Origin of the sequence: Stenotrophomonas aracearum (genome assembly GCF_031834615.1) — a bacterium.
GTDB classification, from domain to species: domain Bacteria; phylum Pseudomonadota; class Gammaproteobacteria; order Xanthomonadales; family Xanthomonadaceae; genus Stenotrophomonas; species Stenotrophomonas aracearum.
Window position 1 is genome coordinate 3859502 of record NZ_CP115543.1, and the last position, 55897, is coordinate 3915398.

Genomic DNA, 55897 nt, shown 5'->3' on the forward strand with positions numbered 1-55897 from the left:
GACCAGAACATTGCGTTTCCGCAGATGGAGCAGCGCACCCAGGCGGTGGCTGAAGCGCTGCGCAGGGACCCGGCCGTGACCGGTGTGGCCGCTTTCATCGGCGCCGGCAGCATGAATCCCACGCTCAACCAGGGCCAGCTGTCGATCGTGCTCAAGGAGCGCGGCGACCGTGACGGCCTGGACGAGATCCTGCCGCGCCTGCAGCAGGCGGTGGCCGGCATTCCCGGCGTGGCGCTGTACCTCAAGCCGGTGCAGGACGTGACCCTGGACACCCGCGTGGCCGCCACCGAGTACCAGTACTCGCTGTCGGACGTGGACAGCGCGCAGGTCGCGCTGCAGGCCACGCGCCTGACCGAGGCGCTGCGCCAGCGTCCGGAACTGGCCGACGTGGACAACAACCTGTCCAACCAGGGCCGCGCCCTGGAGCTGACCATCGACCGCGACAAGGCCAGCGTGCTGGGCGTGCCGATGCAGACCATCGACGACACCCTGTACGACGCGTTCGGCCAGCGCCAGATCTCGACCATCTTCACCGAACTCAACCAGTACCGCGTGGTGCTGGAAGTAGCGCCCGAGTTCCGCACCAGCACCGCGCTGATGAACCAGCTCGCCGTCGCCTCCAACGGCGCCGGCGCGCTGACCGGCAGCAACGCCACCAACTTCGGCCAGGTCACCTCGTCCAACTCGTCCACCGCCACCGGCATCGGCGCGCAGAACACCGGCATCCCGGTCGGTGCCGGCGACATCATCCCGCTGGCGGCGCTGGCAGAAGGCAAGGTCACCAGCACGCCGCTGGTGGTCAGCCACCAGCAGCAGCTGCCGGCGGTGACGGTGTCGTTCAACATCGCGCCGGGCTACTCGCTGTCCGACGCGGTCAAGGCGATAGAAGAGACCAAGGCCAGCCTGGACATGCCGTCGCAGGTGCATGCGCAGTTCATCGGCAAGGCCGCCGAGTTCACCGGCAGCCAGACCGACGTGGTGTGGCTGCTGCTGGCGTCGCTGGTGGTGATCTACATCGTGCTCGGCGTGCTGTATGAAAGCTACATCCACCCGATCACCATCATCTCCACCCTGCCCCCGGCCGGCGTGGGTGCGCTGCTGGCACTGATGGTGTGCGGGCTGAGCCTGTCGGTGGACGGCATCGTCGGCATCGTGCTGCTGATCGGCATCGTCAAGAAGAACGGCATCATGATGGTGGACTTCGCCATCGAGGCACGCCGTGCCGGCGCCAACGCGCACGAAGCGATCCGCCGCGCCTGCCTGCTGCGCTTCCGCCCGATCATGATGACCACCGCCGCAGCCATGCTCGGCGCGCTGCCGCTGGCACTGGGCACCGGCATCGGCTCGGAACTGCGCCGCCCACTGGGCATCGCCATCGTCGGCGGCCTGCTGATTTCGCAGCTGGTCACGCTGTACACCACGCCGGTGATCTACCTGTACATGGAGCGCTACTCCGAGTGGCTGCGCGAGCGCCGTGAACAGCGTGCGCTGCGCAACGGCACCGCGCAGGACCACGCGTGAACATCTCTGGCCCGTTCATCCGCCGCCCGATCGGCACCGCGCTGCTGGCCATCGGTTTGTTCGTGGTCGGCCTGATGTGCTACCTGAAGCTGGGCGTGTCGGCGCTGCCGAACATCCAGATTCCGGTGATCTTCGTGCACGCCAGCCAGTCCGGCGCGGATGCCACCACCATGGCCTCCACGGTGACCGCACCGCTGGAGCGCCACCTGGGCCAGCTGCCGGGCGTGGACCAGATGCGCTCGTCCAGTTCCGAAGGCAGCTCGCTGGTGTTCATGGTGTTCCAGAGCGGAGTCGACATCGACTCGGCCGCGCTGGACGTGCAGACCGCGATCAATTCGGCACAGGCCGACCTGCCCTCCGGGCTGGGCTCGCCGATGTTCCAGAAGGCCAACCCGAACGACGACCCGGTGATCGCGATCGCGCTGACCTCGCAGACGCAGTCGGCCGACGAGCTGTACAACGTGGCCGACTCGCTGCTGGCCCAGCGCATCCGCCAGATCAGCGGCGTTTCTTCGGTGGATATCGCAGGTGCGTCTACGCCCGCCGTGCGCGTGGACGTCAACCTGCGCCTGCTCAACGCGCTGAATCTCACCCCGGACGACCTGCGCAACGCAGTGCGCGCGGCCAACGTGACCTCGCCCACCGGCTTCCTCAGCGACGGCAACACCACCACCGCGATCATCGCCAACGACTCGGTGGCGCGCGCGGCCGACTTCGCCAACCTGGTAATCAAGACCCAGGACGATGGGCGGGTGATCCGCCTGAAGGACGTGGCCAACGTCTACGACGGCCAGCAGGACGCCTACCAGGCGGCCTGGTTCGACCACAAGCCCGCGGTAGTGATGTACGTGTTCACCCGCGCCGGCGCGAACATCGTAGAGACAGTGGACCGGGTCAAGGCGCAGATTCCGATGCTGCGCGACTACCTGCAGCCGGGCACCACGCTCACCCCATACTTCGACCGCACCCCGACCATCCGCTCCTCGCTGCATGAAGTGCAGATCACCCTGCTGATCAGCCTGGCGATGGTGATCCTGACCATGGCGCTGTTCCTGCGCCGATTGGCGCCGACCCTGATCGCGGCGATCACCGTGCCGCTGTCGCTGGCCGGTGCGGCGCTGGTCATGTACGTGTTCGGTTTCACCCTGAACAACCTGAGCCTGCTGGCGCTGGTGATCGCGATCGGCTTCGTGGTCGACGATGCGATCGTGGTGATCGAGAACATCATGCGCCACCTCGACGAGGGCATGCCGCGCATGCAGGCGGCGTTGACCGGTGCGCGCGAGATCGGCTTCACCATCGTGTCGATCACCGCCTCGCTGGTGGCGGTGTTCATTCCGTTGCTGTTCGCCAGCGGCATGGTCGGCGCGTTCTTCCGCGAGTTCACCGTGACCCTGGTGGCGGCGATCGTGGTGTCGATGATCGTCTCGCTGACCCTGACCCCGGCGTTGTGCAGCCGCTTCCTGAGCGCGCATGCCGAGCCGGAGAAGCCGTCGCGGATCGGTCGTTTCCTCGACGCCACCCACGACCGCATGCTGCGGGTCTACACAGTGTGCCTGGACTTCTCGCTGCGCCACGCGCTGCTGCTTTCGCTGACCCCGATCCTGCTGATCGTGGCCACGGTGATGCTGGCCGGTGCGGTCAAGAAGGGCTCGTTCCCGCCGCAGGACACCGGCCTGATCTGGGGCCGCGCCAACTCCAGCGCCACGGTCTCGTTCGAGGACATGGTCAACCGCCAGCGCCGCATCACCGACATGCTGATGGCCGACCCGGCGGTGAAGACCGTGGGCGTGCGCCTGGGCAGTGGCCGGCAGGGCTCCAGCGCGCAGTTCAACATCGAACTGAAGACCCGCAAGGAAGGCCGCCGCGAAACCACCGCGCAGGCGCTGGCACGGTTGAGCGCCAAGGCCGACCGCTACCCGGACCTGGAACTGCGCCTGCGCGCGATCCAGGACCTGCCCAGCGACGGCGGCGGCGGCAACAGCCAGGGCGCGCAGTACCGTGTGTCGCTGCAGGGCAACGACCTGGCCCAGCTGCAGGAATGGTTGCCGAAGGTGCAGGCCGCGCTGAAGAAGAACCCGATGCTGCGCGATGTCGGCACCGACGTGGACACCGCCGGCCTGCGCCAGAACATCGAGATCGACCGGGCCAAGGCCGCGCGCCTGGGCGTGTCGGTCGGTGCCATCGACGGCGCGCTGTACGGCGCGTTCGGCCAGCGCCAGATTTCCACCATCTATTCGGACATCAACCAGTACAGCGTGGTGGTCAACGCGCTGCCCGAGCAGACCGCCACCCCGCGCGCGCTCGACGAGATCCACGTGCGCGCCGGCAACGGCGAGATGATTCCGATCACCGCCGTGGCACGGCAGGTGCCGGGGCTGGCGCCACCGCAGATCACCCACCAGAACCAGTACACCACCATGGACCTGAGCTACAACCTGGCCCCGGGCGTGAGTACCGGCGAAGGCGAGGCGATCATCAAGTCCACCGTGGACGGCCTGCGCCTGCCCGGCGACATCCGCATCAGCGATGGCGGCGGCTTCAACGTGCAGCTCAATCCCAACTCGATGCTGATCCTGGTGCTGGCCGCCATCATCACCGTCTACCTGGTGCTGGGCATGCTGTATGAAAGCCTGGTGCACCCGGTCACCATCCTGTCCACCCTGCCGGCGGCAGGCGTGGGCGCGCTGCTGGCGCTGTTCGTGACCAACACCGAGCTGTCGGTGATCTCGATGATCGCGCTGGTGCTGCTGATCGGCATCGTCAAGAAGAACGCGATCATGATGATCGACTTCGCGGTGGTGGCCCAGCGCGAGCACGGCAAGAGCCCGCTGGAAGCGGTGCGCGAAGCCAGCATCGTGCGCTTCCGCCCGATCATGATGACCACCATGGTCGCGATCCTGGCCGCAGTGCCGCTCGCGATCGGGCTGGGCGAGGGCAGCGAACTGCGCCGCCCGCTCGGCATCGCGATGATCGGCGGCCTGCTGTTCTCGCAGAGCCTGACCCTGCTCAGCACCCCGGCGCTGTATGTGATCTTCTCGTGCCTGCAGCAGCATTGGCGCGCATGGCGGGCGCGGCGCCGCGAGAAGGTGGCCCTGCGGCGTGCGGCGCGCGCATGACCGTTATTTGACGGAAGACACCCAAAAGAGAACAATTCGCATCAGCCACGGTCCTGCCACGCCTCGCGCACCGCGCTGAATCCGCCTTCCGCGGGCAGTGCCCCGACTCAGCCACGCCCTCTTCTTTCCGCCATCCACCGATCGCGGACGGTGTGCTGCTGTCCGCAGAGGACCCCCACTACATGCGTGCTTCCGTTCTTCCGCGCCGTGCCCTGCGCCCGGCCCTGCTTGCGCTTTCACTGTCGCTGGCCTGCACCGCCCACGCCCAGTCCCGCTCGGCCACCGAGCTGGACGCGGTCAAGGTCACCGCCGAGCGCACCCACACCGACACCGGCGCACTGGGCGACCGCCCGGTACGCGATACCCCGTTCGCGATCTCGGTGATCGGCCGCGAAGACATCGAGAAGCGCCAGGTGGTCTCGCTGGGCGAGGCCTTCCTGACCGACCCCTCCGTGGTCACCCAGGTCAGCGCCTACGCCAGCGGCTGGAGCTCGCCGATCCGCAACCGCGGCATCGACCTCAGCTACGACAGCTACCGCGTCAACGGCCTGCAGGTCTCGTCCTGGGGCACCGAATGGCCGCTGGAAGTGATGGAGCAGGTGGAATTGCTGAAGGGTCCCGGCGGTTTCATGTACGGCTTCGGCCAGCCCGGCGGCATCATCAACTACGTCACCAAAAAGCCCACCGACACCCCGACCTTCTCCGCCCAGCTCGGCTGGCGCGAACAGGGCATCGTCAGCGGCCAGGTCGATGCAGGCGGTCGTTTCGGCAACGAACAGATGTTCGGCTACCGCTTCAACGCCTACCAGGAGAAAGGTGAAACCTTCAACGGCGGCGAGGTCGACCGCAAGGTCGGCGCGCTGTCGCTGGACGCCCGCCTGAGCGACAGCCTCACCTGGACCTTCGACGGCGTGTTCCAGCAGCGCGACCTGGGCGAAGAGTCGCCGCAGTACTACTTCATCGGCTTGACCGAACTGCCGCGCCCGATCGCCGGCGACGTCAACAACGCCATCCCCGGCACCTTCTACGACACCCGCTCCAGCCTGCTCTCCACCGCCCTGCACTGGCAGATCAACAGCGACTGGAAGGCCAGCCTGAGTTACGGCTACACCTCGTCGTGGAACGACGTGAACAAGATCTTCGCCTACATCGATGACGTGAACGGCGATTACGACATCAACGCCTACGAGCTCGGCGGCAAGAGCGAATGGAAGCTCGCCCAGGCCATCGTGCAGGGCCGCTTCCAGACCGGCCCGCTCTCGCACCAGCTGGTGGCCGGCGTCTCGCACCAGACCGGCCTCGGCTGGGACCGTCCGTACGAATGGAACAACATCGGCCGCGGCAACCTGTACCAGCGCCCGACCGTGCGCCACGACGCGGTCGGCTCGCACGAACTGACCCGCGGCAGCGAAACCATCCAGCAGGCCGTGTTCCTCAGCGACACCGTCGACGTCGGCCACGGCTGGTCGCTGCTGGCTGGCGCGCGCTACAACGACTTCGAGAACAAGGGCAGCTACCACACCTACCCGGTCACCCCGACCTACGCGGTCATGTACAAGCCCGCCGACGAAGTCACCCTCTACACCAGCTACGTCGAATCGCTCGAAGCCGGCAGCCGCGTCGGCAGCGACTACATCAACGCCGGCGACGTGCTCGACCCCACCATCAGCAAACAGTTCGAGATCGGTGCCAAGATCGAATACCCGCGCTGGAACGCCAACGCCGCCGCCTTCCGGCTCGAACGCGGCGCCAACATCGACCGCCTGACCAGCGCCGGCAAACTGCTCGTGCAGGACGGCATCACCCTGTACGAAGGCGTGGAGGTCAGCGGCAACGTCCTCCTGAGCGACGCCTTCAGCCTCGGCGGCGGCGTCACCTGGCTCGACCCCACCTACGACAAGCTCTCACCCGACAGCATCACCCAGCAGGGCAACCGCACCGCAGGCGCCGCACGCTGGAACGGCGTGGTGCACGCCGATTACAGCGTGCAGCAGGTCGAAGGCCTGAGCCTGTACGCACTCGCCCGCTATTACGGCGATGTGTATTACGACGCCGAGAACACCCTGAAGCTGCCGGATTACACCCTGGTCAACGCCGGCGTGGGATACCGCATGCAGGCGAACGGACATCCGGTGACGTGGCGCGCGAGCGTGGAAAACCTGGCCAACAAGAAGTATTGGTCGAACGCCGGCATAGGCCTGCCGCGAACCTTTGCAGTGAGCGTAAGGTTTGATCTGTAATTGATTCTCCCATCCGCACGCGACCCTGTGTGGGGGCGGCCGCCGGGTAGCCCCCGGAGAGACGCTAGAAAACATGGATGTTTTCTAGCAGCCCCCATGGATGGGTTCACGGCGTGTCTCGGAGCGGGGCTGCCCGGTGGCCGCCCCAGCCCGTAGCAATTGAGACGCTGCCTTTCGCGCAATCCAACAGTCCCTCGCCGCCGCGATGCAGGATTCACCGCGATGACGCAATAATGAGGCGCCCCCGCACCACGAGTCCGCATGTCTGCCCGAGAATCCCGCCTGAGCCGCCTGTGGGCGCATGAGAAGGCCAGCTATGGCCTGCGGGTCTTCATCGCATTGTCCGCCGCCATGGGCGTGTGCTGGCACCTCGACCAGTTGCCCGCCCTGCCCGGCGTGTTCCTCGGCATCATCGCCAGCGCCATTGCCGAAACCGACGACAACTGGTGGGGCCGGACCAAGTCCGTCGCCCTCTCCCTGCTCTGCTTCATCGCCGCTGCCGCCGCCGTCGTCCACCTGTTCGCCTGGCCCTGGCTGTTCATCGCCGCCCTCGCCCTGGCCACCTTCAGCCTGACCCTGCTCGGCGCCCTCGGCGAACGCTACGCCTCCATCGCCCAGGCCACCGTCACCCTCGCCATCTACACCATGATCGGCCTCGAACAGCATGGCGCCGCCGACCGCGCCCAGGCCTTCAGCGCCGTCAGCCACCTGCTCGCCGGCGCCCTCTGGTACGGCCTGCTCTCCATCCTCTGGACCGCCTTGTTCTCCAATCGCCCCGTACGCGAACGCCTCGCCCGCCTCTACATCGAACTCGGCCGCTACCTCCAGCTCAAGGCCGACCTGTTCGAACCCGTGCGCGACGCCGACGTCCAGAAGCGCCAGCTTGCCCTCGCCGAACAGAACCGCCGCGTCGTCGACGCCCTCAACACCGCCAAGACCGCCATCCTCGCCCGCTTCGGCCGCTCCGGCCGGCCCGGCGTCCAGTCCGGCCTGTACCTGCGCCTCTACTACATGGCCCAGGACTTCCACGAACGCGCCAGTTCCTCCCACTACCCCTACGGCGCCCTCACCGACGCCTTCTTCCACAGCGACGTCCTGTACCGCTGCCAGCGCCTGCTCGCCCTCCAGGGCGAAGCCTGCGCCAGCCTCGGCACCGCCATCCGCCTGCGCCGCCCCTTCGACTACGGCGAACGCACCCGCCAGGCCACCGCCGACCTCACCGACTCCCTCGCCTGGCTGCGCGCCCAGCACAACCCCCAATGGCAGCGCCTGCTGTCCTCCCTCGACCTGCTCGGCCACAACCTGCAGAGCATCGAACGCCGCCTCTCCGAAGCCGCCCAGTCCGAATCCACCCTCGACAACGTCGACACCCGCCTGCGCGACACCAACCCGCATACCCTGCGCGAAATGGGCGTGCGCCTCCGCCAGCAGCTCACCCCCGGCTCCGTGCTGTTCCGCCACGGCCTGCGCATGGCCATCGCCCTGATCGTCGGCTTCATCGCCATCCGCCTGTTCAACACCCAGAACGGCTCCTGGGTCCTGCTCACCATCGTCTTCGTCTGCCGCCCCAACTTCGGCGCCACCCGGCAACGCCTTGCCCAGCGCGTCGCCGGCACCCTGATCGGCCTCGTCCTCACCTGGGCCCTGCTGCAGCTGTTCCAGGACCTGCGCCTCGAACTGCTGATCGCCCTGCTCTCGGCCCTGCTGTTCTTCTTCACCCGCAGCGACCGCTACCTGGTCGCCTCGGCCGCCATCACCGTCATGGCCCTGACCTGCTTCAACCTGATCGGCGACGGCTTCCTGCTGATCTGGCCGCGCCTGGTCGACACCCTGCTCGGCTGCGCCATCGCCGCCGCCGCCGCGTTCCTGATCCTGCCCGACTGGCAGGGCCGCCGCCTCGACCTGGTCATGGCCCGCGTGCTGCAGCGCTGCGCCGGCTACCTGCAGGCCGTGCTCGGCCAGTACGGCAGCGGCATGCAGGACGACCTCGCCTACCGCGTCGCCCGCCGCGACATGCACAACGCCGACGTGGCCCTCTCCACCGCCCTGTCCAACATGCTGCGCGAGCCCGGCCACGTGCGCGGCAACCTCGACGCCGGCTTCCGCTTCCTGGCCCTGTCCAATACCCTGCTCGGCCACCTGTCCGCGCTCGGCGCCCACCGCGCGCAGCTGGACAGCTACGCGCAGGACGCGTTGGCGCGCTCCAGTGGCGAGCGCGTGCAGCAGGCGATGCAGGAGATCGCCGGTGCGCTGGAGCGGCGCGAGGCGGTCGATGAAAGCGCGAACAACGCCGACCGCGCCTTGGCCGAACAGCTTGAACAGGTCACCGACGACATGCCGCCGAAGCTGCAGCTGATTCGTACCCAGATCGCGTTGATGCTGCGGTTGCTGCCGAAGCTGCGTGGGGCGGCGAATGAGGTCGGCGCACCGCGCCGCAACGCATTTGACGCCCCGCGATGACGAACGCGTCGCCACGCGCCCGCACAATGAATTCCCGGAACCGTAGCGCCGGGCTCTGCCCGGCTGCATGTTAGGCTGCGCCGGTCTGCAAGGAGACTCCATGTCCGGCCACAGTCAGTTCGCCCTGCTCCGCCAGCGCCGCTTCCTGCCGTTTTTCATCGTCCAGTCGTTGGGTGCCTTCAACGACAACGTGTACCGCCAGGCCATCATCGGCCTGCTGTTCTACCTTGGCGTCAGCCAGGAAGAACAGTCGCTGTACACCACGCTGGCCCCGGCCATCTTCATCCTGCCCTACTTCCTGTTTTCCGCCCTCGCCGGCCAGATCGCCGAGAAGCTGGAGAAATCGCGCCTGATCGTGATCACCACCACCATGGAGATCGCGATCATGTCGCTGGCCGCCGTCGGCTTCCTCACCCAGAACATGCCGATCCTGCTGGTGGCGCTGTTCTGCACCGGCCTGCAGTCCACCCTGTTCGGCCCGGTGAAGTATTCCGTGCTGCCCTCGGTACTCAAGCCGGAAGAACTCACCGGCGGCAACGGCCTGGTGGAAATGGGCACCTCCATGTCGATCCTCACCGGCATGATCAGCGGCGGCATCATCTTCACCCTGGCCGGCAGCTTCGGCCCGGTCGTGGCCGCCACCGCCGTGATCGGCCTGGCCATTGCCGGCAACATCACCGCGCGCATGATTCCCAAGGTCGACGCCGGCGCGCCGGACCTGAAGATCAACTGGAACCCGATTCCCGAATCGCTCGCCGTGCTGCGCCTGGCCAAGAAGCAGAAGGCCGTGGCCAACGCCATCCTGGGCGTGTCCTGGTTCTGGTTCGTCGGCACCATGCTCACCTCGCAGCTGCCCACCTACGCGGTGGTCAACCTCGGCGGCGAACCCACCCTGTACATCTTCGCGCTGGCGCTGTTCTCCATCGGCACCGGCGTCGGCTCGCTGCTCTGCGAAAAGTTGTCCGGGCGCACGGTGGAAATCGGCCTGGTGCCGCTCGGTGCATTCGGCATGACCGCCTTCATGCTCGACCTTTACTTCGCGCGCGCCGGCACCGCCACCAGTGCCGGGCTGGGCGTGGCCGCGTTCGTCGCGGCGCCGGGCAGCGTGCGCATCATCGTCGATCTGGTCGGCATCGGCCTGTTCACCGGCTTCTTCGTGGTGCCGCTGTTCGCGTTGATCCAGAGCCGCACCCCGAAGTCGGAAATGTCGCGCGTGTTCGCCGCGCTCAACATCCAGAACTCCGGCTTCATCGTCGCCGCCGCCATGATCGCGCTGGCCACCCAGAAGTTCCTGCACTGGACCATTCCGCAGCTGTTCCTGGCGCTGGCCATCGCCAACGCCGTGGTGGCGATCTACATCTTCACCATCGTTCCCGAATTCCTGATGCGCTTCCTCAGCTGGGTGATGGTGCGCTTCCTGTACCGGCTGCGCCCGCACGGCATCGAAGCGAACGTGCCCGACGAAGGGGCCGCGCTGATCGTGTGCAACCACGTCAGCTACATGGACGCGCTGATCCTGTCGGCGACCATCCCGCGCCCGGTGCGCTTCGTCATGTACTACAGGATCTTCAACATTCCGGTGATGCGCTGGATCTTCCGCACCGCCAAGGCGATTCCGATCGCCGGCGCACGCGAGGACCCCGCGCTGATGCAGGCCGCGTTCGACGAAGTGGACCGTGCGCTGGCCGAAGGCGAACTGGTCTGCATCTTCCCCGAAGGCGCACTCACCCGCGACGGCGAAATGGCCGCGTTCAAGTCGGGTGTGGAGAAGATCCTGGAACGCCGGCCGGTTCCGGTGGTGCCCATGGCATTGCGCGGCATGTGGGCCAGCATGTGGAGCCGGCGCGACAGCCGCCTGGGGCGGATGCGGGTGCCGCGCCGCCTGCGCGCGCACATCGAGGTGATCGCCGGGTTACCGGTGGACGGTGCCACCGCGACGGCGGAAGGGCTGGAAGCGCAGGTCCGCGCACTGCGCGGCGATCAAGGCTAAAAACCGACAAAACAAGCCGGATCGTGCAAGCAACGGGCCGCATGCGGCCCGTTTCCGTTCGTGCCCACATGGGAAAAATCCCAAAACGGGGGCATGTAAACGCATACATCCGTCGGAACTTCGGTTAGATTACCGGCCATAGGGGGTGTCTATTGGCGTTGGGAGATGCCAAGGGACAACCAATGGAATGGAGCCGTACTTGAATCATCTGCCGCCACCGACCCCGTCGGGTGTAGTCGTTCCCAACAATCTTGTGTGGGCGATCCTGACCACGCTGTTCTGCTGCCTGCCCTTGGGCGTGGTGTCGATCGTGTATGCCGCCCAGGTCGATGGCCGCCGCGCCGCCGGCGACGTGGCCGGGGCGTATGCCGCATCGCGCAAGGCCGCGGGGTGGGCATGGGCGTCAGCGCTCGCGTTGCCGGTACTGCTGCTGTTGTGGTTTGGCTTGTTCGGCGGCATTGCCGCGCTGGGCGCTCTTTCCGAACTCTGAAACACCTTCTGTTCAACCCACCCTTGAAAATGGAGCTTCATCGATGAACGCCACTGCCCCGCAAGTCCCCAACAACCTGGTCTGGGCCATCCTGACCACCCTGTTCTGCTGCCTGCCGGCCGGCATCGTCTCGATCGTGTTCGCCGCGCAGGTCAACGGCAAGCTGGCCGCCGGTGACATCGCCGGTGCGCAGGAGTCGTCGGACAAGGCCAAGAAGTGGGCCATGTGGTCGGCCATCATTGGCGTCGTCGGCATCGTCCTGTACATCGTCCTGGTGATGGTGATGGGCGTTGGCGGCGCGATGAGCGGCAACTACTGATCGCACCCTGGACGGCCCGGTCCGGCGCCCCTGCGGGGTGTCCGGCTCGGGCCGTTCTGCCGTCATGACGATGCCTTCCCGTTCCGTTCTGTCGCGCTGGGCGCCGCTGGCGATCAGTGCCGGCCTCGCCGCCGGCGCGGCCGTGGTGCTGCGCCATGTCAGCCCGTATGCCGCGAACAGTCCGCTGCCGGGGTGCCCGTTGTATGCATTGACCGGGATCTACTGCCCGGGCTGCGGCAGCACGCGCTGCCTGTATTCGCTGGTGCATCTGGACTGGGCCGGCGCGATGGCGATGAATCCGCTGCTGGTGATTTCGCTGCCGTTCCTGCTGTTGATGCTGCTCAACAACGCGGGCGTGCGCGTGCGTGCGCTGGACCCGTTGATGCGGGTGCTGGCCAATCCGATGGTGTGGTTGGTGGTGTTGGTGGGGTATGCAGTGATGCGTAACCTGCCTTGGTATCCCTTCAGTTTGCTTGCGCCGGGCGTGGCATAGACCGCTTGGGTCGGCCAACGGCCGACGCTACCGGCGGGCGGTGCATCAACCTTGTTTACGTCACCCAGCCTGCGATCACCAGCAGGGCGAGGGCGGCCATCCATAGCAGCAGCATGCGCCAGACCAGGCTCATGGCATCGCGCAGCTCGGGCAGGCGGCGCCATACCGGTACCATGCCGGCATCGCTGTAATCGTGCGCGTCTTCGCGCAGTTCGGCGCTGACACTGGCGCGCGCAACCGCGCCCAGGAAGTCGGTCGAGGCCACCCAACGGTTGCCGTGCGCGTCGCGCCACGCCTTGAAGGCGGTGTCGAAGTTGCCGACCAGCGCCATCGACAGCGACATCAGCTGCGCCACCGGCCACTCCAGCCAAGACAGCACCTGTCGTGCGCCCACCACGGTTTCCACGTCGGCCAGCGAACGCATCGGACCCACCGCCAGCAAGGCCAACAGGCGGTACGCCAGCGCCCCGACCGGACCCAGCAGCAGGAACCAGAACAGCACCGCGAACCAGCGCCGCAGCGCATTGAGCAGGGTCGCCTCGACCAGCGACGGCACGTCCTCGTGCAGGCTGCCGCCAGCCGACTGCAGCTGGCCGATGGCGGCGTGCCGGGTGGGCGCGTCGTCGGCGTCGATCACCGCTTCCACGTCGCGATCCAGGTCGCGCGGGCCCCAGCAGATCACCAGCGTGGCAATGCCCAGCAGCAGCGACGGCAGGCCGAACAGGCGGTCGTGGAACAGCCACTGCAGCAGCGCCATGGCCACCACGAACGGCAGCAGCGCCAGCACCCAGCCGTGCCGGCCGCGCCAGGCGCCGGCCTCCGGGGCATGCGCGTCCAGCCACTGCAGCCAGCGCCGGTAGAGGCCGAACCGGCGCAACGCCACTGCCGCGGCAGGCGCGACGTGGCCCAGGGCCAGGGCGACCAGGACTGCGACCAGGGTGGTGAACATGACTGCCTCCGTTCGGTTTCTGGCCGCTACTATGCCGTGCGCCCCGGCCATTCCCCGGGGCCACAGGTAATGTACGCCGCCCCGTGTTCAGGCAGCGGCAACGCTTCGCCCCGGGTCACCCGACCTGGCGGCGGTACCAGTGTTCGATCAGGCTGCGCGAAATCGAGATCGGCGGCGACAGGCGGATCCCCTGCCCGTCGTCCTCGATGTCCCGGGCCAGCGCGGCGCCCACTTCCTCGGCGGTGAACCAGCGCGCGTCTTCGAGCTCGCCGTTCACGGTCGGGATGTCGTTTTCGGCAGTTGCACTGAAGCCCAGCATCAACGCGCCCGGGAACGGCCACGGCTGGGTGCCCAGGTACTGGCAGTGCCGCACCCGCACCTTGCTTTCCTCGAACACCTCGCGGACCACGGTCTGCTCCAGCGATTCGCCCGGCTCGACGAACCCGGCCAGCACCGAGTAACGGCGCGGCGCCCAGTTGGCCTGGCGGCCGAGCAGCAGCCGCCCGTCGTTCTCCACCGCCACGATCACCGCCGGGTCGACCCGCGGGTAGTGTTCGGTGTTGCACTTGGCGCAGCGGCCGATGAAGCCGCCCCGGGTGAAGGCCACGGCGCCGCCGCACACGCCGCAGAAGCGCGTGCGCGATTGCCAGTAGGACATGCCGCGTGCGTAGCAGAAGGCGCTGGCGTCGGCAGCCGACCAGGTGGTGGCCGACTCGCGCAGGTCCACCCGCTGCGGCGCGGTGGCATCCACCGCGGCCGATTCCACCGAGAACCACGCCTGCTGGCCGCGCAGGCCCAGGAAGATCGCCGTGCCGGGGCCGCCGCCGAGCTCGGCACCGGTCAGCGCCAGCGGCTGGCCGTCGTCCCCTGCCAGCGCGCGACCATCGGCATCGATGACCAGCACGCGCGCCTGAGGCCACAACTGCAACAACGCGTCGGCGTCGTGGCGCATCGTGTCGGCGCGTTCAAGGGGATCGGTGGTGAATGCAAAACCGGCCAGCGGCAGGGAGATGTTGGACATCCGCAAAGCCTGCCGCGATTCAACCGGAACAGCAAGTCACATGCTGAAACTGCTGCCGCAGCCGCAGGTGGTCTTCGCGTTCGGATTGCGGATCACGAACTGTGCGCCGGTCAGGCTTTCGGTGTAGTCCACTTCGGCGCCCATCAGGTACTGCAGGCTGAGCGGATCGACCAGCAGGGTCACGCCGTTGGTGTCCACGGCCAGGTCGTCGTCGGCACGGTTCTCGTCGAACTCGAAGCCGTACTGGAAACCGGAGCAGCCACCGCCCTGGATGTAGACGCGCAGGGCCAGCGAATCGCTGGCTTCGTCCTGGATCAGTTCCTTGACCTTGGCCGCAGCGGCCTCGGTGAAGTTCAGCGGACGGTCCAGCGACTGGTAGTTCGGCGCGGCGGCAGGGGCGCCGGGCAGGGAAACAAGCGTGCTCATGCACCCAGCATGGGGGTGCATGGGCACGCTTTCAAGCGCCCGGCATTCAGGCCATGGCGTCGGCGAGCTTCCTTCGGGCGTTCCCGTCCTTGCCATCCTTGGTGACAGCGGGCTCTTCGGCCGGTGGCGGCAGCGCCATCTGCGCCGCGCCATGGATCAGGCGACCGGTCAGCTGGGCGCCAGCGTTCATTTCCACCACCTGGTAATGGACGTTGCCGGTCACGCGGGCGCTGGGGGTCAGCTCGACCCGCTCGCTGGCGTGCACGTCGCCGTCCAGGCGGCCGCTGAGCACGACCACGTGGGCGCGGATCTCGCCTTCGATGCTGCCCTGTTCGGCCAGGGTAAGGGTGGCGTTGGTGGCGCCGTCCTGGGCGATCACCTTGCCCAGGATGGTGCCTTCCACGTACAGGCCACCGCTGAATTCCACGTCCCCGCGGATCACCACCTGCGCGCCGATCAGCGCGTCCACGACCAGATGCCCGTCGCGGTTGGACTTGTTGCTGCCAAACATGGGTTTACTCCCCTTTTTCTGCCGTTGCTGGTGCAGCCGGTGCGCCGGCCTGCTTCCAGTCGAATACCTGGGTGGCGCCCCCCGCGCCGGTTCCCAGCGTGACCCGCACGCGTTGCGGGGTGAAGTCTTTTGGCAACATGACGCTGCCGGTGAGCTGCTGGAAGTACCGGAAGGAGTAATCCTGGCCCGGCACCTTGGTGCGCTGGTGCAGCTCGTCCCAGCTGACCGAGGTCAACTTGCCGTCCTTGACGCCTTCCACCGTGAAGCGCATCTGGCCCTGGCTGATCGCGCCACGGTTGAGGTTCTGGGTCAGCACCACGGCGTACTGCCAGGTGCCGCCCGCTTCGGGCGAAAACTCGATGGAATGGGTGTTCAGGCCCTTGCGCTGGCTGGTGGCGCCGACCAGGCGTTCGTAGAAGGCCACGTCGGCGCGCAGGCCGGCGATCTCCTCGTCGCGCTCGCCCAGCGAGGTCTGCACCTCGTTGTTGGCGGCGCGGCTGATCCGGTCCGAGGCCTCCAGGGTGGCCTGGCGCTGCTGCAGGTCCGCGACCTGCTTCTGCAGCGTCTCGGCACGTGCCTGCGCGGCGTCGAGCTGGCGGCCGACGTCGCCACCGGGGCTGCCCATCCAGCGGCCGAGCAGCACGGCCAGGACCAGGCTGGCCAGCCAGATGCCGCCGAGGATCAGCAGGCGGCGGCGATCGGGCGCCGCCGGGCTGCCCGGGCGCCGGATCTGGATACGCGAAGGTGTCGGATTGTTCATGGCGTTTACGGCGGTAGCGCCGCGTGGGCGATACCGACACGACCCCTGTCGGAAAGAGCGACTCCCTAGTGTAAGTCAGGGTTGGCACATTTTTCGCCCTACCCCCCGCCCCGGGCAGTAGCGTTCAGGGACGTCATCCCCGATAGTGTGGGCCTGTGCACACTTTGACGCCGGAGCGCCTGCCATGACCGAGGCCCACCTGTTCGTGATCGGCATCCTGCTGGCCTGGCTGGCCGGCATCCGCGTGTACCTGACCGTGTTCGGCGTTGGCCTGGCGGGCCTGCTCGGCTGGGTCGAGCTGCCACCGGCCCTGCAGGCCACCGAGTCGTGGTGGGTGCTGGGCACCTCCGCGGCGCTGGCCGCGACCGAATTCGTGGCCGACAAGATTCCCGGGGTGGACTCGGCCTGGGACCTGGTCCAGACCCTGGCCCGGGTGCCGGCCGGCGCCTTCCTGGCCGCCGCCACGCTGTCGCCCGATGGCGAGCTCAACGCGACCTCGCTGGCCGCCGGGGCGGGGGTGGCACTGGCCAGCCACGGGCTGAAGTCCGGCACCCGCGCCCTGCTGAACACCTCGCCCGAGCCGGCCAGCAACTGGGTCGCCTCGGCTGCGGAAGACACCGTGGTGGTGGGCGGGCTGGCGCTGGCGCTGGCCCATCCGTGGCTGGCGCTGGTCGTGGTGGTCGCCTGCAGCCTGATCGGCGCGCTGGTGGTCTGGCTGGTCTGGCGCACCCTGTGGAAGGGCATGCGCTGGCTGCTGCGGCAACCGGCCGGTCGCGTTCCCGCCACCCGCGATACCGCATAATTGCGCCGCAGACAGGGAGTACTGATGGCCGTCCAAGACAACGCTGTTGCATCCACCCGCGCCACCCGCGCCGAGACCCCGCCCGCCGACCACTGGCAGCGCTGGGCCAGTGCGGAGGCCGTCGCTTCGGCGCGCGCGCCCAGCAACGTGGTGCCGCTCAATGCCGGCACGGCCGCGCCCGCAGCACCGACGCCGCCGGTCCTGCCGCCTGCGCAGTGGCAGGACGACGGCGCGCAGCTGCCGCTGGGCAGCGAGGCCCCCTACCGCGTGCTGATCGTCGAAGACGACCGTTCGCAGGCGCTGTTTGCACAGAGCGTGCTGCATGGCGCCGGGATGGAGGCGATCGTGCACAGCGAAGCCGAAGGCGTGCAACAGGTGATCACCGAGCAGCGCCCTGACCTGATCCTGATGGACCTGCACCTGCCGGGCCTGGACGGCATGCGCCTGACCGCGCTGATCCGCCAGCAGCCCGGCCAGCAGCTGCTGCCGATCGTGTTCCTCAGCGGTGACCCGGACCCGGAGCGCCAGTTCGAAGTGCTCGACAGCGGCGCCGATGATTTCCTGAGCAAGCCGATCCGCCCGCGCCACCTGATCGCCGCGGTCTCCAACCGGATCCGCCGCGCCCGCGCGCAGGCCGCGATGCAGCCGGGCGCCCAGGGTGCCCCGGCAATGAACAATCCCGAGACCGGCTTGCCTACCCGCCACCACGTGATGCAGCAGCTGAGCGGCGCGCTGGCGCACGGTGAGCATGGCGGCCTGTTCTTCATCGAGGTGGCCAGCGCATTGGGCCTGCGCGAACGCTATGGCTATGCCGCGTTCGAGCGCCTGATGGTGCAGGCCGCGCAGCGTCTCGCCGACAGCGCGCACCCGCACCTGCTGGCGCGCCTGAACGACAACAGCTTCCTGGTGCTGGCGCGGGGCCTGGACGAGGACACCCTGGACGCCATGGCGCACCAGTTGCGCGATGAACTGTCCTCCCGCGCGTTCGTGATCCGCGACGAAGAGTCGGTGCACCTGCGCGGCGTGGTCGGGCATGCACAGCTGTCCGGCGGCTTCAGCGACGCCGGTACCGCGCTGGAAGCGGTGGAACGCACCACCCTGCAGGCGCGCCTGCTGCCGTCCGGGGTGGCCGCGCACGTGCGTCGGGAAGACGTGGCCGCGCAGGAACACCTGGCCATGCTTGAAGGCCAGCTCGAACCGGCCTACCAGCCGATCGTCGCGGTGGCTGGCGGCAACACCGCCCAGTACCAGGTGCTGCTGCGCCTGCGCCAGGCCGACGGCAGCGTGCTCAACGCCGGCCAGGTGATTCCGGCCGCGGAGGCGGCCGGACGCATCGCCGACCTCGACCAGCAGGTGCTGGACCACGCGCTGGGCCTGCTCGATCTGTACCAGCACGCCACCCAGCCGCTGAGCCTGTTCGTGTCGCAGTCGCTGCGCACGCTGGCCCGCGATGCCTTCGCCGACTGGCTGCTGGAAACGCTGCAGCAACGCAACCTGCCCAGCAGCGCGCTGGTCATCGACGTGCGCCTGCCCGACGCGCTGATCCACACCGTGACCCTGCAGCAGTTCTGCACGCGCATGAGTGCGGCCGGGGTGCGCTTCTGCCTGAGCCAGTTCGAGCCGGGCAGCGAAGCCAATGCGCTGTTGAACCAGCTGCCGCTGGCGTTCGTGCGCATGGCCGCGCGCTTCTCCAGCAGCCATGCCAACCAGCAGACCCGCGATGAACTGCGCGCGGCCATCGACGCCGCGCACCGCGCCGGCGCGATGATCATCGGGCAGCAGATCGAAGATCCCCAGGCCGCTGCGGCAATGTGGATGGGCGGGGTCGATTTCATCCAAGGCAACATGGTGCAGTCGGCCGGGAGCGAACTGAACTTCGACTTCCACAACGCGGTGCTCTGACCATGACGACCCAAGGACGGGTTCCCTCAGCACTCTGGTTGGCGGCGATCGCCGCCGCACTGGCGGCCACCGCCAGCGGCATGGCACTGGCCGGCGCCAACGGACCGTGGCCGGCGATTGCCGCCGGCACGGCTGCCGCCGCCGTGATCGCCGCGCTGGTCGCCGTGGGCCGCTGGCGCGAGCTGCAGGCGCAGCAGGTGCTGTTGCAACGTCGCAATGAAGCGCTGGCCGGCGAGCGCGACCATCTGCAGCGCGCCGTGCAGCAGCAGGACATGCTGGAGCGCGAGCTGCTGCAGGCCAAGCAGGCCGCTGAAGCGGCGGCGTTGGCCAAGGGCGAATTCCTGGCCACCATGAGCCACGAGATCCGCACCCCGCTCAACGGCATCCTGCCGATGCTCGACCTGATCGCACGCGGCCAGCTCGGGACCGACCAGCGCCAGATGCTGGCCACTGCCACGGTCAGCTCGCAGCAGCTGCTGCGGATCGTCGACGACATCCTCGATTACTCCCGTCTGGAGGCCAAGGGCCTGGACCTGGAGATCACCACCTTCAACCTGCGCGAGCTGCTCGAAGGCATCGTCCAGCTCATGCAGCGCAGTGCCGAGGCCAAGGGCCTGGCAGTCTCGCTGGAACTGGACCCGGCGGTACGGCTGTCGGTGCGCGGCGACCCGGTGCGGCTGCGCCAGGTGCTGGGCAACCTGATGGTCAATGCGATCAAGTTCACCGAGCGCGGCCAGATCCGCCTGAAGGTGACCCGCCTCGGCGAAAACGGCAGCGAACACCAGCTGCGCTTCGAAGTGATCGACACCGGCATCGGCATCGACGGCACGCAGCAGGCGCGGCTGTTCCAGTCCTTCAGCCAGGCCGACGCCTCGACCACGCGCATCTATGGCGGCACCGGCCTGGGCCTGGCGATCTGCAAGCGCATCATCGACCTGATGCACGGCCAGATCGGGGTAAGTTCGACCCCGCGCCACGGCGCCACGTTCTGGTTCGAGATTCCGCTGCTCAAGGTGGCCGGCGACCTGCCTGCGGTACCCGCCAGCACCCGTGCACTGCTGGTCAGCGAAGACCCGCTGCTGGTGCAGCGCCTGCAGCGCGTGCTGCAGCACCACGACATCCGCCTGCACACGGTGGACAGTGCGTCGGCCGCGCTGGACATCCTGCGCGCGCCGGTGCGCCCCGGGATCGAACCGGACCTGGTATGGGTGATTGCCGATACGCACGCACTGCGCCACGGTGCGACCGCGCTGCATCGCGCGGTCCTGCACGACGCCCGCACGCCGACCCCGCGCCTGCTGTGGCTGCAGGGCGAGGAACCGCTGGCAGCACTGCTGCGCGAGAACACCCAGGTCCTGCCGCGCGACACCGACGAGGCGCTGCTGCATGCGCTGCTGCGCCCGGCGCAGGCCAGCGCGCGCCCCGCACCGCTGCTGGCCAGCGTGGAGCCGTACAGCGGCCCGGTAGAAGCCCCGCAGCTCGGCCTGCGCCTGCTGCTGGTGGAAGACAACAGCACCAACCTGCTGGTGGCCCAGCGCCTGCTGCAGGTGCTCGGCTGTACCGTCACCACCGCCAATGACGGTGAGCAGGGGCTGGCGCAGTTGCAGCGCCAGCGCTTCGACCTGGTGTTGATGGACTGCCAGATGCCGGTGCTGGACGGCTACAGCGCCACCCGCCGCTGGCGCGAACAGGAAGCCGGACAGGGCCGCACCCGCCTGCCGATCGTGGCGATGACCGCCAATGCGATGGCCGGCGACCGCGAGCGCTGCCTGCAGGCCGGGATGGACGACTACCTGTCCAAGCCGGTCAACCGCGAATCGCTGCAGGCCTGCCTGCTGCGCTGGCAGTTCCGGATGGAAGACAACGCCGCCGACGCACGCAATGTGCGGGCGGCAGCGCCGACGCCCGAGGCCGCCCCCAGTCCGCCGCCCCTGCCCACGGTGATGGCGCCTGCACTGCTGGACAGCAGTGATGAGCCCAGCCCTTCAGTACTCGACGCCGAGGTGCTGGACGAACTGCAGGAGGTGATCGGCGCGGAGATCGCAACCATCATCGGCGTCTTCCTGGAAGACACGCCGCCCCTCATCCGCCAGTTGCAGGATGCCTCGGTGGAGGCCGACCTGGAACGGCTGCGGGCGCTCGCGCACAGCCTGAAGTCGGCCAGTGCGAACGTAGGGGCGATGGCGCTCTCGGTCGCGGCGCGTCGGATCGAACACGACGCCCGCGCCGGTACGCTGGAGCGCCCGGCCGTGGCCGTGGCGCTGCTGATTGCCGAATACGCGCGTGCGCGGCTGGCGCTGGCCGGCTACCAGGCCAGCGTGCGCGCCAGCGAACTGCGCTGACTCACTCTTCCAGCTTGGTGAGCAGGTAGTTCGGCTCGCCAATGCGCTCGATCAGTTCCAGCTGGGTTTCCAGCCAGTCGATGTGCTCTTCCTCGTTGTCGAGGATCTTCACGAACAGCTGGCGGCTCACGTAGTCGGCCACCGAATCGGCATACGCCACCGCTTCGCGCAGGGTGACCACGCCTTCGCGTTCCAGCGCCAGGTCGCACTGCAGGATCTCGGTGGGGTTCTCGCCGATGCGCAGCTTGCCCAGCGCCTGGAAGTTCGGCAGGCCTTCAAGGAACAGGATGCGATCGGAGAGCACGTCGGCGTGCTTCATCTCCTCGATCGATTCCTTGTACTCGTGTTCGGACAGTTCCTTCAGACCCCAGTTCTTCAGCATCTTGGCGTGCAGGAAGTACTGGTTGATCGCGGTCAGCTCGTTGTAGAGGACCTTGTTGAGGAATTCGATGACCTTGGCGTCGCCCTTCATGACCGTGCTCCTGCAGCGTGAAAACGCCGGCACTGTAGCGCGTCGCGCGCCGTCATGATGAAACGCGAATCAGAACCGCTTGCCGTCAGGCAACGAGGCCCAGGACAGGCAATGGCAGGTCATGGGTATTGCGGGCCTTGGCCAGCAGGTCGGCGGCCATGTCCAGGCAGGAACCGCAGGTGGCGCCGCAGCCGGTACGCATGGTCAGCTCGGACACGCTGGCGACACCGCTCTGGGCGGCTTCGCGGATCTGGTGGTCGGTAACCCCGTTGCAGATGCAGACGTACACGTGCGGACTCGGCAGGCAGGCCCGGATCGGCCTGTGGCTATTCCAATCGAAACGAGAATGGTTGTCAATTTCGGAAATGAATCATTCTCGATACGGTTCAGCCAACCCGTTCAGGCACAAAAAAAAGACCGATCTTTCGATCGGTCTTTCTTCGTATTTGGCTGCCCCGGATGGATTCGAACCACCGAATGCCTGAGTCAGAGTCAGGTGCCTTACCGCTTGGCGACGGGGCAATAACTGCGTGCAATTGTTGCACTTTTTCACTAGAAAACCAAGCGGACTTGGTGGCTATGGGTGGACTCGAACCACCGACCCCAGCATTATGAGTGCTGTGCTCTAACCGGCTGAGCTACATAGCCCTAGTGAGCCGGCAATTCTGGACATGTAAACCGAATCTGTCAACACTTTTTCACCGCGCTTGTGAGTGGAGTGCGGGCATGGCACAGTCCCGACCAGTAGATTTTTCTAGGAGTCCGCATCGTGATCGATCCGGACGGCTATCGACCGAACGTCGGCATCGTGCTGATGCGGCAGGACGGGCAGGTGTTCTGGGCACGACGTGTGCGCCGGGATGGCTGGCAGTTCCCGCAGGGTGGCATGAACACCGACGAGACGCCTGTCGAAGCCATGTATCGCGAGTTGCATGAAGAAACAGGCCTGTTGCCCGAGCACGTGGAAGTGCTGGGTGCGACACCGGGCTGGCTGCGCTATCGCCTGCCGGCCCGTGCCATCCGTCGCAATGAGAAGCAGGTCTGCATCGGCCAGAAGCAGGTCTGGTTCCTGCTGCGCCTGGCCGGCGACGAATCGCACGTCAAACTGGACCATACCGACAGCCCCGAGTTCGACCAGTGGCGCTGGGTGGACTTCTGGTACCCGGTGGAACACGTGGTGATGTTCAAGCGCGGCGTGTACGCGCGCGCGCTGCGCCACCTGGCGCCGCTGGCGCGGGGCGTGGCCGGCACCGGCGTGGATTCGATGCCCAGGTCCGCACAGGAAGCCTGGATGCCCGGCAATGCGGCCGGGCACGACCGTCCGCGCAAGCGCGCACCGGTGCCCAAGCGCGGCGGCGGCTATTGGCCACGCAGCAAGGCCAAGGGCGAACCGGGCGCGGTCTGATCCCGGTCGGCCCTGCTGAAACGACAAAAGCCCGGCCGAAGCCGGGCTTTTGCGTTCCTCCCAGCGGGATCCCGAAGGATCCCACGCCAGGCGCGATGGATCAGCGCTTGGAGAACTGGGTGGCGCGACGTGCCTTGTGCAGGCCGACCTTCTTACGCTCGACTTCACGGGCGTCACGGGTCATGAAGCCGGCCTTGCGCAGTTCGGACTTCAGGGTTTCGTCGTACTCGACCAGCGCGCGGGCGATGCCCAGGCGGATCGCACCGGCCTGGCCGGTGGTGCCGCCGCCAGCGGCGGTGACCATGATGTCGAACGATTCGGTGTTCTTGGTCAGTTCCAGCGGCTGACGCACGATCATGCGTGCGGTCTCACGGCCAAAGAACTCGTCCAGCGGACGGCCGTTGACGGTGATGTTGCCGGCGCCCTTGCGCAGGAACACGCGGGCGGTGGAGGACTTGCGGCGGCCGGTGCCGTAGTTTTGAGTGATAGCCATGATTAGATATCCAGAACCTGGGGCTGCTGAGCGGCGTGCGGGTGCTCGGAACCCGAGTACACCTTGAGCTTGCGGTACATGGCGCGGCCCAGCGGGCCCTTCGGCAGCATGCCCTTGACGGCGGTTTCGATGACGCGTTCCGGGTGGCGCTCAAGCGCCTGGGCCAGGGTTTCGGTCTTCAGGTTGCCGATGTAGCCAGTGAAGCGGTGGTACAGCTTGTCCTGCAGCTTGTTGCCGGTGACGGCAATCTTTTCTGCATTGATGACAACCAGGTAATCACCGGTATCAACGTGGGGGGTGTAGACCGGCTTGTGCTTGCCGCGCAGACGGCGGGCCAGCTCGGTGGACAGACGGCCCAGCGTCTTGCCGGAGGCGTCGACGAGATACCAGTCGCGCTGGAGGGTCTCGGACTTTGCAGTGAAAGTGCTCATGAAAGAACTCAGGTAGGTCGGGCTCATTGCGGCCATGGAGCGGCCGGAACTCTGCCACGCGTTGTGAAGAGGCGGGATTGTACAGTGCAACCCTTGGCCATGCAAATGGGCGAGAATCACCCTTCCCCCGCCGCCGCGATGCCCACCCGGATGACCGCGTACCGCCAGATCACCCCGCTCGACCACCTGCTGACCGAGGCCCAGCGCGCCCTGGACACGGTGTTCGGCAACCCGCCGGCCAGCCGGCCGTACCCGGCCGAGGCCACCGACGAGGCGCCGTTGGCCGGCGCCGAGCGCCGCCATGCGGCCGGGCTGATGCGCATCAACCACGTCGGTGAGGTCTGTGCGCAGGGCCTGTACTTCGGCCAGGCCGCCGTGGCGCAGGAGCCGCAGACGCGCGCCCACCTGCTCGAGGCGGCCCAGGAAGAGACCGACCACCTGGCCTGGTGCGCGCAGCGCCTGCGCGAACTGGACAGCCGGCCCAGCCTGTTCAACCCGATCTGGTATGCCGGCAGCTACACCATCGGCACCCTCGCCGGCCTGCGCGGGGACGGCTGGAACCTGGGCTTCGTGGTCGAGACCGAGCGCCAGGTGGAAGCCCACCTGGACGAACACCTGGACACCCTGCCCCCGGCCGACCAGCGCAGCCGCGAGATCCTCAAGGTGATGAAGATCGACGAGGCCCGCCACGCGGACCATGCCGAACATGCCGGCGCGCGGAAGCTGCCGTTCCCGATTCCGGGGGTGATGGCGTTGGCGTCCAAGGCAATGAAGAGCATTGCCTACCGGATGTAACCGGGATGCCGCCGGGCCCAGGTAGTGCCGGCCGCTGGCCGGCTCCAGGCGATGCCGGACACACCAGGGAGCCGGCCAGCGGCCGGCACTACGGTCAACCCGAGACCAGCTTCAGGCCGATAACACCCGCCACGATCAGCCCGATGCACGCCAGCCGCGGCGCCGAAGCGCTGTCGCCGAACAGGAAGATGCCCAGGATCGCCACGCCGAGCGCGCCGATCCCGGTCCAGATGGCGTAGCCGGTCCCTACCGGAATGGTGCGCAGGGCCTGGGTGAGCAGGTACAGGCTGATGCCCGCCGAAATGATGGTGGCCACGGTCGGCCACGGCTTGCTGAAGCCGTCGCTGTATTTCAGGCCAAGCGCGAAGCCGATTTCGAACACGCCGGCCAGCAGCAGGTAGATCCAGGGCATGGGGATTGCCTCCTAAACAAAAACAAAACGGCCCGGTGTCTTCACACCGGACCGTCATCGGCAGGTTGCCGTGGAACAATGATTCTGCGCAAAACAGATGTTCCACAGGGCGGGACGTCCCGCCTGCCTGCCACCCCGCCGGGGCCAGGCCCGGACGGTGGAGCAGTGTATTACTCGGACAGGTTGCGGCCGTGGAACAGCTCTTCGATCTCGCGCTTCAGCAGCGCTTCGATCTTCATGCGTTCCTTGAACGACAGGTTCTTGGCCTTCTCTTCGAACAGGTACTGGTCCAGGTCGAAGTCCTTCAGGTGCATCTTCGTGTGGAAGATGTTTTCCTGGTAGACGTTGACGTCGAACATCTCGTAACGCGACTTGATGTTCTTGGCCAGGAAGTTCTGGATCGAGTTGATCTTGTGGTCGATGAAGTGCTTCTTGCCCTTCACGTCACGGGTGAAGCCACGGACGCGGTAGTCCATGATCACGATGTCCGATTCCAGGCTCTCGATCAGGTAGTTCAGCGCCTTCAGCGGCGAAATCACGCCACAGGTAGCCACATCGATGTCCGCGCGGAACGTGGCGATGCCTTCCTGCGGGTGGGTTTCGGGGTAGGTATGGACAGTGATGTGGCTCTTGTCCATGTGCGCTACCACGGCGTCGGAGATCAACTCCTTGCCCGCCAGCTTCTTGTCGATCACCGGTTCTTCGGAGATCAGGATCGTCACCGAAGCGCCCTGCGGATCGTAGTCCTGGCGCGCCACGTTGAGGATGTTGGCGCCGATGATCTCAGCGACATCGGTCAAGATTTGAGTCAGCCTATCGGCGTTGTACTCTTCATCGATGTATTCAATGTAACGCTGGCGCTCCTCTTCGGTGCGGGCGTAACACACGTCATAGATGTTGAAGCTCAGCGCCTTGGTGAGGTTGTTGAAACCCTGCAACCTCAGGCGAGGCAACGGCTTGACCACGGCGGTCGATCCTGTGTGTGGTGGGAAAGGAACAATTATGGGGCAAACTGATCGAGGGCGAAACTTGCATTGAAACAAGTTGCTGTGTTGGGGTTTGCCCTTCACAACCCTGATCGTTAAGCTCGCGGCACATAGCCGTGAATTGTTCATGAGCAAAGGGAGCGCCTCAACGTGTCATCTGTGCGCCTTGCCACGAGTCCATTGGCCCTGGACATCGCCACCATAGATCGCTTTCTGGCCCACAGCCATCGACGCCGTTACCCAGGCCGCACCGATGTTTTCCGCCCCGGCGACCCTGCGGGCACCCTGTACTACGTGATCAGCGGCTCCGTTTCCATAATTGCCGAGGAAGAAGACGACCGCGAGCTGGTCCTGGGCTACTTCGGCTCGGGCGAGTTCGTGGGCGAGATGGGCCTGTTCGTGGAGACCGAGCGCCGTGAGGTGATCCTGCGCACCCGCACCCCGTGCGAGCTGGCCGAGATCAGCTACGAGCGGCTGCACCAGCTGTTCCTGGGGCCGCTCTCCACCGACGCCCCGCGCCTGCTCTACGCGCTGGGCCAGCAGGTCTCCAAGCGCCTGCTGGACACCAGCCGCAAGGCCAGCCGGCTGGCCTTCCTGGACGTTACCGACCGCATCGTGCGTACCCTGCACGACCTGGCCCGTGAGCCGGAGGCCATGAGCCATCCGCAGGGCACCCAGCTGCGCGTGTCCCGCCAGGAGCTGGCGCGGCTGGTGGGGTGTTCGCGTGAAATGGCCGGGCGGGTGCTCAAGAAGCTGCAGAGCGACGGGCTGCTGCACGCCCGCGGCAAGACCGTTGTCCTGTACGGGACGCGCTGATTCCGGTTGCCGGCCTACGGCCGGCCGCATGGTGGGGCATGACAATGCCCTTCACACGGTGCCGGTAGGCTGAATGCATGGCACCTGGCAGCGAATTCTACTGGTTCATCCTGATCGGCCTCGGCGCGCAGCTGGTCGACGGCGCGCTGGGCATGGCGTTCGGGCTGGTGTCCTCGTCGGTGATGCTCAGCATGGGCATCCCCCCGGCGGCGGTCAGCGCAAGCGTGCATACCGCCGAGGTGTTCACGACAGGCGCCTCCGGGGTGTCGCACCTGGTGGCGGGGAACGTGGACAAGCGGCTGTTCCTGCGCCTGGCCCTGCCCGGCGCGGTCGGCGGGGTGGTCGGTGCCTACGTGCTGACCCAACTGCCGGGTGAGGCGATCCGTCCCTTCATCTACGCCTACCTGCTGGTGCTGGCGGTGTTCATCCTGCTGCGCGCGGCCGGGCGGCTGGTGCCGCGTCAGGAAGTGAAGCGGGTGCCGGTGCTGGGCTTCTTCGCCGGGCTGCTGGACGCCAGCGGCGGCGGCGGCTGGGGCCCGGTGGCCACCTCCACCCTGCTCGCCCGCGGCGGCCAGGCACGCACCACCATCGGCACGGTCAATGCCGCCGAGTTCGTAGTCACATTGGCGGTGTCGATCACGTTCCTGCTGTCGATGGGCCTGCAGTACCTGAACATCGTGGCCGGCCTGCTGATCGGCGGCATGATGGCCGCCCCGCTGGCGGCGGTGCTGGTGAAGCGGGTCAAGGAACGCTGGGTGCTGATTGCGGTGGGCGTGCTGGTGCTGTCGATCAGCCTCTTCCAGATCGGCCATGCAGTGAAGGGGTGGTTGGGTTAACCCCGGTCACCGCCGCGGTCGACGCAGCCCCAGTTGAGGATCCGGGTACCCGGCTTCAACACCTGGCGGAAGTACGCCACCTTGGACACCTTCGGGTTCACCACCACCGGCTCCTTTGCGGCCAGCAGCAGCGGCAGGTCGGCGGTGCTGTCCGAATAGGCCACGTCGATGTCGCCGTAGCCACGCTCGCGCAGCATCCGCATCTTTTCTTCGTTGTGGCAGTGCCGGGTGGCACCCACAGCGCCAAAGCGCGGCCCGACCTCGCTGCCGATCACCGGCACGCCCTGGTGGGCGACGAAGGCCAGGATCGCGCGGGCCAGCTCCGGCGGTGCGCCGGTCGCCACCACCACGCGGTCGCCCTTGGCACGATGTTCGGCGAACACCTGCAGCGCCTGCGGCAGCAGCTTGGCGCGCAGCTGCGCCTCGTGCTTGAGCACGTAGGCGTCGATCACCCGGTTGAATTCACGCGCACGGTGCAGGCCGAAGGTGGCGATCCAGACATAGACCGAGATACCGGTACGCCGCGTCGGCAGCATCGCCACCAGCGGCCCGGCGACCGGCGTCACCAGCAGCGCGCCGAGCAGCCGCAACGGGTTGCGCTTGATGAGCGAGGCGAACAGGTGGCTGCCGGAGTCGCCGTCGTACAGGGTGTGGTCGAAGTCGAAGACCACCAGCGGCGCGTCGTCGTGCGGAGTCGGGTAGTTCGCTGTCATGCGCTGAAGAATAGCTGACGCAGGCCCTCGCCGGGTTCTTCGACCCGCATGAAGGCCTCGCCGACCAGGAACGCATGCACCCCGGCGTTGCGCATCAGGGTCACGTCGTCCGGGCCGAGGATGCCACTTTCGGTGACCAGCAGGCGGTCGCGCGGCACGGCTTGGCGCATCTCCAGGGTGGTCTGCAGCGACACCTCGAACGTGCGCAGGTTGCGGTTGTTGATTCCGATCAGCGGCACCGGCACCTGGATGGCACGCTCCAGTTCGTCGATATCGTGCACTTCCACCAGCACGTCCATGCCCAGCTGCATGGCCAGGTCGGACAGCTCGGCCAGCTGGCGGTCTTCCAGCGCGGCCACGATCAGCAGGATGCAGTCCGCGCCAAGCACGCGCGCCTCGTACACCTGGTAGGCGTCGATCACGAAATCCTTGCGCAGCACCGGCAGCGTGCACGCGTCGCGCGCCTGCTGCAGGTAGGCGTCGGCGCCCTGGAAGAAGTCCACGTCGGTCAGCACCGACAGGCAGCTGGCGCCGCCGAACTCATAGCTCACCGCGATGTCGGCCGGGTGGAAGTCCGGGCGGATCACGCCCTTGGACGGGCTGGCCTTCTTCACTTCGGCGATCACCGCCGGGTTGCCGGCGACGATGGAGGCGCGCAATGCATCGGCGAAACCCCGTACCGGCGGCGCCGCGGCCAGGCGCTCCTGGAGCGCTTCCAGCGGCACCCGGGCGCGGCGCTCGGCCACTTCTACGGCCTTGCGGGCCAGGATGGTCTCGAGGATGTCGCTCTTGTCGCTCATGTCGTTCAGGGTCCTTCAGGCCGGCCATTATCGACCAGCCACGGGTGAGGCGTGAAGGCGGGCTCAGCCCGCCGTGCGGATGCGCCGGGTGGCGTCCACGTAGTCGTGCATGCGCTGGCGGGCGCTGCCGTCGGCAATGGCGGCGCGGGCGCGGGCCAGGCCGTCGGCGATGCTGCTGGCCACGCCGGCGACGTACAGCGCCGCGCCGGCGTTGAGCGCCACGATGTCCAGCGCCGGGCCCGGCACGTTGTCGAGCACGCCGCGCAGCATCGCGATCGATTCCTCCGGACCGCTTACCTTGAGGTTGCGGCTGGCCGACATGGCAATGCCGAAATCTTCCGGATGGATCTCGTACTCGCGGACCTTGCCATCGCGCAGCTCGCCGACCAGCGTGCCGGCGCCCAGCGAGATCTCGTCCATGTTGTCGCGGCCCCACACCACCATGGCGCGCTCGGCGCCCAGCTCGCGCAGCACGCGCGCCTGGATGCCCACCAGGTCCGGATGGAACACGCCCATCAGCACGTTGGTGGCACCGACCGGGTTGGTCAGCGGACCGAGGATGTTGAAGATGGTGCGTACGCCCATCTCGCGACGCACCGGCGCCACCACCTTCATCGCCGGGTGGTGCATCGGCGCGAACATGAAGCCGATACCGGTCTCCGTAATCGCCTGCGCCACTTCTTCCGGGCGCAGTTCGATGACCGCACCCAACGCTTCCACGGCATCGGCGCTGCCGGACTTGGACGACACGCTGCGGTTGCCATGCTTGGCAACCTTGCCACCGGCCGCAGCGACCACGAACATGGCGCAGGTGGAGATGTTGAAGGTGTGCGAGCCGTCGCCACCGGTGCCGACGATGTCGATCAGGTGGGTCTTGTCCTGCACCGGTACCGCCAGGGCCAGCTCGCGCATGACCGTGGCCGCGCCGGCAATCTCGCCGACCGTTTCCTTCTTGACCCGCAGGCCGGTGAGGATCGCCGCAGTCATCACCGGCGAGACCTCGCCGCGCATCACCTGGCGCATCAGGTCGACCATTTCGTCGAAGAAGATTTCGCGGTGTTCGATGGTCCGCTGCAGCGCTTCGTGGGGGGTGAAGGTCATGCGCGGTGTCCTTGCAGGAAGTTCTTCAGCAGGGCGTGGCCATGCTCGGTCAGGATCGACTCGGGGTGGAACTGCACGCCTTCGACCGGGAACTCGCGATGGCGCAGGCCCATGATCTCTTCCATGGAGCCATCCTCGTTCTCGGTCCAGGCGGTCACTTCCAGGCACGCCGGCAGCGTGGTCTTGTCCACCACCAGCGAGTGGTAGCGGGTGGCCTGGTACCGGTCCGGCAGGCCGGCGAACACGCCCTTGCCTTCATGCCGGATCGGCGAGGTCTTGCCATGCATGATGGTGCCGGCGCGGATCACGTCGCCGCCGTACACCTGGCCGATGCCCTGGTGGCCCAGGCATACGCCGAGGATCGGCGTGGTCGGGCCAAGCCGCTGGATCAGCTCCAGCGATACGCCCGCTTCGTTGGGCGTGCACGGGCCGGGCGAGATCACGATGCGCTCGGGCTTCTGCGCGGCAATCTCGTCCACGCTCATCGCATCGTTGCGCACCACCTTCACCTCGGCACCCAGCGTCTGCAGGTACTGCACGAGGTTGTAGGTGAAGCTGTCGTAGTTGTCGATCATCCACAACATCGGAATTTCCTGGTCAGAGGCCCTTGGCGGCCTGGGCTACAGCGCGGAACAGGGCGCGGCCCTTGTTCATGGTCTCGTCCCATTCCTTGCCCGGGTCCGAGTCGTAGACGATGCCGGCGCCGGCCTGCACGTGCAGGCGGCCGTCCTTGATCACCGCAGTGCGGATCGCGATGGCGGTGTCGGCGTCGCCATGCCAGCCGATGTAGCCGATGCTGCCGGCGTAGACATTCCGCTTGATCGGCTCCAGCTCGCGGATGACTTCCAGCGCGCGGATCTTCGGCGCGCCGCTGACGGTGCCGGCCGGGAAGGTGGCGCGCAGCACGTCGGCATAGCTCAGGCCCGGCTGCAGCTGCCCGGTAACTTCGCTGACGATATGCATGACGTGGCTGTAGCGCTCGATCACGAACTGCTCGCCCACTTCCACCGTACCCGCCTTTGAAACACGCCCCGCATCGTTGCGGCCGAGGTCGATCAGCATCAGGTGCTCGGCGCGTTCCTTCGGGTCGGCCAGCAGCTCGGCTTCGAGTGCGTTGTCTTCTTCCACCGTGGCGCCGCGCGGCCGGGTACCGGCGATCGGGCGTACGGTGACCTCGCCGTCCTGCAGGCGCACCAGGATTTCCGGCGAGGAGCCGACCACCTGCACGTCGCCGGTGTCGAGGAAGTACATGTACGGCGACGGGTTGAGCGCGCGCAGCGCCCGGTACACGTCCACCGGGCGCGCCTTGAACGGCACGCTCAGGCGCTGGCTGAGGACCACCTGGAAGATGTCGCCGGCGCGGATGTATTCCTTGGACTTGTCCACTGCGGCGATGAAGCCTTCGCGGGTGAAGCCGGACACGAAGTCGTTTTCGTCCAGCACGTCGCGGGTGATCGGCGCCGGGTAGCCCGCACCCGGCGCGCGCAGCTTTGCCACCAGCGTGTCCAGGCGTGCCTGCGCGTCGTCCCATGCGCCAGACTGGCCGGGGTCGGCATGCACGATCAGGTACAGGCGGCCCTTGAGGTTGTCGAACACCGCCAGGTCTTCGGAATGCAGCAGCAGGATGTCCGGGGTGCCCAGCTCATCGCGGCCGCGCGGCGGGGCCAGGCGCGGTTCGATATAGCCGATGCACTCGAACCCGAACCAGCCGACCAGGCCGCCGGTGAAACCGGGCAGGCCCGCCAGCTTCGGCACCGAATGGGCGCTGCGCAGCGCCTCGACCTCGGTGAACGGGTCGGCCACCTCACGGGTTTCCACCACCTGCCCCGCCTCGCTGACGGTCAGGGTATGGCCGTGGAAGGCATATACGCGCCGCGCCGGCAGGCCGATGATCGAGTAGCGCCCGAAGCGTTCCCCGCCTTCGACCGATTCGAACAGATAGGTGTGCGGGCCGTCGGCGAGCTTCAGATAGACCGAAAGCGGCGTGTCCAGGTCGGACAGCACTTCGCGGACGACGGGGATGCGGGTATGGCCTTCAGCGGCCTGCTGCTGGAACTGCTCGAGCGTGATCAAGACGACTTTCCTTCCGGGAAACGGCGGTGGCGGGACGGACGACGGCAACAGGCCACCATCGCCACCAACGGCGAGCGGAAGAAAGGGTATGCGGGGTCGTCAGAATGGACACCCGGGGACTGTACCGCATTGGCGGCACCGGATGGAACCCGCGCGCGCCCGGTCCAGTCACGGCCCCGCCGGCGGTTCAGCCGCCGACAGGGCCAGATGCGTCAACCCATGCGGCGTGCGGCCTGCTGCTCCTGTTCGCGCTGTTCGGCGCCCAGGTCGGTCACCAGCGCCGGTGTCGCAGCGGTGCGCGCCTGCTGGCGAGTGGCCTCGGCCACCTGCTCGGTGCTCACGCTGAGCGGCTGCTGGCGGCCGGCGACCACGTCCACCTGGGCCAGGTGGCGGTGCACCGACGTCAGGTCCTGGGTATCGACGGCGAAGACGCGGGTGCGGTCCTCGCTGAGTACGACCCGCTCGATGCGTTCCAGTCCTTCCTGCGTCGCCTTGGCCGCCAGCGCACCGGCCAGCTGGTCGCTCTGCAGGTCGGGCACGCGGTTGTGGGCCGCATCGATTCCATGCACCCCGGACTGCGCACCCTGGAACATGTGGTACTGCCTGTGGCCTGGGTCGTTGATGCCGACCACCAGCGTGGATGGCTCGGCGGCGACGGCCGCGTGCTTCTCCGCCGGGTGCTGGACGCGTTCGTGCTGTTCCAGCAGCGTGCGCGCGTGCGCCTCCTGCTTCCCGAGCTCGGCATCGAGACTGGGAATGACGGTATCGGCCATGCCATGGCGCGCGGCCGCCTCGCCGAAGGACGGCATGATGCGGTTCGCGAACACGGCGGTTTCGGCGAGGTTGAGCAGGTTCAGCGGGCGGTTGGCGGTTGGCACGTGCGTGGCAACGGCCGCCGCGGTCGCAGTACCCACGCCACCTACGGTAGCGAGTACGGCCGGGGCCTGCGCAGTGACGTTCTTCACGTGGTACGCGGAGAAGTCGTAGCCCTGGTCGACGTAGGCACCTGCGGTGGCATAGCCATTTCGCAGGGTTCCGGCGACCCACTGGCCCTGGCGGTCGATGCCGTCAGCGACGCGTTGCCCGGCCGCCCGCACGGTGGCGGCGTCTTCGCGCGCCTCGCGTTCGGCTTGAACGGCGCGGCTTTCCTGGGCGGTACGGATCTGCTCGGCGTTGGCCTGCAAGCGCTTCGATACGTCGTCCAGCCCGATCAGGTCCGCACCGGCAGACAGCGCCGACAGCGGCCCGGCCATCAGGTGGCCGCGCACGCGGTCGCGGGTGGCTTCCACCATGCCAGTCAGTTCGCGCCCACTGGCGATCACCGTGGTGCCCCCCTGCACGCCAACGCTCAGCGTGGCCGAGCCGGTTTCCACCACCTTGCCGACCACCATGCCCTGCACCCGCGCGACCTGCTCCAGGCCATCACCGGTCTTGTCCAGTGCGTACGCCACGCCGGCACCGGCACGTTCGACCTGTTCGCCCGCTACGCGACCGGCGCGCATGCCCTGCGCACCGGCGTGCAGCACGGTGGAGAGAGGACCCGCGAGTTCGGCGACCTGGCTGGGCGCGGCGGTGCGTGCGCGGTCGACCAGCTCGCCCTGCGCATTGCGGGTCTTGGCATCAAGCACGATTTCCATCTGGCCGGCGGCGACCGGCACGTTGCGCAGCGCTTCGTTGCCGGGCTTGGACCCCAGCTGCTCAACGAACTGTGCGGCGGAGGTCTGCGCCCCGGGCGGCAGCATCTCGCGCATCTTTTCGGTGACGAGCGACTGCATCATGGGTTCCTGCAGAAGCTTGCTGGCTTCGTTGGCCAGCAGCCCGTAGCCATTGCGCTGATGCTCGTTCAACCGCTGCAGGCCGTTCTGCACATCGTTGAGCACTTCGCCACTGGTTTGATACGTATGCACGGTCTGCTGCGGATTGAACACAGGTAGCCCGTTGTCTTTGGCGTACCGCGAAGCGGTGTCGGGATGCAGGCCGGCTGCATTGAAGGTGGTGGCACGCGCACCGGTCACGGCCGAGGCCGCAGAGGCCATGCCGCCACCGAGGGAGTGGCCGGCGATCTCGAATCCACCGGGAATGTCGCGATTGATGGTCGCCGCGAGCCGCATCGCGCGATCGTAGTAGTCACTACGCATGCCGATGCCCTGCTGACCGTTGTTGAGGAAGTCCTCCCCGCCGGACTCGCGTCGCCCTCCGGGTGCAGACGGGTCGATGATTACGCCCGTCGAGCCTTTGTAGACCACGACCGGCTTGGCAGCTTCACCGAGCACGGCCTTGTCGGGCAGGTAGATCTCCGCACGGAACCCGGACTGCAGGGGATGCAACAGGTCACGGATTTCATCGTCTTCCAGATTGATTCCCGCAGCGCGCAGCGTGGCGGGATCCTCGCTGGCACGCGACCAACCCACCGGCGGTGCACCGTCACCCTTTGCGGAAAGGTAGACATCGGCGGCGAGTCCGGACATCTCCCGTGCGTGATATGTCTCCTGAAGTCGATCTGCTTCGCTGTCATTGCCGCTGTCGCGCAGCTGCTGGACGAGGAGATGGTTCTGCTGGACGGCGCTGGCACGCGCCTGGAATTCGGGACCACTCATGGCAAGCTCCATTGCACAGTGAAGGCGCGCGATCCCCCCGAGCCGCGCTGCTTATCGAATAGCAGAACACTTTGCTAATGTCACCCTTTCAGGGGCTTCAACATCAGGATGATCATGCGCGTCAGTCTTCACAACATGATGACAAAAGGCCTCATAAGTGCGGCTTGGCTCACACTTTTTCTGGTCAATGGATGCGCCGCGTCCTCTTCACATGGGGCTGCGGATTACTTCGAAGGAAAAGCGCTGCAGCTTGCCGTGGCGACCGAGAACGGCGATGAAGACGCGATCAGGCGACTGATCAAGGAGGAGGGCGTTGATCCTGACAGGACCTTCGCACGCAGGGACGGCATCCCGCTCGTGGCCTGGCCACTACGTGCACGAAATCTGGATGGTTTGCGCGCACTGCTGGTCAACGGCGCAGATCCCAATGCCCGCGAAGTGAAGCAGATGAACGGCCGGGAGATCCGCTTCAACAACGCGATGGTCTATGCGGCCAAAATGGACGACCCGCGCTTCCTCGAGCTGCTGCTCGAGCATGGCGGCGATCCGAACACGCGGAATTCTGCCAATGAAACGTTGATGCTCCAAGCGTTCCTCAGTGGCAATCAGTGGAAGAACATCCAGACATTGATTGCGCACGGGGCAAACATCAACGAGTCCAACCTCCGCAAGGGCGATGACACGGTCCTGAGCTGGTACACCGGTCGGGGTGGCTTCGATTCCGCGTATTGGTTGCTTGAGCACGGCGCCGATCCCACCTTGGCGTCGCGCCCGCCGGCAGGGTCAAGCGCTCCTTCGCGCCAGCTGATGGTGGAAGACATCTACTGGGAAATCACGACGCCCGACCTTCTGCCGTGGCAGAAGAAGTCTCAGGCATGGCTGGTTGCACGGGGCATTCCGCGTCCGCCGATGCCTGAGCACATCAGGAAAAAGCGGGAGGCGTTCGGTTTTCCGTCGCGGGAAGAGGATGTGCCGTTGTTGTGAGAGCAGCCGGGCAAAACAGCCGGGCAGAGCCCGGCTCTACGCCAGGAGCGCGCTGTCCAGTGGAAGATGCATGCGCAGGCGCGATGCGACGCAGTCGATGCGGAAGCGGCGTGCCTTTACCGGTTCGCCGTCCAGATTGAGTGTCATCGGTTCGTCGGCGTCGATCTCCACCCACGGCGCACGGGTGCGTTCGGCCACCTGCTCCAATGCACCCTGCTTGCCGCCGCGTACCAGCGCGGCAAGGGTGGACGCGACTTCGCCGCTCAGCTCGGGAATCACGGTGACATCGAGCAGGCCGTCATCGACCAATGCCTCCGGGCACAGCACCTGCCCACCGCCGGCCTGGCGGCCGTTGCCGATTCCCAGTGCGATGAAGCCCCCTTCCCAGCTGAAGTCCGGCGTGCGCAGCCGTGCACGGATCGGCTCGATCCGGCCAAGCCGGGAGATGCCGGTAACCAGGTAGGCCAGACCACCCAGCACCTTCTTCAGACCTTCGTCGGTTTCCACCGTCACCTCGGTGCCGAAGCCGCCACTGGCCACGTTGGCGCACCACCACAGATCGCCCTCGGCATCGATGCGCAGCAGGTCCAGCGGTCGGGCGGCTTGGGCCAGGATCATCTGCAGGGCCTGCAGCGGCTCGTCGGGGATCCCGGCGGCTGTGGCGAAGTCGTTGGCGGTGCCCAGCGGCACCAGTCCCAGCGAAGGCAGGGCGTCGGCCGTTTCATCGCGGTGCGCCAGAGTCTCCGCCACCTCGCTCAGGGTACCGTCGCCCCCGGCAGCAATGATCGTATCCACCCCGTGCTCGATGGCTTCGGCCACGTACCGCTCGGCATCGCCATCCTCCCAGGTCACCCGGACTTCCAGGGTCACCCCCTGCTCGCGCAGCGCATGCACCGCCTCGCGCACCTCCTGGTTGCCGGTCGACTTGCCATTGAGGATCAGACGCCAGCGAAGACCACGCATACAGCACTTCCACGGTAGGGGGAGGCGCAGGCTATCAGGGGGATGTGTCAGGCCCAGTGAACGTCATCAAACGGTCACTGATCGCCCGGAGAATGAAAGTCCATAGCAGGGACGATGGATGGAGGCAGGATCAGCCTCCCGCTATTCCCAGGGCCGCATTCGCAAGAGTGCGGTCTTTTTTTTACGACGCGAATTTCTTCAACGCATCGCCTTCGAGCCGGAACACCGTCCATTCACTCTGCGGCTTCGCGCCGGCCGCTTCGTAGAATTTGATGGCCGGTTCGTTCCAATTCAGCACCGACCATTCGAACCGCCCGCAGCCTTCGGCAACGGCGATGCGGGCGATGTGCTGCAAAAGGGCCTTGCCGGCGCCGCTGCCGCGATGGGCCGGGCTGACGTACAGGTCTTCCAGGTAGATGCCGTTGCGGCCCAGCCAGGTGGAATAGTTGTAGAAGTACACCGCGTAGCCGATGGCGGTGCCATCGACGTCGCACACCAGCGCGCGGGCCTTGGCGTCGTTGCCGAACAGGCTGGCGACGATGCCGGCTTCGTCGGTCTGCACCGACGATTCGGCTTTCTCATAGATCGCCAGTTCGCGGATGAAGCGCAGGATCAGCGCGGCATCGGCGGCAGTGGCGGTGCGGATCTGCAGGCCGGCCGCGCCCATGCTCAGCCCCGCGCCTTGGCGACGTTGTGGCGCATCTGGTCGATCACGTCCTTGTAGCTGACCGGCGCGTTGAAAATGGCCGAGCCGGCCACGAACGCATCGGCGCCGGCGGCGGCGATCGCGCCGATGTTGTCGGCCTTGACCCCGCCGTCGATCTCCAGGCGCACGTCGCGGCCGCTGGCATCGATCTTCTGGCGGACCACGCGCAGCTTGTCCAGCGCCGAGGGAATGAAGGCCTGGCCGCCGAAGCCCGGGTTGACCGACATCAGCAGCACCAGGTCCAGGTCGTCCAGCACCCAGTCCAGGATGTCCACCGGCGTACCCGGATTGAGCACCAGGCCGGGCTTGCAGCCCAGCGAACGGATCAGCTGGATGGTGCGGTGCACGTGTCGGCTGGCTTCGGGATGGAAGCTGATGTAGGTGGCACCGGCCTCGGCGAAGTCCGGAATGATGCGGTCCACCGGTTCCACCATCAGGTGCACGTCGATCGGCGCGGTCACGCCGTGCTTACGCAGTGCCTGGCAGACCATCGGGCCGATGGTCAGGTTCGGCACGTAATGGTTGTCCATCACGTCGAAATGCACCCAGTCGGCGCCGGCGGCGAGCACGTTGTCCACTTCTTCGCCAAGGCGGGCGAAGTTGGCGGACAGGATGGACGGGGCAATGATGCAGTTGGACATGGCCGGGGCCTTCAGGACGTATGAAAAGAGGGGGCGCGCGCGCTCAGCGCTTGCGCAGGGTCTTGATGCGGTCGTAGGCGGCGTTGAGCTGGCGCGACCGGCGTTCGGCCTGCTGGCGCAGCTCGGGGGCGGCGCCCACGACCTTGTCGGGGTGGTACTGGGACATCAGACGGCGGTAGGCCAGGTCGACCTCGGCGTCGGTGGCTTCGGAGGTCAGCCCCAGCTCACGGTAGGGGTTCTCCCTGTTCAGGCGGAACCAGTCGGAATCGAAGGCATGCCCGATGAGCAGGCCGACCACGGCGCCGAACAGCGGATTGGGCCTGAAAAGCAGGGCGCCGGCGATGAATCCGAGCAGTTTTCCGTACCAGCGCATGGTCGTCGGGGCGGCCGTGGCAACAAGGGATCCTCATTTTACGTCACAGCGGGCCCAACCCGCTTTACACTAGGCCGCCCGCTGTCCCTGCGGGCCCTCCGGGTGCCCTGGGCAGCTGTCTCGACGAAGCCTCAGGAGTGCCCGTGCCGACCACGTTGTTGCAATCCGATCTCCCCGGCCTGCCCTTGCGCCATCGCGGCAAGGTGCGTGATGTTTTCGACATTCCACGCGAGCGGCTGCCCGCCGGCACCCCGCCGGGGGACTACCTGCTGATGGTCGCGACCGACCGTCTGTCCGCCTTCGACGTGGTGCTTCCGGACCCGATCCCGGGCAAGGGCGAAATGCTCTGCCAGGTGTCGAACTTCTGGTTCGCCAAGACCGCGCACCTGATGCCCAACCACCTGACCGGCATTGACGTGGCCAGCGTGCTGCCCGAGGGCGTGGACCCGGCCCTGTATGCCAAGCGCGCGGTGGTGACCCGCAAGCTCAAGCCGGTGCCGGTGGAAGCCATCGCCCGCGGCTACCTGATCGGCAGCGGCTGGAAGGACTACCAGCGCACCGGCAAGGTCAGCGGCATTGAACTGCCCGACGGCCTGCGCCAGGCCGAACAGCTGCCCGAGCCGATCTTCACCCCGTCGACCAAGGCCGCCGTGGGCGACCATGACGAGAACATCGACTTCGACGCGATGGTGAAAGCCGTAGGCGCCGACCTGGCCGAGCGCGTGCGCGACGCCACCCTGCGCATCTACAAGTTCGCCGCCGATTACGCGCGCGAGCACGGCATCATCCTGGCCGACACCAAGTTCGAGTTCGGGACCGACGCCGACGGTCGCCTGTACATCATGGACGAAATGCTGACGCCGGATTCCTCGCGTTACTGGCCGGCCGACGAGTACGAAGTGGGCACCAGCCCGCCGAGCTACGACAAGCAGTTCGTCCGTGATTACCTGGAGACCCTGGACTGGGGCAAGACCGCTCCGGGCCCGTCGATTCCGGCGGAGATCATCGAACGCACGCGCGCCAAGTACGCTGAAGCGTTGCAGCGGCTGGCGGGAATTTCGGTCGACTGAGGAACCTCGATGTCCACGACTACCCAGCTTGTGCGACCCATCGACCGGTATTTCGCCAGTTACTCGGCTGACCACCGCAATACGCTGAACCAGCGCATCCATGTGGTGGCGGTACCGGCGATCCTGTGGTCGGTGGTCGCCCTGCTGTGGTGCCTGCCGCCGTTGATCACCTGGTTCCAGTACGGGGTATGGGCAGGGGTGGCGATGTTCACCGCATGGTGCTTCTACAACCGGCTCTCACGCCGGTTGGGCCTGGGGATGCTGGCGTTCTTCTTCGTCTCCGGCTGTACCTGTCGGCTGCTGGAAGCCGAGATCGGCCTGTCCAACCTGGCCTGGCTGGGGCTGGGCGTGTTCGTGGTGGCATGGATCGCGCAGTTCATCGGCCACAAGTACGAAGGGCGCAAGCCCAGCTTCCTCACCGACCTGACCTATCTGCTGATTGGCCCGGCCTGGGTGATGGCCAAGTTCTACCGCCGGATGGACTGGCGGTACTGAGCATGCGCCGGGCAGCCCCCGGCGCCACGCGAACCTGAACGAAAATCATGCTCACTCCTGCTCCACGCGGGCGGGTGGAGCATGGCCGTGGGAGGGCGGTTGGACGGGGGAACCGTTCATGTTCGGGACGCGGTTGCGCAGCGCGCAGCCCCCGTCATTGCTGGGCCGACCGGCCGCCGGACATCGCGTTGCGCGGAATGTCCGGACCGCTCCATACGCGATGGAACGTACCCGAATGGGCGTCTGCCTGGCGATAGATAAAATGAATCACGCACGTTGCCTGCAATTGATGGCGTAATCGAGTCTTTCCGCGACAAATCCCCGCCTGTTAGACTGAAAGGCCTGCTCGTGAATCGCGCATTCCCTGCATGAATCCCAGCCTTCTCCTGCTGCTTGCCCTGCCCTTCCTGCTGGCGGTGGCCGTGGCCGTGTTCCGCCGCAGCTCCCGCGCTACCGCCGCCTGGATGGCCGCCGCCGCACCCGTGGGCGGTCTGGCGCTGCTGGCAACGATGACCCCCGGCATCCTGGATGGCGGGGTCTTGCGCAGTTTCGGGGAGTGGCTGCCGCAGATCGGGCTGGCCTTCTCGCTGCGGCTGGACGGGCTGGCCTGGATGTTCGCCGGGATGGTGCTGGCGATCGGCGCGCTGGTGGTGATGTACGCGCACTACTACCTGAGCCCGCGCGACAACGCGCACCGCTTCTACTGCTACCTGCTGCTGTTCATGGGCGCCATGCTGGGCATGGTGCTGTCGGGCAACCTGCTGCTGCTGATGGTGTTCTGGGAAATGACCAGCATCAGCTCGTTCCTGCTGATCGGCTTCTGGTCGCACCGCCAGGACGCCCGCGAGGGTGCGCGGATGGCGTTGGTGGTGACCGGCGGCGGCGGACTGGCGCTGCTGGGTGGCGTGCTGCTGATCGGGCGCATCGTCGGCAGCTTCGAACTGGACGCGGTGCTGGCCGCCGGCGACCTGATCCGCAGCAGCCCGCTGTACCCGTACGCGCTGTTCCTGGTGCTGGCCGGCATCTTCACCAAGAGCGCGCAGTTCCCGTTCCACTTCTGGCTGCCGCATGCCATGGCCGCGCCGACTCCGGTGTCGGCCTACCTGCATTCGGCCACGATGGTGAAGGCCGGCGTGTTCCTGCTGGCGCGGCTGCACCCGGCCCTGGCCGGCACCGACCTGTTCTTCTATACGGTCAGCGGGATCGGCGCGCTGACCCTGCTGATCGGTGCCTGGAACGCGATCTTCCAGCACGACCTGAAAGGCCTGCTGGCCTATTCGACGATCTCCCACCTCGGCCTGATCACCCTGCTGTTCGGCCTGTCCACGCCGATGGCGGTGGTGGCCGGCGTGTTCCACATCCTCAACCACGCCACCTTCAAGGCTTCGCTGTTCATGGCCGCCGGCATCATCGACCATGAAACCGGCACCCGCGACATGCGCAAGCTCGGCGGGTTGCGGCGGCTGATGCCATTCACCAGCGCGCTGGCAATCATCGCCTCGCTGGCGATGGCCGGCATTCCCCTGCTCAACGGCTTCCTCTCCAAGGAAATGCTGTTCGCCGAGGCGATCACCGCACAGGGCCCGGAGCCGATGCGCATCGCCGTGTCCATCGCAGCGCTGCTGGCCGGCGTGTTCGGCGTGGCCTACAGCCTGCGCTTCGTGCACGACACCTTCTTCGGCAAGGGGCCGCATGACCTGGACCGCGTGCCGCACGAGCCGCCGCGCTTCATGAAGGTGCCGGTGGAGATCCTGGTGGTGATCTGCGTCGCCGTGGGCATCGCCCCGGCCCTCACCGTGGCACCGGTACTGCACGCAGCGGCCTCGTCCATCCTGGGCCCGGCCATGCCGGCGTACAGCCTGTCGATCTGGCACGGCTTCAACATGCCGCTGATGATGAGCATCGGCGGGGTACTTGGCGGCATCGCGCTCTACTTTGGGCTGCGCCGCCTGATCAACCTGCATGCAGTGATCACCCGCGCCACCGGCCGCAACCTGTTCCACAAGCAGCTGGACGTGGTGTTCGGGTTCGCCCACTGGCTCACGCACACGCTGGCCAACGGCAGCCTGCAGCGCATGCTGATGGCGCTGGTGGTAGTGGCGATCATCGTGGCCGCCGCCCCCTTCGTGGCCAACCCGGTGTCGCCGAACTGGCCGTCACCGCAGCCGTTGTCGCTGCTGGGCTGGCTGGTGTGGGTGGTGATGATTGCCTGCGCGCTGGGCGCGTTGTTCCTGTACCGGCAGCGCCTGCTGGCGGTACTGGTGGTGGGCGGAACGGGGCTGATGGTCTCGCTCACCTTCGTATACCTCTCGGCGCCCGACCTGGCGTTGACCCAGCTGCTGGTGGAAATGGTCACCCTGGTGCTGATGTTGCTGGGCATGAACTACCTGCCGGCACAGTCGCCACCGGAGAAGTCGCAGTGGCGCAAGCGCCGCGACGCGCTGATCGCGGTGGTCGGCGGCGCCGGCCTGGCCGCCATGGCCTACAGCGCCATGACCCTGCCGCCCAACACCATGGCCGGCGAAATGCTGGCGCGGGCCCTGCCCGAGGCGTATGGCGAGAACGTGGTCAACGTGATCCTGGTCGACTTCCGCGGGTTCGATACGTTCGGCGAGATCACCGTGTTCGGCATCGCCGCGCTGGTGGTGCACGCCATGCTGCGGCGCTCGCGCATGGCGCCGGAGCAGATCATGCCCGGCCCGCCCATCCAGCTGCCGGTGCCGGCCGACCTGGCCCAGGTGATGTTCCCGCTGACCCTCACCGTGTCCATCTTCCTGTTCCTGCGCGGCCACAACGCGCCTGGCGGCGGCTTCATCGCCGGCCTGGTGCTGGCGGTGCCGCTGCTGATCCAGTACGTGATCCAGGGCACCGCGTCGGTGGAGTCCCGCTTCGGCTTCGACTATATCCGCTGCATCGGCGCGGGCCTGTTGATCGCCATCGTCAGTGGCAGTGCCTCGATGCTGTTCGGGGTGCCGTTCCTGACCAGTGGCCATATCGACCTGGACGTGCCGCTGATCGGCACCGTGCCGCTGGCCAGTGCCATCGGCTTCGACACCGGCGTGTACCTGGTGGTGTTCGGCGGCGCGATGCTGATCCTGTCGATGATGGGCACCGTGAAGCCCTCGCGTACCCGCGACTCGCGCAAGGGCGAGATCGATCCCAACCGCCGTTCGGCACGCACCGGGGAGACCCACTGATGGAACTGGCCCTGGCAAGTGCAATTGGCGTACTGGGTGCGATCGGCATCTACCTGCTGCTGCGCGCGCGCAGCTTCGACGTGATCCTGGGCATGACCTTCCTGTCCTATGCCACCAACCTGCTGATCTTCGCCGGCGGCCGGTTGGTCAGCGGCAAGGCGCCGGTGCTTCGCGCAGGACTGGATTCGAACCTGGGCAACTACACCGACCCGCTGCCGCAGGCGCTGGTGCTCACCGCGATCGTCATCGCCTTTGCGATGACCGCGGTGAGCATCGTGCTGGCCATGCGCAGCCGCAGCGACAACCACAGCGACCATGTGGACGCGCACGAGGATGAGGCTTCCGAGCTGCCCGATACCGCGCCCGGCCGGGAGGGTGGCGCATGAACCATGCGGTGATCCTGCCGATCCTGGTTCCGCTGGTCGGTGCTGCGTGTTCACTGTTCGTCGAACACCGCCGCTACGGGCCGACGGTGCAGCGCACGGTCGCGTGGACCACGCTGGCGGCGCTGGCCGCCGCCGTGGGACTGCTGTTCGCGCAGACCGCCGACGGCAGCATCGCGGTCTACCTGCTGGGCGACTGGCCCTCGCGGCTGGGCATTTCGCTGGTGGCCGACCGGCTGTCGAGCTGGATGCTGCTGACCACCGTGCTGCTGGCCATCCCCTGCCTGCTGCACGCCTGCTCGGGCTGGGACCGCCGCGCACCGCACTTCCATGCGCTGTTCCAGTTCCAGCTGGTCGGGCTGAATGGTGCGTTCCTCACCGGCGACATCTTCAACCTGTTCGTGTTCTTCGAGGTGATGCTGATCGCCTCGTACGGCCTGCTGCTCAGCGGCGGGCGCGGCCTGCGCATGCGCATCGGCCTGCACTACGTGGTGTTCAACGTCACTGCCTCGACCCTGTTCCTGATCTCACTGGGCCTGCTGTACGCCTCGCTGGGCTCGCTCAACATGGCCGAGCTGTCGCAGCGCATCGCCGACGTACCGGCCAGCCACCTGACCCTGACCAAGGCCACCATGGGGCTGTTGCTGCTGGTGTTCTGCAGCAAGGCCGCGCTGATGCCGCTGTACCTGTGGCTCCCCGAGGCCTATGCGCGCGCGCCGGCGGCGGTGGCTGCCCTGTTTGCGATCATGACCAAGGTGGGCCTGTACGCCGTGCTGCGGGTCAGCAGCCTGTGGTTCGGCGAGGACGCCGGTGCCATGGCCGGCTACGGCAGCCAGTGGCTGTTCTGGGCCGGCGTGGCCACGCTGCTGCTGGGTGGGCTGGGTGTTCTGGCCGCTGCGCGCCTTCGCGTGCTGATCTCCTACCTGGTGGTGGTGTCGGCGGCGACGCTGTTCATCGCCTTCTCCGTCCGCACCCCGGAAGTACTGTCGGCCGGGCTGTACTACCTGCCGCACTCCACCTTCGTCGCCGCCGCGCTGTTCCTCATCGCCGACCTGATCCGTCGCCGCCGTGGCGGTGCCAGTGACCGCAAGGAAGTCATCGCGCCAATGCCCGGCAAGGAAACGCCCGCGGTGCTGTTCCTGATCGGGGCGGTGTCGGTGGCCGGCCTGCCGCCGCTGTCCGGGTTCCTGGCCAAGGCGGCGCTGCTGGCCGGCATGCCGGCGCAGTACACCGCCGTGGTCTGGGCCGCCGTGCTCGGCAGCAGCCTGATGGTGATCGTGGGCATCACCCGCGGTGGCATCCGCCTGTTCTGGCGCGTGCCGGTGCTGGAAGAGGGCGTGCCGCCGCCGCGCAAGGCCCCCACCCGCACCGTTGAGCTCTTCGCCGCCGCCCTGCTGCTCTGCTATGGCATCGGCATGAGCGTGTTCGCCAACCCGTTGATGCAGTACACCGATGCCATGGCCGCCCAGCTGCTCAACCCGCAGGAGTATGTGGGTGAACTGCGCGCGACCACGCCGGAGATCCGCAACCCATGAACCGTCGCCCCCTCTTCCGTCGCGTGTTTCCCTCGCCGTCGCTGAGCGTGATGGTGACCGGGTTCTGGGTGCTGATGTCCGACAGCTTCACCCTGGGCCAGATCCTGCTCGGCATGGTGCTGGGCGTGGTGGTGCCGTTGTTCGCCGCGCGGCTGGACCGTGAGTTCGCCCGCATCGGCACGCTGCGGCCGCTGCCCAAGCTGGTCTGCGTGACGCTGTGGGACATCCTGGTCTCCAACATCCGCGTGGCGATCCAGGTGCTGGGACCCGAGCGTCGCATCCATCCCGGCTTCATCTGGCTGCCGCTGGACATCGCCAACATCCACGGCATTGCCGCGTTGACCAGCATGATCACCCTGACCCCGGGCACGGTGTCGGCCGCGCTGTCCGACGATCGCCGCTATCTGCTGGTGCATGTGCTGCACCTGGAAGATCCAGACGCGCTGATCAAGGAGATCAAGCGCCGTTACGAAGCCCCGCTGATGGAGATTTTCCCATGACCGGTTTCACCTTCATCCAGACCACCATGGCGGTGTGCATGCATATCGTCGGCCTGGCCATGCTGATGGCCACCTGGCGCCTGCTGCGCGGTCCGACCGTGCCCGACCGGATCCTGGCGCTGGACACCATGTCGGTCACCGCCATCGCCGAGCTGATGCTGTTCGGCATGTACCTCAACTCGGCGGTGTACTTCGAAGCAGCGCTGCTGATTGCGATGCTGGGCTTCGGCAGCACCGTGGTGCTGAGCAAGTTCGTGCTGCGCCGGGACATCGTCGAATGATCACCTTCATCCAGGTCGCGCTGTCGCTGCTGCTGCTGTTCGGCTGCTTCTTCATCCTGGTCGGTGCGCTGGGGCTGGTGAAGCTGGACACGTTCTTCAAGCGCCTGCATGCACCGACCAAAGCGAGCACGCTGGGCGTAGGCTGCGTGTTGTTGGGCTCGGTGCTGTACCACATCTTCCTGGGCGAAGACCCGCAGCCGCGCGAGCTGCTGATCACCGTGTTCCTGTTCATCACCGCGCCGATCAGCGCGCACATGATGGCCAAGGCGGCGCTGTCGCTGATGATGGAAAAGCGCCCGAGTCTGCCGGGGAACGAGACGGCGGAAGAGGAGCAGTTGCCGCCTCCGCGTCCGCGCATGGGGCCAGAGAGGGGCGACGATGGCGAACGCGTCGCCACGCGCACGGATCCCACCGCCGACCCGGAACAAGAGCTCTAATATTCAGCGAAGGCGCGTGATCGCGCACCGCGTTGGACACGCATGGCGTGTCGCTACGTGCGGAGCGACCACATTGCGCTGATCGGCGTAGCGACACGCCATGCGTGTCCCACGGGGCGCCGCAACATTCCGGATGCGGAACGAACCAGACGCATCAAGCCAGCAGCGCCAGCTCCAGAATCACCCACCCTACGAACGCCACCAGCAGGATCCCGCCTTCCTTCCGGCTGACCACCAGGTCGCCGCGCAGCATCGGGTACAGCACCAGCACGAAGGCGATGGCCGCCGGCAGCTCGAGCTTCACGAACGACTCGGGCAGCGCCAGCGGGCGCAGGGCGGCCATGCCGCCTACCACCACCAGCAGGTTGAACAGGCTGGAGCCGATCACGTGGCCCAGCACCATGTCGCCCTGGCCGCGGCGAGCCGCCACCATGGCTGCCGCCACCTCCGGCAGCGCGGTGCCGATGGCGACCGGCAGCAGGCCGACCAGCAACGGCGACCAGCCCAGGCTGGCGCCCATCACCGGCGCTGCACCGACGATCCAGCGCGCGCCGTAGTAGAGGCACACCGCCGCGAACACCACGCGGATCAGGTTGAGGCCCAGGCCGGTGCGGGTCATCGCGTAACCGGCAATCGCCTCCCGCACCCCTTCCGACTCCCGCTTCGCCGCACGCAGCACGAAGGCCAGCAGCGCAACGAAGCCCAGCAGCAGCACTGCGCCTTCCCAGCGCGCGATCACCCCGTCCAGGCCGAACACGATCAGCGCCAGGCTGGCCACGGCCAGCAGGATCAGCAGCGGCGAGAGCAGCCGTGCCCGCACCAGCAGCGGTGCAGCCAGCGCCGCCAGGGCCAGGGTCAGGCCCACGTTGACGATGTTGCTGCCCACCGCGTTGCCGAGCGCCAGGTCCTCGGCGCCGACCACGAACGCGCGTGCATTGACCACCAGTTCCGGCAGCGAGGTGCCGAAGGTGACCAGCAACAACCCCGCCACGAAGGGCGAGGCGCCGAAGCGCTGGGCCAGCCCGGAGGCAGCCTTGACGATGGAGTCGCCACCCAATGCAAGCAGCAGCAGGCCCAGCAGGAACCAAGCGGTAGCAGCGATCATTGGTGGATCCCCAGGTGTCGTGGCCCGATTCTAGGAACAGCCCTCTACGTAGTCCACCTGCGGGGTCTGACCAACCCGCCAGGCGGTGACCTTGCCATCCCCATCGATCTCGAAGTTGACCAGCGCGCCACCCTCGGCCACCGGGCGCACCCGCAGGTTGTGGCCGCGTTCGTCGTACTTGTGGGGCATCAGGTCGCCACGCTCCGGGTACAGGGTCTGCAGCTGGCCCAACGACATGCCGACCTTGCCACCACCCGGCGCCGCGATCCGGTCGTTGCGCACGTCATAGCGGACCAGGCGGTTGCCTTCGATCATCAGGATCACATCGTCAGCCTGGCTGCCCTGGGGACGCAGGGCGTGGCAGTAGTCGTCGGGAACTTCCCCCTGCAGGGGCTCCTTCCACGCGCTGCGCACCTCGTCAAGGCTCGAACCGAGGGTCAGGGGACCGTAGCCGTCCAGCCGGGCTGGACCCTGCGAGGCGGGCTCTGGAGCCGGGGTTGCGGGCGCGGTGCCCACAGGCGCGGCCGCCGCCGGCCCGGCTACCGCCGCCTCAGCGTCGGTCGACGGGGTCTCCGGAGCGCGGTCGCATGCGCTCAATGCCAACGCCACGCCCAGCGCCAAAACGCCTCCCAGCTGTTTCATCTGCAGGTCCTCCTGTGTGTGGTGCGCAGGCTAGCGTGGGAAATGTGCAGCCCGTGCATTCAGAGCGTGCCTGTCATCACAGTTACACGTCGGCCGTTCAGGCTCGGCATGCACCGCTTCGACCCCCATGCCCATGCAACCGCGCAAGACCGATCTCGCCCGCGACGCCCTGCAGGCCCACCGCGCGCCCCTGGACATGCGCCAACGGCGCCTGCTGATCCTGTGCGATGGCCAGCGCGACCTGGCCCAGCTCTCCGCCATGATCGGGCCGGAGGCGTCGGCGATGGTGATCCAGCTGATCCAGGCCGGCTACCTGGTGTCGACCGCCCCGGCGGAACCTGCACCCGCAGCGGTACCGGTGGCCTCGCCGACGTTGGCGGCACCCGCGCCTGCGGCCTCCGCCGCCGCACCGGTCACCGAGCGTCGCCGCTCGATGGTGGCCGCACGCATCTACCTGCTCGGCATCCTGGAACTCCAGCGTCACCCGCAGGCTGCCGCACTGCTGCATGCGCTGCAGCAGTCGCGCAGCGACGACCAGGTGATCGCGGCCCTGCACAACGCGCTGGACGCCCTGCCCGGCCTGACCTCGCCCGGCTACTGCGAGCGGGTCCGCCAGCGCCTGTTCGAGGTGCTGCCGGAGTCCCATCTGGCACAGCTGGAACAGGCCGGGGTGGTGGCGGGCTGACGCCCGCCTTGGCTCACGCGCTGAAGTTCTTCTTCAAACCCTTCCAGCACTGCTGGTAGCCACGCTGGCGGTGCGCAGCGTCCATCGCCTGCGCGGTGGGACGGATCACGCCGCGGGTTTCGAACATGAAGGCCATGGTGTCCTTGATCACGTCCGGCTTGCTGAGGTCAGCGGCAGACGCCTTCTCGAACGTGGCCGCGTCCGGTCCATGCCCGCTCATGCTGTTGTGCAGGGACGCGCCACCGGGCACGAAGCCTTCGGCCTTGGCGTCGTAGGCGCCGTGGATCAGGCCCATGAACTCGCTGGCGATGTTGCGGTGGAACCACGGCGGCCGGAACGTGTCCTGCGCGACCAGCCAGCGGGGCGGGAAGATCGCGAAGTCCATGTTGCTGGTTCCCGGCGTGTCACTGGGCGAGTGCAGCACCAGGAAGATCGACGGGTCCGGATGGTCGTGGCTGATCGAGCCGATGGTGTTGAAGCGGCGCAGGTCGTAGCGGTACGGCGCGTAGTTGCCATGCCAGGCGACCACGTCCAGCGGCGAATGGTCGATGGGCGCGCGCCACAGCTGGCCCTGGAACTTGGCGATCAGTTCGAAGTCGCCGTCCACATCCTCGTAGGCGGCGTGCGGGGTTTCGAAATCGCGCGGGTTGGCCAGGCCGTTGGAGCCGACCGGCCCCAGGTCGGGCAGCTTGAGCAGCGCGCCGAAGTTCTCGCACACGTAGCCACGGGCCTGTCCGTCCGGCAGCTCCACACGGAAGCGCACGCCGCGCGGGATCACCGCGATCTGCTGCGGTTCGATCTCGATCACGCCGAACTCGGTGAGCAGGCGCAGCCGACCCAGCTGCGGCACGATCAGCAGCTCGCCGTCGGCGTTGTAGAAGTAACGACCCCGCATGTCGGCGGTGGCCGCGTACAGATGGATGCCCACCCCGCCATGCGCGTCGGGCGAACCATTGCCGCCCATGGTGTACAGGCCGTCGACGAAGTCGGTCGGCGTGCCCGGCAGCGGCAGCGGGTCCCAGCGCAGCTGGTTGGGCGACACCGCGCCGTGCGCGAAGTCGCTGTGCAGGTGCGGCTGCGCGTACGGCTGGAACTCGCCGTGGGTCACCGCCGGGCGGATCCGGTACACCCAGCTGCGCCGGTTGCTGCCGCGCGGTGCGGTGAAGGCGGTGCCGGACAGCTGTTCGGCATACAGCCCGTGCGCGACCCGCTGCGGCGAATTGCGGCCAACCGGCAGCGCGCCCTCCACCGCCTCGGTGGCGAACTCGTTGCCGAAGCCGGTCTGGTAGCCGCGTGCGGAGATGGAGGACGTCATGGTCGGTTCCTTTTCTTACAGAACGCCGCGCTTGATCTGGTCGCGCTCGATGCTTTCGAACAGCGCGGTGAAGTTGCCTTCGCCGAAACCTTCGTTGCCCTTGCGCTGGATGATCTCGAAGAAGATCGGCCCGATGCAGTTGGTGGTGAAGATCTGCAGCAGCTTGCGCTGCTTGGTTTCCGGATCGGCGTCGATCAGGATCTTGTTCTTCGCCAGCCGCGGCACGTCTTCGCCGTGGCCCGGCACGCGCATGTCGATCACGTCGAAGTAGGTTTCCGGCGTGTCCAGGAACTCCACGCCCTGCGCGCGCATCGCTTCAACGGTGTCGTAGATGTTCTCGGTGAAGCAGGCGATGTGCTGGATGCCCTCGCCCTTGTACGCGTCCAGGTACTCGTTGATCTGGCTCTTCGGGTCGGACGATTCATTCAGCGGAATGCGCACGATGCCGTCCGGCGCGGTCATCGCCTTGGACACCAGGCCGGTCTTCAGGCCCTTGATGTCGAAGTAGCGGATCTCGCGGAAGTTGAACAGGCGCTCGTAGTAATCCGACCACTGCTGCATGTTGCCGAAATACAGGTTGTGGGTCAGGTGGTCGATGAAGGTCAGGCCGAAGCCGACCGGACGCGGATCGGCGCCTTCGATCGGCGCATAGTCGGTGTCGAACATGCTGCCGTGGGCACCATAACGGTCCACCAGGTACAGCATGCAGTCGCCGATGCCCTTGATCACCGGGGCCGGCACGGCCTTGGTTTCCGGCTTGAAGTCGACCACTTCGGCGCCGTTGCCCAGCGCAAGGCGCAGCACTTCGTCGCCCGGCTTCTTGAAGCGGATCGCGAAGCCGCAGGCGCACGGACCGTGCTTGTCGGCGAAGTCCGAAGCGAACGAATCGGGTTCTTCATTGACCAGGAAATTGACGTCGCCCTGGCGGTACACGGTGATGGCGCGCTGCTTGTGGCGCAGCACGGCGGTGAAACCCATCTTGCGGAAATAGTCGTGCAGTTCGGCACCCCGACCGGCCGGCGCGGCGAATTCGACGAACTCGAAGCCGTCGATGCCCATCGGGTTCTCGAAGGTGGTGACCTGCATGCCGGGGTTGGGGGCGTGCGACGCGGTTGCGGGCTGGCTGCTCATGATTGGGCTCCGAAGCGGCCCACCCCCGGAAAAAACCAGGTGCGGGCGGAAGGCAGACCCGCGAGAATGCGGAATCCGGAAACAAGGTTATAGTTTCACATGAAACCACCATCAAGGTGCACCGCAGCATGAGCCCAGCCGATCCCAGCAGCCACAGCATCCGTGCCTCGCACGCCCTGCTAGACCTCGAGCAGTTCCTGCCCTACCGGCTGAGCGTCCTGTCCAACCGGGTCAGCGGCAACATCGCCAAGCTGTATGGGGACCGGTACGGCCTGGCGATTCCCGAATGGCGGGTGATCACGATCCTGGCGCTGTACCCGGGCTCGTCGGCCAGCGAGGTCTCCGACCGCACCGCGATGGACAAGGTGGCGGTCAGCCGGGCCGTGGCCAGACTGCTCGAACGCGGCTTCATCAAGCGTGAAACCCATGGCGACGACCGCCGCCGCTCGGTGCTGGCGCTGTCTGCGGCCGGTTTCGAGGTGTACGAGACCATCGCCCCGCTGGTGATCGAGATCACCCGCAAGCTGATGTCGGTGCTCAGCGAGGAAGAGGAGCAGATGCTGGAAAGGCTGATCCTGCGCCTGGCCGGCGACGGCCTCCAGCGGATGGACGAGGGCTAGCTCAGATGTTTCCGCCGCGCATGCACCCACGGCGCAGCCAGCGCACCGATCGCACCGGCGGCCAGGCCCAGTGAGGCCGCCACGGCGGCCGCTTCCAGCGCGCCCGGCAACGCCAGCGCGGCGATCACCAGCAGCGCGGCCGGCAGCGCGATGAAGGTGGCCAGGAAGTACCGCCAGCGCGGCGCCCAGGTTCCCACCTGGAGCAGGCTGACCGGCATCCAGGTTTCGCCCGATGCGTCTTCGGCCAGTTTGGCCACCACCTTGGGCAGGTCCACTTCCACCGGACCTTTGCCGGTGCGTGCGGTGGCCAGCGCCCGTGCCACTTCATCGATGACCGGGTACGACGCCGGCCAGGACGTGGGTGCGCCCACGCCGTAGGCGGTCAGCAGCGGCACGCTCAGCCACGGCGCCAGCAGCGGGCGCAGCTTGCGCCGGTCCAGCACGCACCACACCTGGGCAACGCCATGGGCCACGACGCTGTACAGCGCCAGCTGGCCGGGCTCGGGATACGGCAGCACGTGGACCCGCGCGGCCATGCTGGGGTAGCCCATCTGGCGCAGGAAACCGGGGCGGGTACGCCCTTCCTGCGCCCAAGCCAGGCCCAGCGGCGCCACCAGGTACGCTTCGGCCGGGTCTTTCACCCCGGCGCCGGCGCGGTCGTCGCTGGCGAGGAAGAACGCCAGCGATTTCGGTTCCGCCACGTCGGCATGGTTCCAACGGCCGCTGTCGCCCAGCACGTGCCTGAGCGGCAGCCGCGCCGGCGCGGTTTCGGCTTTGGTCGCGTTGTGCAGGTAGGGCAGCACCGAGAGCACGAAGGCCTGCAGGTCGACGCCGCGGGCGCCGCTGCCCTGCCATTCGCTCGGCAGCAGGCCGGCCAGCGCCGGGTTGCGCGCCAGTGCGTCCAGTTGCGCCTTCTGCTCCACCAGCTTCTGCACGGCGGCCTTGAGCAGCACGTTGTCCGGAACCGATACCAGGGGCAGGCGGTACAGCGTTGCACCCGGGTCGGGCGTGTCGGCATCGCCAGCGTGAGCGGAGTGGTCGTCCAGCAACACCTCCGCCGGCGGCAGGCTCACGCCGCCCGGTGCCTCGAGGGCGGTGTCTGAAGTGCTGTCACTGGAGGCAGGCTGCATGCGTTCATTAGCGGCATCGCGCCCAGGAACTGTAGTGCCGGCCGCCGGCCGGCTCCTCGCGCGACCAGGCCTTGCCAGGAGCCGGCCAGCGGCCGGCACTACGTTCCATCGGAACGATCGGGCAAAAAAAATGCCGCGATGGTCGCGGCATTTTCCTGGTTTGCATCAGGGCGCCTGTGGCGGCGCCCAGTCCTTCATGAAGGCTAGGAACTTTTCGCGGTTGTAGCCCTTGGGCTGGCCCTTGTCGGCTTCCAGCTCGCCGGTGAACTGCGAGTGCAGCAGCGTGCCCTGCGCGTCCAGCACGAACAGGTGCGGGTAGCCCTTGATCTGCGGGTACTGCGACAGGAACGCGGCGTTCTCGTTGTCCTCGCTGTAGTTCACCTTCATCCAGACGTAGTTGGCGTCGCGGAAGCTGCGGATCTCCGCATCGCCCTCGACGAACGCGTCCAGCAGGTGGCACCACGAGCACCACTCCCCGCCCACGTCCAGCACGATCCGCTTGCCGCCCCGCTGGGCTTCGACCTTGGCGGTGGCCAGGTCGGCCACCGGGTCGCGGGCCGGATCGAACTGCGCATTGAGCGCGGCCACCGCAGCGACGTCCGCGGCGGCCGGCGTGTTGCCCGAGGCCACCGGTTGGCTGGGATCGGCCACCGGCGGCTTCTGCTCGGTGGTGTCCAGCGGCTGCGCAGGTGCGGCGGTGGGCGCCGACGGCGAACAGGCGGCCAGCAGGCCGGCCACGATCAACGAAGCACCCACAGCGGACATGCGCATCGCAGACCTCACTTGACGCCGTGCATCAGCTTGTTGATCAGCGGGGCGATCAGGAACAGCACCACGCCCGAACCGATCAACGCCCAGAAGCCGAAGGTGTACCCCTTCAGCGCCGACTCAACGGTCATGCCGCCTTCGCCGCTCACCACGCCGGCGAAGATGCCCGACAGGTTGTTGCCGATGCCGGTGGACAGGAACCAGCCACCCATGCCGAAACCGACCAGGCGCACCGGTGCCAGCTTGGTCACCATCGACAGACCGATCGGCGACAGGCACAGCTCACCCACGGACTGGATCACGTAGACCATGAACAGCGTCCAGAACGGGATCTTGCCGTCCACCACCATGCTGGACAGGGCCAGCATAAGCAGCGCGAACGCAGCGCCGTTGAACAGCAGGCCCAGGCCGAACTTGCGCGGGATGGACGGATTGGCACGGCCAAGCTTGATCCAGATCCAGGCGATGATCGGGGCCAGCGCGATGATGGCCACCGAGTTCACCGACTGGAACCACGCGGTCGGGAAGGTCCAGCCACCCAGGTTGCGGTTGACGATGTTGTCGGCCAGGAAGGTGAAGGAGCTGCCGGCCTGTTCGAAGAACATCCAGAACATCACGTTGAACGTGAAGATGATCAGCATCGCGATGACGCGGTCGCGCTGCACCTTGCCTTCGCGGATGCCTTCCACCAGCAGCAGCGCACCGAGCGCCACGAACATGATGCCGAGGATCCAGGCCAGCGCGGTGGCACCAGTGGAGAGCAGGAAGTAGGCCACCGGAATGGCGACCAGCGAGCCTACGAACACCATCACCACGCGGCCCATGCCTTCGCCACCGGCCGGCGGTGCGCCGATGCCCTTGAGCCCGGCGCGGCCGATGTAGAACCACACCAGGCTGAGCAGCATGCCGATGCCGGATGCGATGAACACCATCTTGTAGGACGGCATCGCTTCGGTACCGAAGACCTTTTCGGCCAGGTACTGGGTCAGCACCGGGGCGATCATCGCGCCGATGTTGATGCCCATGTAGAAGATGGTGAAGCCCGAGTCGCGGCGCTCATCCTTCAGGCCGTACAGCTTGCCGACCATGGTGGAGATGTTCGGCTTGAACAGGCCATTGCCGATGATGATCGTGGCCAGGCCCAGCTCGAACACTTCCTTGTTCGGCATGGCGACCATGAACAGACCGGCGGCCATGATCACCGCGCCGGTCAGGATCGAACGCTGGTAGCCCAGCACGCGGTCGGCCACGTAGCCACCGAAGATCGCGGCGGCGTAGACCAGGGCCAGGTAGGCGCCGTAGGTGCGGCTGGCTGCGGCCTGCCCGGCCGAGTCGCCACCGAAGAACTGGGCCACGATGTACAGCACCAGCGCCCAGCGGATCCCGTAGAACGCGAAGCGCTCCCAGAACTCGGTCATGAACAGCATCCACAGCGGGCGCGGATGGCCCATCGTGGTCTTGAACTCCGGCAACGCCGGTTCGGGAACGGATTTCGCGGCGGCGTCTACGCTCATGCGGGATTCCTGGGTTCGGTGGAAGACATGCACGTCCGATGTGCGAAACAGCGCGGGAGAATCCCAGAACAACGGCGTTCACGTCAAATACACACCAATCCGTGCAACTGCCGGCAAGGTTGCTGAACTTGCACCTGCAACCATCGC

Annotated in this window: 54 protein-coding genes and 2 tRNA genes (1 of these 56 only partly in view); 26 read left to right on the forward strand and 30 right to left on the reverse strand. The window is 67.0% G+C overall.

The genetic code is table 11. The annotated features are described in order from the left end of the window. The 8 genes from PDM28_RS17365 to PDM28_RS17400 all read left to right on the forward strand — a co-directional run. Positions 1-1521, forward strand: partial view of an efflux RND transporter permease subunit gene (locus PDM28_RS17365; RefSeq protein WP_311183007.1) — the end only. It extends 1710 nt beyond the left edge of the window; only the last 1521 of its 3231 coding nucleotides appear in the window; its start codon lies beyond the left edge, outside the window; it ends in the stop codon at positions 1519-1521. Continuing rightward, on the forward strand, positions 1518-4640 hold the full coding sequence (locus PDM28_RS17370) for an efflux RND transporter permease subunit (protein WP_311183008.1): 3123 nt from the start codon (positions 1518-1520) through the stop codon (positions 4638-4640). Before PDM28_RS17365 ends, PDM28_RS17370 begins: the two co-directional genes overlap by 4 nt. 182 nt (positions 4641-4822) lie before the next feature. Further along, the gene (locus PDM28_RS17375) at positions 4823-6880 is read left to right on the forward strand and encodes a TonB-dependent siderophore receptor (protein ID WP_311183009.1); all 2058 of its coding nucleotides are present in this window, start codon (positions 4823-4825) and stop codon (positions 6878-6880) included. 261 nt (positions 6881-7141) lie between these two features. Beyond that, positions 7142-9340, forward strand: a complete 2199-nt coding sequence (yccS, locus tag PDM28_RS17380; RefSeq protein ID WP_311183010.1) for a YccS family putative transporter — start codon at positions 7142-7144, stop codon at positions 9338-9340. 100 nt (positions 9341-9440) lie between these two features. Next, complete coding sequence (locus tag PDM28_RS17385) at positions 9441-11330, forward strand: MFS transporter (protein WP_311183011.1); 1890 nt, start codon at positions 9441-9443, stop codon at positions 11328-11330. Positions 11331-11529: 199 nt separating this feature from the next. Continuing rightward, entirely contained in the window at positions 11530-11820 is a 291-nt protein-coding gene (locus PDM28_RS17390) for a CD225/dispanin family protein (RefSeq protein ID WP_425505365.1), read from the forward strand. 43 nt (positions 11821-11863) lie between these two features. Continuing rightward, a complete protein-coding gene (locus PDM28_RS17395) occupies positions 11864-12139 on the forward strand; it encodes a CD225/dispanin family protein (RefSeq protein WP_102946077.1) in 276 nt (91 codons plus the stop codon). Between the two features lie 70 nt (positions 12140-12209). Beyond that, the gene (locus PDM28_RS17400; RefSeq protein WP_425507612.1) at positions 12210-12632 is read left to right on the forward strand and encodes a DUF2752 domain-containing protein; all 423 of its coding nucleotides are present in this window, start codon (positions 12210-12212) and stop codon (positions 12630-12632) included. 55 nt (positions 12633-12687) lie between these two features. Here PDM28_RS17400 and ampE read toward each other — a convergent pair whose 3' ends face one another. From ampE to PDM28_RS17425, 5 genes are all read right to left on the reverse strand, one after another. Further along, complete coding sequence (gene ampE, locus PDM28_RS17405; protein WP_102946079.1) at positions 12688-13581, reverse strand: regulatory signaling modulator protein AmpE; 894 nt, start codon at positions 13579-13581, stop codon at positions 12688-12690. A gap of 115 nt (positions 13582-13696) precedes the next feature. Next, positions 13697-14602, reverse strand: a complete 906-nt coding sequence (gene nudC / locus PDM28_RS17410) for an NAD(+) diphosphatase (protein ID WP_311183012.1) — start codon at positions 14600-14602, stop codon at positions 13697-13699. Between the two features lie 36 nt (positions 14603-14638). Then, entirely contained in the window at positions 14639-15028 is a 390-nt protein-coding gene (gene erpA / locus PDM28_RS17415; RefSeq protein WP_070208511.1) for an iron-sulfur cluster insertion protein ErpA, read from the reverse strand. 46 nt (positions 15029-15074) lie between these two features. Next, the gene (locus PDM28_RS17420; RefSeq protein ID WP_311183013.1) at positions 15075-15539 is read right to left on the reverse strand and encodes a bactofilin family protein; all 465 of its coding nucleotides are present in this window, start codon (positions 15537-15539) and stop codon (positions 15075-15077) included. A 4-nt stretch (positions 15540-15543) separates the two neighbouring features. Further along, on the reverse strand, positions 15544-16299 hold the full coding sequence (locus tag PDM28_RS17425) for a DUF6776 family protein (protein ID WP_102946083.1): 756 nt from the start codon (positions 16297-16299) through the stop codon (positions 15544-15546). A 184-nt stretch (positions 16300-16483) separates the two neighbouring features. On the opposite strand from PDM28_RS17425, the gene PDM28_RS17430 reads away from it, so the two are divergent. Genes PDM28_RS17430 through PDM28_RS17440 form a run of 3 tightly spaced genes read left to right on the forward strand, consistent with a single transcriptional unit; the run spans position 16484 to position 21345 of the window. Further along, positions 16484-17101, forward strand: a complete 618-nt coding sequence (locus PDM28_RS17430) for a DUF4126 domain-containing protein (RefSeq protein ID WP_311183014.1) — start codon at positions 16484-16486, stop codon at positions 17099-17101. A gap of 24 nt (positions 17102-17125) precedes the next feature. Next, a complete protein-coding gene (locus tag PDM28_RS17435; RefSeq protein WP_311183015.1) occupies positions 17126-19003 on the forward strand; it encodes an EAL domain-containing protein in 1878 nt (625 codons plus the stop codon). A gap of 38 nt (positions 19004-19041) precedes the next feature. Beyond that, entirely contained in the window at positions 19042-21345 is a 2304-nt protein-coding gene (locus PDM28_RS17440; protein WP_311184724.1) for a hybrid sensor histidine kinase/response regulator, read from the forward strand. Between the two features lies 1 nt (position 21346). On the opposite strand, the gene bfr is transcribed toward PDM28_RS17440, so the two are convergent. From bfr to PDM28_RS17460, 4 genes are all read right to left on the reverse strand, one after another. After that, positions 21347-21817 carry a bacterioferritin gene (gene bfr / locus PDM28_RS17445; protein ID WP_070209597.1) on the reverse strand — a complete coding sequence of 157 codons (471 nt, stop codon included), beginning with the start codon at positions 21815-21817 and terminating at the stop codon, positions 21347-21349. A gap of 85 nt (positions 21818-21902) precedes the next feature. Next, on the reverse strand, positions 21903-22106 hold the full coding sequence (locus PDM28_RS17450) for a (2Fe-2S)-binding protein (protein WP_070209598.1): 204 nt from the start codon (positions 22104-22106) through the stop codon (positions 21903-21905). 158 nt (positions 22107-22264) lie between these two features. Next, a tRNA-Gln gene (locus PDM28_RS17455) sits at positions 22265-22339 on the reverse strand. Positions 22340-22388: 49 nt separating this feature from the next. Beyond that, a tRNA-Met gene (locus PDM28_RS17460) sits at positions 22389-22465 on the reverse strand. Between the two features lie 121 nt (positions 22466-22586). Between PDM28_RS17460 and PDM28_RS17465 the strand changes: the two genes are divergently transcribed. After that, complete coding sequence (locus PDM28_RS17465; RefSeq protein ID WP_311183016.1) at positions 22587-23222, forward strand: RNA pyrophosphohydrolase; 636 nt, start codon at positions 22587-22589, stop codon at positions 23220-23222. A 100-nt stretch (positions 23223-23322) separates the two neighbouring features. On the opposite strand, the gene rpsI is transcribed toward PDM28_RS17465, so the two are convergent. Further along, positions 23323-23715 (reverse strand): 30S ribosomal protein S9, encoded by a 393-nt coding sequence (gene rpsI / locus PDM28_RS17470; protein ID WP_017354549.1) that lies wholly within the window; start codon positions 23713-23715, stop codon positions 23323-23325. A 2-nt stretch (positions 23716-23717) separates the two neighbouring features. Beyond that, positions 23718-24146 (reverse strand): 50S ribosomal protein L13, encoded by a 429-nt coding sequence (rplM, locus tag PDM28_RS17475; RefSeq protein ID WP_311183017.1) that lies wholly within the window; start codon positions 24144-24146, stop codon positions 23718-23720. Positions 24147-24296: 150 nt separating this feature from the next. Here rplM and coq7 point away from each other — a divergent pair, with 150 nt between their 5' ends. Next, the gene (gene coq7 / locus PDM28_RS17480) at positions 24297-24941 is read left to right on the forward strand and encodes a 2-polyprenyl-3-methyl-6-methoxy-1,4-benzoquinone monooxygenase (RefSeq protein ID WP_311184725.1); all 645 of its coding nucleotides are present in this window, start codon (positions 24297-24299) and stop codon (positions 24939-24941) included. A gap of 94 nt (positions 24942-25035) precedes the next feature. Here the strand turns inward: coq7 and PDM28_RS17485 are convergent, their stop codons facing one another. Together PDM28_RS17485 and speD are read right to left on the reverse strand one after the other, a co-directional pair. Then, positions 25036-25353: a DMT family transporter gene (locus tag PDM28_RS17485; RefSeq protein ID WP_102946089.1), complete on the reverse strand. Its 318-nt coding sequence runs from the start codon at positions 25351-25353 to the stop codon at positions 25036-25038. Positions 25354-25523: 170 nt separating this feature from the next. Further along, positions 25524-26318 carry an adenosylmethionine decarboxylase gene (gene speD, locus PDM28_RS17490; protein WP_005411315.1) on the reverse strand — a complete coding sequence of 265 codons (795 nt, stop codon included), beginning with the start codon at positions 26316-26318 and terminating at the stop codon, positions 25524-25526. Between the two features lie 171 nt (positions 26319-26489). On the opposite strand from speD, the gene crp reads away from it, so the two are divergent. Then, positions 26490-27155, forward strand: a complete 666-nt coding sequence (gene crp, locus PDM28_RS17495; protein WP_070207875.1) for a cAMP-activated global transcriptional regulator CRP — start codon at positions 26490-26492, stop codon at positions 27153-27155. A gap of 77 nt (positions 27156-27232) precedes the next feature. Then, a complete protein-coding gene (locus PDM28_RS17500; protein WP_311183018.1) occupies positions 27233-27991 on the forward strand; it encodes a sulfite exporter TauE/SafE family protein in 759 nt (252 codons plus the stop codon). On the opposite strand, the gene PDM28_RS17505 is transcribed toward PDM28_RS17500, so the two are convergent. The 6 genes from PDM28_RS17505 to PDM28_RS17530 form a co-directional block, all read right to left on the reverse strand. Then, positions 27988-28704 carry a haloacid dehalogenase-like hydrolase gene (locus PDM28_RS17505; protein ID WP_102946091.1) on the reverse strand — a complete coding sequence of 239 codons (717 nt, stop codon included), beginning with the start codon at positions 28702-28704 and terminating at the stop codon, positions 27988-27990. The two genes, PDM28_RS17500 and PDM28_RS17505, sit on opposite strands and share 4 nt — an antisense overlap. Beyond that, positions 28701-29504 carry an indole-3-glycerol phosphate synthase TrpC gene (gene trpC, locus PDM28_RS17510; protein ID WP_311183019.1) on the reverse strand — a complete coding sequence of 268 codons (804 nt, stop codon included), beginning with the start codon at positions 29502-29504 and terminating at the stop codon, positions 28701-28703. The genes PDM28_RS17505 and trpC overlap by 4 nt, the downstream gene beginning before the upstream one ends. A 63-nt stretch (positions 29505-29567) precedes the next feature. After that, a complete protein-coding gene (trpD, locus tag PDM28_RS17515) occupies positions 29568-30605 on the reverse strand; it encodes an anthranilate phosphoribosyltransferase (RefSeq protein WP_311183020.1) in 1038 nt (345 codons plus the stop codon). Beyond that, a complete protein-coding gene (locus PDM28_RS17520; RefSeq protein WP_102946094.1) occupies positions 30602-31189 on the reverse strand; it encodes an anthranilate synthase component II in 588 nt (195 codons plus the stop codon). The genes trpD and PDM28_RS17520 overlap by 4 nt, the downstream gene beginning before the upstream one ends. 13 nt (positions 31190-31202) lie before the next feature. Beyond that, positions 31203-32678, reverse strand: a complete 1476-nt coding sequence (trpE, locus tag PDM28_RS17525) for an anthranilate synthase component I (RefSeq protein ID WP_311183021.1) — start codon at positions 32676-32678, stop codon at positions 31203-31205. A gap of 212 nt (positions 32679-32890) precedes the next feature. Beyond that, positions 32891-35275 carry a Tle-like phospholipase domain-containing protein gene (locus PDM28_RS17530; RefSeq protein WP_311183022.1) on the reverse strand — a complete coding sequence of 795 codons (2385 nt, stop codon included), beginning with the start codon at positions 35273-35275 and terminating at the stop codon, positions 32891-32893. A gap of 114 nt (positions 35276-35389) precedes the next feature. Between PDM28_RS17530 and PDM28_RS17535 the strand changes: the two genes are divergently transcribed. Continuing rightward, complete coding sequence (locus PDM28_RS17535; protein WP_311183023.1) at positions 35390-36259, forward strand: ankyrin repeat domain-containing protein; 870 nt, start codon at positions 35390-35392, stop codon at positions 36257-36259. Between the two features lie 36 nt (positions 36260-36295). Here the strand turns inward: PDM28_RS17535 and yegS are convergent, their stop codons facing one another. From yegS to PDM28_RS17555, 4 genes are all read right to left on the reverse strand, one after another. After that, complete coding sequence (yegS, locus tag PDM28_RS17540) at positions 36296-37222, reverse strand: lipid kinase YegS (RefSeq protein ID WP_311183024.1); 927 nt, start codon at positions 37220-37222, stop codon at positions 36296-36298. A gap of 181 nt (positions 37223-37403) precedes the next feature. Beyond that, on the reverse strand, positions 37404-37889 hold the full coding sequence (locus tag PDM28_RS17545) for a GNAT family N-acetyltransferase (RefSeq protein WP_311183025.1): 486 nt from the start codon (positions 37887-37889) through the stop codon (positions 37404-37406). A 2-nt stretch (positions 37890-37891) separates the two neighbouring features. Next, the gene (rpe, locus tag PDM28_RS17550) at positions 37892-38569 is read right to left on the reverse strand and encodes a ribulose-phosphate 3-epimerase (protein ID WP_311183026.1); all 678 of its coding nucleotides are present in this window, start codon (positions 38567-38569) and stop codon (positions 37892-37894) included. 43 nt (positions 38570-38612) lie between these two features. Continuing rightward, positions 38613-38942, reverse strand: coding sequence for a J domain-containing protein (locus PDM28_RS17555; protein WP_070207432.1), 330 nt, complete (start codon positions 38940-38942; stop codon positions 38613-38615). A gap of 143 nt (positions 38943-39085) precedes the next feature. Between PDM28_RS17555 and PDM28_RS17560 the strand changes: the two genes are divergently transcribed. From PDM28_RS17560 to PDM28_RS17595, 8 genes are all read left to right on the forward strand, one after another. Next, positions 39086-40012: a phosphoribosylaminoimidazolesuccinocarboxamide synthase gene (locus PDM28_RS17560; RefSeq protein WP_172448134.1), complete on the forward strand. Its 927-nt coding sequence runs from the start codon at positions 39086-39088 to the stop codon at positions 40010-40012. A 9-nt stretch (positions 40013-40021) separates the two neighbouring features. Next, on the forward strand, positions 40022-40507 hold the full coding sequence (locus PDM28_RS17565) for an Mpo1 family 2-hydroxy fatty acid dioxygenase (protein ID WP_311183027.1): 486 nt from the start codon (positions 40022-40024) through the stop codon (positions 40505-40507). 368 nt (positions 40508-40875) lie between these two features. Then, complete coding sequence (locus PDM28_RS17570; RefSeq protein ID WP_311183028.1) at positions 40876-43704, forward strand: monovalent cation/H+ antiporter subunit A; 2829 nt, start codon at positions 40876-40878, stop codon at positions 43702-43704. After that, a complete protein-coding gene (locus PDM28_RS17575; RefSeq protein ID WP_102946104.1) occupies positions 43704-44090 on the forward strand; it encodes a Na+/H+ antiporter subunit C in 387 nt (128 codons plus the stop codon). The genes PDM28_RS17570 and PDM28_RS17575 overlap by 1 nt, the downstream gene beginning before the upstream one ends. Continuing rightward, complete coding sequence (locus tag PDM28_RS17580; protein ID WP_311183029.1) at positions 44087-45622, forward strand: monovalent cation/H+ antiporter subunit D; 1536 nt, start codon at positions 44087-44089, stop codon at positions 45620-45622. Before PDM28_RS17575 ends, PDM28_RS17580 begins: the two co-directional genes overlap by 4 nt. Then, positions 45619-46122, forward strand: coding sequence for a Na+/H+ antiporter subunit E (locus PDM28_RS17585; protein WP_311183030.1), 504 nt, complete (start codon positions 45619-45621; stop codon positions 46120-46122). The genes PDM28_RS17580 and PDM28_RS17585 overlap by 4 nt, the downstream gene beginning before the upstream one ends. Further along, positions 46119-46403, forward strand: a complete 285-nt coding sequence (locus PDM28_RS17590) for a K+/H+ antiporter subunit F (protein WP_070207425.1) — start codon at positions 46119-46121, stop codon at positions 46401-46403. The genes PDM28_RS17585 and PDM28_RS17590 overlap by 4 nt, the downstream gene beginning before the upstream one ends. Further along, on the forward strand, positions 46400-46840 hold the full coding sequence (locus tag PDM28_RS17595) for a Na+/H+ antiporter subunit G (RefSeq protein ID WP_311183031.1): 441 nt from the start codon (positions 46400-46402) through the stop codon (positions 46838-46840). The genes PDM28_RS17590 and PDM28_RS17595 overlap by 4 nt, the downstream gene beginning before the upstream one ends. Before the next feature lie 154 nt (positions 46841-46994). On the opposite strand, the gene PDM28_RS17600 is transcribed toward PDM28_RS17595, so the two are convergent. Both PDM28_RS17600 and PDM28_RS17605 read right to left on the reverse strand, forming a co-directional pair. Further along, positions 46995-47945, reverse strand: coding sequence for a sodium:calcium antiporter (locus PDM28_RS17600; protein WP_311183032.1), 951 nt, complete (start codon positions 47943-47945; stop codon positions 46995-46997). Positions 47946-47975: 30 nt separating this feature from the next. Further along, on the reverse strand, positions 47976-48587 hold the full coding sequence (locus PDM28_RS17605) for a hypothetical protein (RefSeq protein ID WP_311183033.1): 612 nt from the start codon (positions 48585-48587) through the stop codon (positions 47976-47978). A 133-nt stretch (positions 48588-48720) separates the two neighbouring features. Between PDM28_RS17605 and PDM28_RS17610 the strand changes: the two genes are divergently transcribed. Then, the gene (locus tag PDM28_RS17610) at positions 48721-49272 is read left to right on the forward strand and encodes a hypothetical protein (RefSeq protein ID WP_311184726.1); all 552 of its coding nucleotides are present in this window, start codon (positions 48721-48723) and stop codon (positions 49270-49272) included. Between the two features lie 13 nt (positions 49273-49285). On the opposite strand, the gene hmgA is transcribed toward PDM28_RS17610, so the two are convergent. Next, complete coding sequence (gene hmgA, locus PDM28_RS17615; RefSeq protein WP_311183034.1) at positions 49286-50587, reverse strand: homogentisate 1,2-dioxygenase; 1302 nt, start codon at positions 50585-50587, stop codon at positions 49286-49288. A gap of 15 nt (positions 50588-50602) precedes the next feature. Further along, positions 50603-51718, reverse strand: a complete 1116-nt coding sequence (gene hppD / locus PDM28_RS17620; protein WP_311183035.1) for a 4-hydroxyphenylpyruvate dioxygenase — start codon at positions 51716-51718, stop codon at positions 50603-50605. 128 nt (positions 51719-51846) lie between these two features. Between hppD and PDM28_RS17625 the strand changes: the two genes are divergently transcribed. Continuing rightward, entirely contained in the window at positions 51847-52338 is a 492-nt protein-coding gene (locus tag PDM28_RS17625) for a MarR family winged helix-turn-helix transcriptional regulator (RefSeq protein WP_311183036.1), read from the forward strand. Here PDM28_RS17625 and PDM28_RS17630 read toward each other — a convergent pair. The 3 genes from PDM28_RS17630 to PDM28_RS17640 all read right to left on the reverse strand — a co-directional run bounded on the left by PDM28_RS17630 (position 52335) and on the right by PDM28_RS17640 (position 55750). Next, positions 52335-53468 (reverse strand): hypothetical protein, encoded by a 1134-nt coding sequence (locus PDM28_RS17630; RefSeq protein WP_311183037.1) that lies wholly within the window; start codon positions 53466-53468, stop codon positions 52335-52337. The genes PDM28_RS17625 and PDM28_RS17630 overlap by 4 nt on opposite strands. Positions 53469-53633: 165 nt before the next feature. Further along, the gene (locus PDM28_RS17635) at positions 53634-54239 is read right to left on the reverse strand and encodes a thioredoxin family protein (protein WP_311183039.1); all 606 of its coding nucleotides are present in this window, start codon (positions 54237-54239) and stop codon (positions 53634-53636) included. A gap of 8 nt (positions 54240-54247) precedes the next feature. After that, positions 54248-55750: a peptide MFS transporter gene (locus PDM28_RS17640; protein WP_102946113.1), complete on the reverse strand. Its 1503-nt coding sequence runs from the start codon at positions 55748-55750 to the stop codon at positions 54248-54250. Positions 55751-55897: the final 147 nt, after the last annotated feature.

What these genes read in the sequence shown, in the direction of transcription:
- PDM28_RS17520 (WP_102946094.1), bottom strand. Translation starts at nt 31,189, where the DNA reads ATGTTGTGGATGATCGACAACTACGACAGCTTCACCTACAACCTCGTG.
- erpA (WP_070208511.1), bottom strand. Translation starts at nt 15,028, where the DNA reads ATGAGCACGCTTGTTTCCCTGCCCGGCGCCCCTGCCGCCGCGCCGAAC.
- PDM28_RS17640 (WP_102946113.1), bottom strand. Translation starts at nt 55,750, where the DNA reads ATGAGCGTAGACGCCGCCGCGAAATCCGTTCCCGAACCGGCGTTGCCG.
- rpsI (WP_017354549.1), bottom strand. Translation starts at nt 23,715, where the DNA reads ATGGCTATCACTCAAAACTACGGCACCGGCCGCCGCAAGTCCTCCACC.
- ampE (WP_102946079.1), bottom strand. Translation starts at nt 13,581, where the DNA reads ATGTTCACCACCCTGGTCGCAGTCCTGGTCGCCCTGGCCCTGGGCCAC.
- PDM28_RS17545 (WP_311183025.1), bottom strand. Translation starts at nt 37,889, where the DNA reads ATGGGCGCGGCCGGCCTGCAGATCCGCACCGCCACTGCCGCCGATGCC.
- PDM28_RS17530 (WP_311183022.1), bottom strand. Translation starts at nt 35,275, where the DNA reads ATGAGTGGTCCCGAATTCCAGGCGCGTGCCAGCGCCGTCCAGCAGAAC.
- PDM28_RS17555 (WP_070207432.1), bottom strand. Translation starts at nt 38,942, where the DNA reads ATGCGCTGGTACGGAAAACTGCTCGGATTCATCGCCGGCGCCCTGCTT.
- PDM28_RS17565 (WP_311183027.1), top strand. Translation starts at nt 40,022, where the DNA reads ATGTCCACGACTACCCAGCTTGTGCGACCCATCGACCGGTATTTCGCC.
- PDM28_RS17505 (WP_102946091.1), bottom strand. Translation starts at nt 28,704, where the DNA reads ATGACAGCGAACTACCCGACTCCGCACGACGACGCGCCGCTGGTGGTC.
- PDM28_RS17425 (WP_102946083.1), bottom strand. Translation starts at nt 16,299, where the DNA reads ATGAACAATCCGACACCTTCGCGTATCCAGATCCGGCGCCCGGGCAGC.
- PDM28_RS17635 (WP_311183039.1), bottom strand. Translation starts at nt 54,239, where the DNA reads ATGCGCATGTCCGCTGTGGGTGCTTCGTTGATCGTGGCCGGCCTGCTG.
- trpD (WP_311183020.1), bottom strand. Translation starts at nt 30,605, where the DNA reads ATGACCTTCACCCCCCACGAAGCGCTGCAGCGGACCATCGAACACCGC.
- PDM28_RS17500 (WP_311183018.1), top strand. Translation starts at nt 27,233, where the DNA reads ATGGCACCTGGCAGCGAATTCTACTGGTTCATCCTGATCGGCCTCGGC.
- PDM28_RS17535 (WP_311183023.1), top strand. Translation starts at nt 35,390, where the DNA reads ATGCGCGTCAGTCTTCACAACATGATGACAAAAGGCCTCATAAGTGCG.
- PDM28_RS17625 (WP_311183036.1), top strand. Translation starts at nt 51,847, where the DNA reads ATGAGCCCAGCCGATCCCAGCAGCCACAGCATCCGTGCCTCGCACGCC.
- PDM28_RS17595 (WP_311183031.1), top strand. Translation starts at nt 46,400, where the DNA reads ATGATCACCTTCATCCAGGTCGCGCTGTCGCTGCTGCTGCTGTTCGGC.
- hppD (WP_311183035.1), bottom strand. Translation starts at nt 51,718, where the DNA reads ATGAGCAGCCAGCCCGCAACCGCGTCGCACGCCCCCAACCCCGGCATG.
- PDM28_RS17590 (WP_070207425.1), top strand. Translation starts at nt 46,119, where the DNA reads ATGACCGGTTTCACCTTCATCCAGACCACCATGGCGGTGTGCATGCAT.
- coq7 (WP_311184725.1), top strand. Translation starts at nt 24,297, where the DNA reads ATGACCGCGTACCGCCAGATCACCCCGCTCGACCACCTGCTGACCGAG.
- yccS (WP_311183010.1), top strand. Translation starts at nt 7,142, where the DNA reads ATGTCTGCCCGAGAATCCCGCCTGAGCCGCCTGTGGGCGCATGAGAAG.
- PDM28_RS17630 (WP_311183037.1), bottom strand. Translation starts at nt 53,468, where the DNA reads ATGCAGCCTGCCTCCAGTGACAGCACTTCAGACACCGCCCTCGAGGCA.
- PDM28_RS17575 (WP_102946104.1), top strand. Translation starts at nt 43,704, where the DNA reads ATGGAACTGGCCCTGGCAAGTGCAATTGGCGTACTGGGTGCGATCGGC.
- PDM28_RS17420 (WP_311183013.1), bottom strand. Translation starts at nt 15,539, where the DNA reads ATGTTTGGCAGCAACAAGTCCAACCGCGACGGGCATCTGGTCGTGGAC.
- PDM28_RS17570 (WP_311183028.1), top strand. Translation starts at nt 40,876, where the DNA reads ATGAATCCCAGCCTTCTCCTGCTGCTTGCCCTGCCCTTCCTGCTGGCG.
- hmgA (WP_311183034.1), bottom strand. Translation starts at nt 50,587, where the DNA reads ATGACGTCCTCCATCTCCGCACGCGGCTACCAGACCGGCTTCGGCAAC.
- PDM28_RS17605 (WP_311183033.1), bottom strand. Translation starts at nt 48,587, where the DNA reads ATGAAACAGCTGGGAGGCGTTTTGGCGCTGGGCGTGGCGTTGGCATTG.
- PDM28_RS17485 (WP_102946089.1), bottom strand. Translation starts at nt 25,353, where the DNA reads ATGCCCTGGATCTACCTGCTGCTGGCCGGCGTGTTCGAAATCGGCTTC.
- PDM28_RS17400 (WP_425507612.1), top strand. Translation starts at nt 12,210, where the DNA reads ATGCCTTCCCGTTCCGTTCTGTCGCGCTGGGCGCCGCTGGCGATCAGT.
- PDM28_RS17435 (WP_311183015.1), top strand. Translation starts at nt 17,126, where the DNA reads ATGGCCGTCCAAGACAACGCTGTTGCATCCACCCGCGCCACCCGCGCC.
- PDM28_RS17375 (WP_311183009.1), top strand. Translation starts at nt 4,823, where the DNA reads ATGCGTGCTTCCGTTCTTCCGCGCCGTGCCCTGCGCCCGGCCCTGCTT.
- rplM (WP_311183017.1), bottom strand. Translation starts at nt 24,146, where the DNA reads ATGAGCACTTTCACTGCAAAGTCCGAGACCCTCCAGCGCGACTGGTAT.
- yegS (WP_311183024.1), bottom strand. Translation starts at nt 37,222, where the DNA reads ATGCGTGGTCTTCGCTGGCGTCTGATCCTCAATGGCAAGTCGACCGGC.
- trpC (WP_311183019.1), bottom strand. Translation starts at nt 29,504, where the DNA reads ATGAGCGACAAGAGCGACATCCTCGAGACCATCCTGGCCCGCAAGGCC.
- PDM28_RS17395 (WP_102946077.1), top strand. Translation starts at nt 11,864, where the DNA reads ATGAACGCCACTGCCCCGCAAGTCCCCAACAACCTGGTCTGGGCCATC.
- PDM28_RS17610 (WP_311184726.1), top strand. Translation starts at nt 48,721, where the DNA reads ATGCAACCGCGCAAGACCGATCTCGCCCGCGACGCCCTGCAGGCCCAC.
- PDM28_RS17585 (WP_311183030.1), top strand. Translation starts at nt 45,619, where the DNA reads ATGAACCGTCGCCCCCTCTTCCGTCGCGTGTTTCCCTCGCCGTCGCTG.
- PDM28_RS17580 (WP_311183029.1), top strand. Translation starts at nt 44,087, where the DNA reads ATGAACCATGCGGTGATCCTGCCGATCCTGGTTCCGCTGGTCGGTGCT.
- rpe (WP_311183026.1), bottom strand. Translation starts at nt 38,569, where the DNA reads ATGTCCAACTGCATCATTGCCCCGTCCATCCTGTCCGCCAACTTCGCC.
- bfr (WP_070209597.1), bottom strand. Translation starts at nt 21,817, where the DNA reads ATGAAGGGCGACGCCAAGGTCATCGAATTCCTCAACAAGGTCCTCTAC.
- PDM28_RS17430 (WP_311183014.1), top strand. Translation starts at nt 16,484, where the DNA reads ATGACCGAGGCCCACCTGTTCGTGATCGGCATCCTGCTGGCCTGGCTG.
- PDM28_RS17385 (WP_311183011.1), top strand. Translation starts at nt 9,441, where the DNA reads ATGTCCGGCCACAGTCAGTTCGCCCTGCTCCGCCAGCGCCGCTTCCTG.
- nudC (WP_311183012.1), bottom strand. Translation starts at nt 14,602, where the DNA reads ATGTCCAACATCTCCCTGCCGCTGGCCGGTTTTGCATTCACCACCGAT.
- PDM28_RS17600 (WP_311183032.1), bottom strand. Translation starts at nt 47,945, where the DNA reads ATGATCGCTGCTACCGCTTGGTTCCTGCTGGGCCTGCTGCTGCTTGCA.